Consider the following 57671-nt stretch of genomic DNA (forward strand, 5'->3'; position numbering starts at 1 on the left):
TCAACTTCAACAGAAGCGCACGCTTCCGCCACGATCCGGCCCTCACAATCCCGCCGCTGCCTGCTCTGGAAGAAGCAACGAAGATCGCGAAGCGGCCCGTTGACCTGCAAGGGTTTTCGCGCACAGAACTTGTGCGCGGCCAGAACCAGGTGATTGCCGGCATGCGCGCGGCCCGGAAACTAATCGCGAGCGCAGCCGGAAGCTGATGGCTAGCTCCTTAAATACTGTCATATTCAGGCTTGAACCAAAGTCGGCAAATCTTTGCGGAGCGACTTTCAAGAACCCGGTATCGCAAGGCTTGATGCGGTAAGTCGACTTAGCTGACCTGATGCCAATTCGCCAACGGAAAATGACATGGCATAGATCTACTTCGTTGAGTGGTGCGAGAATCGGCGTCAGCATTCCCTAAGCGATAAGCCTGCTCTGGCTTATCCAAATAGGGATAGTTTTCGATTTTTAACGAAAGAGTAGCCTGAGATTCGTGTCAGAAACTCAGCAAGACCAGGGTACACATTGCGAAAGTCGAACGCTGAAATGGACAGCCCCGGCTGCGCATACCGACCTACCCAGTTTCATCTCGTTTCTGCAAAAACTAAAGTCTTGCGGAGACTATCCGGATGATCTGGCGACCAAATCCGCCGGTTTCGCAGGCCGCAGGGCTGAAGCTGCCAAGTTTTTTCGACGCCTTGAGCGCTCTCGGCTCAGGCCGCGTTGACGGCAATGTTTGCTTCGGTGCCCTCGGTGTCGAGCACCACCCGGATCGTGTCGCCAATCGATGCGTGATCCTGGAGCGTCGCGGCTTCCTGCCAGGCGTGATCGCCTTCTTTGCCGACTTCAACGCGAAGCTCACCGTTCTCACCGCGCTGGGCTCGGATGTATTCAGCCGCATCGGCCGCTGAACCGAAAGCGTTGGCGAGCAGTTGGCCAAGGTCGAGCTTGTCGCCTTCTCCGAAGGTGTAATCGGTGATGATGTCGGCTTCGGCCAGGGAGTTGAGCACGAATGTGTCGGCGCCTGCACCTCCGGTCAGCGTGTCGAACCCGAGACCACCGATGAGAATGTCGTCGCCGTTGGAGCCAACCAGGATGTTGCCACCATCGTCCCCGGTGATGACAGATCCGGCGACAGTCACCGTTACCGTAGCTTCAGGTGTGCCACCGTTATCGCCGGACGCGTCCGCGCCGTTAACGACCGTTCCGGGCGCTTCCGCGCTGTTGGAAACGGTAGAGGTCGTCAGAGGCGTTTCGTCCGACAGGACATCCAGGTCGATCGAGCGCGTCACGGTAGTGCCCTTCGCAAAGACCAGCTCCAATTCGACTACATCCTTGCCGTGATATCCGTCAGCCGGTGTGTAGGTTACCGTGAAGTCTTCGCTGATGTCGACGCTGCCGATGGACGTATCGCCCTTGATATCGACGGAAGCAAGGCCCGCGGCGACCTCCTCCGCAGTCGCTGCATAGAGCACCATCGCAACCCCGGCCGCGACGGCCGCGGACTGGCGGTTAGTGTCGGCTTCGGTGTCGGCGGTGTCATCGTTAGCAGCGCCGAAGCTCACGCCGGTGTAAACGCCCTCAGAACCGTCCACCTTGGTGTAGGTGCCTTCCGCAAAGACTGTATTGCCGTCAACGGCCCGGTCGACCTTGCCTGCGTTGAGATCGATCGAAGAGATCCCGTGTTCGAACAGGCTCTGGAGTTCACCCGCCTGGCTGAAACCGTCGGAGTTGGCATCCTGCCAGACCTTGATGTCGCTGAATGCGGCATCCTGAGTGTCGATCATGCCGTCACCATTGTCATCGAGCGAGGCCAGCGCTTCCAGAGAGTCCGCGAAAGAACCATCGTTGAAAACTTCGGAGAACACTTCCGATCCGTTTTCAATGGCCCCGGATCCGTCAAGATCGACCACCAACATGCCGTCATCGGGGCCAACCCAGCCGATGGTCTCAGCCGTTCCATCAGCGTCAATATCGAAGACCACCGGGCCGGCGAGAAGCTCAGTGCCATCGCCGTCAAGATCGAGAATGATCGGGTCGGAGACTGTCACCAACAGACCGGCATCGTCGATCGTGTAGGTCTGGCCTCCAAATGAGAAGCCAAGGGTGGCGAACTCCACGATGGCCGGGTCGGCTGCGCCCGCCAAGGTGTATGCGGTCACAAAATCGGCATCCAAGCCGGTACCAGCTGTATTGAATTGAACGAGTAAATCGAAACCACTTTCGAGAACACGCACATAGTCGGACGAAGCCCCCCCACTACCAATCGCCGCCTCAAGCGCGTCTAGATAACTCTGAAAAGTGTCACTGTCAGGCGTTGTCAGGGTGATCATCACATCATCGAAATTGATGACCTCAACGCTGTCCGTGATCGTGTCGGCGCCGTCACGGCTGACGACTGTATCTTTGATCGTGATTGTTCCGTCGGCATTTATGGTCAGGACATAGTCCGCTGCATCGCCGGTCAGGGAGATGCTGTCGGAGCCTTCGCCTCCATCGAAGAAATCGTCACCAGCACCGGATTGGAAGATATCACCGCCGCCATTGCCATTGAACACGACACTGTGGCTGCTCGTCATTTCGGACGCATCGACGGTATCGCCATCCCCGCCGCCATTGATCGTGATCGTCGTCGGATCGAGATCAGTGCCGGTGAAATCGCCGGAAACAACAAAGTTATCGGCACCGCCAAGGCCATTGACGTCAATGTCTTCAATGCCGTCGAGTTCGGCGATGACGGTCGAAGCGCCCGTCGGCCCGGCCAGGCCGCGCGACACCACGATCTCCGTGTCGGCATCGAGCAAGCCGCCAAGGCCGGTCCGAATGTTGTAGTCGGTTACCGTCTCGATGAAGAAGGTCTCATCGGCGGACGCTTCGCCGGTGACATCAAAGGTGTCTATGTCGGTGCCACCATCGACAATGTCGCGGCCATCGCCAACCGTCCAAAAGATCGTGTCGTCGCCGGCACCGGTGCCGATCGTGTCATCACCAGCGCCAAGAGTAACCTGGTCGTTGAAACCCGTTCCGGTGATATCGTCATTACCGGCGCTGTTATCGTAGATGCTGACCTCCGGCACGTCGCCAGTAAAGGTGTTGGTGGCGCTGACGATTGCGCTGACATCCGTTGCGCCAGAAGTCTCAACGCCGATGCCGATCTGCTCAAGTTGATTGTCCATGAAGCTGTTACCGGAAATAGCATCAGCATCGGCACCGTCATTTGCCAGGCCGACAAAGTTATCTTGCAGAACGTTGTCAGTGATCGTTGCATTCGAGCCCGGATTGAGAAAGATGCCGGTCGTGAAGCCTGAAATCTTTGAATTGCTGACGTCCAGCCCGTCTGCATCGCCTATTTCGTTAAGCACGCCGCGCGCATTGCCGAAACCGCCCGTGCGCTCGATCAGCATATTGGTGATGGTGATATCGTCCGCCACGACGTAAATGCCGGGCGTCGTACCTGCCGATGCATCCTGCAGGATATGTACACCATCGATCGTGCTGTCTTCTGAGCCTGTGTCAAAGGTGAAAGAGCCGGTGACCACGCTTTCCGTGCCGCGCGACGCATCGTCTCCGGAAACGTCTTCATTAGCGCCAAGGATCGTCAAATCCTTGTCGACGGTGACGTCTTCATCGTAGGTGCCGGGCCCGAGCAGGATCGTGTCGCCGTCTAAGGTGCCGACATTGTCGATGGCGTCCTGGATCGTGGTGTAAGTCGCTTTCAGGGCGTTCGTCGTGCCGTCGAACACCCGCACCAGCCCGGTATGCGTCACGGTTACGGAAAACTCGCCCGTGGCGCTGTCGCCGTCGCCGTCTGTCGCCGTGATGTTGAATGTCAGGTTGATCTCATTGGCCGCGGCGCTTGGGACCGCCAGTGTGTCGAGATTGGCCAGCAACGTAAATGTGTATTCGACCGTCGTGTCGTCGAGCGACACGGTGAAGACCTGATTGGCGTCCGGATCGGCGCCGGTGTAGCCCACAAGGGTGCCGTTCACGAAGTCAAAACTTACCGAGGCGCCATTCGACGTGAGGGTAGTGCCGGTACCTGTACCGTCGGTCACCGTCACATTGTTCTCAGCGGTCGTTGTGTCGGTGAAGGTTGCCGAGCGGTCACCCGTTCCGTTGCTGCCATTGTTGCCGTCGTCGGCACCGAAATCGATGCCGAGCGAACCGCTGATACCGTTATCGTCCGCGCTGGATGTCAGCAGGACATCCGCGTTGATGACGCCGTCTTCAACGAGGGTCGCAACGATTTCCGGCACGTCGTCGGCGACATTTACCGTCACCAGGCCGGTCAGCGTGACTGCGTCGCCATCGCCGTCGGAGGCATCAATGAACTGGCCCAACTCAAGCGCGATCGGGTCGTCGGTGCCGTGGTCGAACTGCTGGAGCAAAGTGAAAACGGCGTCTGTTCCGTCGAGCGTCAGGGTGAAGAGGATTGTGTCATCATCGTCGAGTGTGCCGTTATCCGGATCGGTCGTACCGTCGTCGACGAAGCCGCTGATGGTTGTGCCGTCCGAGACGATGCGCACCTGAGTGCCGCCGGCAGTCAGTAAACCGAAGTCCTGCGCTGCAAACGTCTGGAGCGAGAAACCGCCGCCGTCGACGCCGAAATCGACGGTAGACGCGAGATCGAGCGTGGCGATGAAGGATCCTGTGCCTGCCTGGAACACATAGACCTGGCCGACATCCGAACCCTGCGTTGCGTCTCCCGGCGCACCAACGGCGATGGTGTTGCCCTCGATTGAAACCGAAGCACCCATGTCATCTCTGCCGAATGAGGACGGCGTCGGGTCCTCCAGCGTTTGGATCAGGTCTCCCGTCGTTGCGTCGAAAACATAGCTGCGGCCGCCTTCATTTCCACCCGCGTCGCGGGCCGACGCGCCGATAACGACCTGGTTGCCGTCGATGGCGACGGAAAACCCAAAAAAGCCGGCCTGGACGGGTTCAGGGTCATCGAAAGTATGAAGCAGCTGGGACGTACCGGTCGTTTCATCAAAGGAATACAGATAGACTTGGCCACCATTTAGCGCGGTCGTGTCGTCCCCTCGCGCGCCGACCACCACGAGATTGCCCTGGATCGCGACATCGGACCCGAAAAAGTCCAGACTGTTCGGGCTAGGGTCAGTGAAGGACAGGATGAAGTTGCCTGCGGTATCGAACAGGTGCACCTCGCCCACGGATGTGCCGTTGCTCGGGGCGGAGACGACGAGGAAATCGCCGTCGATGTCAACCGCATCGCCGAACCGGTCTTCTCTCGAAGGGTTCGGGTTTCTGATGAAAATTGACGGGTCCGGGTTGCTCGGGTTGCTGGCATCGAAAAGATATGCTTGCCCGCCTCTTGTCCCCCCGTCAGGAACCCCGACGGCGCCAATCAGCAGCAGATTACCCGATATGGCCACATCGGAGCCAAACAGAGCTTCTCCGGGACGGAACACCCCGTTGAACAACGGCGCATCGTAGCTCGTGATCAGGTCGCCTGTCGTTGCGTCAAACAAGTGAGCTTCGCCCTGACGGGGCCCGCCCTGGGCATCAAAAGGAGCGCCGACAAGGATAAGGTTTTCTTCCATGTCGACAGAAACGCCGAACTGCGGTCCACCAAAGAAACTTCCACGGCTGAAACCGGCGCCGTCGAATGTGTGGACAAGGTCGCCGGTGGCCAGATTGAAAAGATGGACGTCGCCGAAATCTCTACCATTGCGCTCGTCGCGCGGCGACCCTACCAGCAAAAAGTTTTCAAAAACGGCGACGGACGCCCCGAAACCGTCCGCGCTGGTCACCGCGGGGTCGTCGAAGATGACTGGCGCGCCCGCCTCGTCCACCGTCGCCGTCACCGCGACGTCAGTCAGCTCCGGGCCATCGTCGGTGATGCGGATGATCTCATAAAATTCGCTCCCTAGCGGATCCGTCAGATCTCCTTCAACATCTCCGTCGCCATCGGTAACAGTGAAGTCCAAGTACAGATCAATGGGATCATTGTCGCCTGTCCCCGGATCGGGGTGGTCGAAAGCCGCCAGCTGCGTGAAATCATAACTACCTTCCGGCCGAACGACGACCTCGAAGACGTTTTGCAGTGAGGTCTCCGTCTTACCGATGATTGTTATCACCCCGGTGGCAGTGTTCGTACTTACGTCGGTGGTTACCCGTTCGCCGCCGACCGTTAAATAGTCAGTGTCTTCAATCAACGGAAAGCTGGAAAGAAAAATGTCGTCGCGGCTGACGAAGCCATCATCATCCGAGAACACTGCTGCGTTGGTTACGACTGCACCATCGGCACCTGGATCAAACTGGAGCTGCCCGCTGACTATGGTCTCCAGACTATCTGCTTCATTAACTTCAACAGGATCGAAGGGGTTGGGCTCAATGGGATCGGGCCCGTCATCGTCGAAGGTAATCCGGTCGCTGATGTCCTCGCGTGTTGAAACGGTATCGCCGTCAGCGTCGGTTACCGTGAGCTGGGCCCAAACCGAACCTGGATTAACCGTGCTGTCGTTGCCAATCGCGATGTCTTCATCAGAGCTGTCGGGATCGTCGTGCCAAAGCGACACATACTGGGCAATGCTGATGCTGCCATCATCTTCAATGGCTATGGCAAAAGCGGCTGGGTCGTTTGCGTCCGCAGTAGCGCCAATGTCATCATACCGGCCAACGATCAGACCCCCCTCTACAAAGAGGAAGATCTCCTCTCCTGGGCCGGTGTCTGCTTCACCCGTTGTGTAGAGGCCGGACGAAACCGGGCCCGTTGAATCGGCACCTGCGGCATCCACCAGCACCAATTCAAGCGACTGATCCTGGATCGGCGCGTCGGCACCGGCATCGAGTGATGCGCCCACATCAATCACGGTGTCCCGTGCATAGATCGGACCGAATGGAAGAAGGTCGTCGTCGGAGCCAACACCACCAGCACTGTTGAGCACGTTGGCGAAAAGATCGATCACATCCTGATCGTATTCCCCTGTGGTCTCATCGAACACATTGTCGCTGTGCTGCTCACCGTCGGACGTCTCATCGACGCGAACGGTACCTGGGCTCGGATCACGACGTGTCGGGGTCGAGTCCAGAAGTACAAACTGCGGGTCAGGCACATCATCGTTGATGACGACGGCGAAACTGCCGGTCACGCTGTCGCCGTCGCTGTCAGTCGCGGTGAAGTCGGCGCTGAGTGTCAGAGCGTCGCTTTCGTCCTCACCGCCAGAGCCGGTTTGATCAAGGTGGTCCACATTGTCATGCAGGGTGAAGCTGTAGCTGCCTTCGTCAGAAGCCGAAGAGCCATCATCAAGGCTAAGGCTGAACACAAGACGGTCACCAGCGGTGCGGCCCTCGATGGATGTGACCGAACCGTCCGTACTCGTGCCGGTGATAACGACAAGAACCGCTTCCCCGTTGGACGTCAAAGCCGTGCCGCCGGCCGTAACCACCGCAACACCGCCGGTGACGTTGAGGCCGACCTGACGGTCAATGCCATCGGAGACCGTACCCTGGCCTTCGTCCCAACTGTCCGCTCCCCAGTTGATACCAAGCGAACCGGTCACCGTTGCAGTGGTAAACGCGCCCGTGCTCGCATCAGCCTCTTCGGTCACCACCCCAAGGATATTCCCCGCGATCACTGGCGTATCGTCATCTACACTCACCGTCAGTGTGGAGCTTGCAGAATCGCCATTGAAATCGGTGGTGGTGAAGCCGAATAGTAGAGGCAGACTGGTACCCTGGTTCGCGCCGTCATGATCCAGGTTTTCATAAAGGATGATTTCGTAGGCTCCGCCGAAATCTTGAACATCGCCGGTGACGATGAGTTCGACAGTAAAAACAATTTCGCCCGAGCCGTCGGTCTTTGTTGCGGTCAAGAACTCACCGCCAGGAGAAGCTGCGTTCTGCGAGAAGGTCAGTTCCAAGGGCACGCCGTCAGACGTCAGATCTGCCGGGAGGTTGTCCTGATCGAATAAGAGACTGATCTCGTTGATCGTTCCGGCGTTCTGGCCGAAACTGAGACCCAAATCGCCGGAGGACGTCAGGGGAAGATCTCCGGCCCCGTTGGGCTCCGTTCCGTCGGCCAGATTGGCCTCGTCGAGCGAGACTTCAACCGCACCGCCAATGACCGGAGCCGAATTTGGCAAATCCGGTGTCTCGTCGTCCGCGCTGCCGCCATCGCTTTCCGGCCCATCGCCGGTTAAAAGCTCGTCCGCGCCCGCGCCATCGCTTTCCGGCGGTTCACCCGTCAAAAGGTCGGCAACTCTCAAGCCGTCGCCAAGATCCCCAATCGAGACGTCTTCAAAGGCCTGGCCGCTTCCCTGCGGCCCGCCCAAAGCCGTTGCAAGATTGGTTGTTTCACCCGATGCAGTCTGGATCTCGTCGGCAAGCTGAAGATTGGCGATCGCCGTGAATTCATCGATAGAGAGCGTCTCGCCTTCTCCCACCAAGGCGATTTGTGAATTGACGTCACCCTCGAAGAAATTCTGGATGAGGACGGTTCCTCCATCAGGGAAAATCATCTGCAGGTCGCCATCGATCCTGATGAAGGAAATGTCTTCGCTCAGGATTTGCCTGAAATCAACCAGTTGGCCGGACGCAAGAAACGTGACGATGCTCTGCTGCGCGTCTGGACGTGTAACAACCAGAAGTCCATCTGCTACATCTTCGTTTGCGTTGTTGGAGACGTTGGCTGGGGCGATCCGCACGATCTCGTTCATTCCTGGGCACTCTGCACATTGGCGGTTTTAACTAGACTTGCACTCCCACCGTTTACAGTTTTTTACCCTTATAAATAGCCCACGTTTCATTAACTTTAGAAAAGGTAAATACGCAAGTTCAATTCTGAACGAAATTTCCAAGTAAAATTAACAAAACAGAAGACGTCAAAAATACAAAATACGTGTGAAATAATCAAAATTTCATCTTTTATAATAAATTAATAGCAAAATTCATAATACTTAAAAGAAATGTTTCAGAAATTTATTTAAAACTTGAAAGCCTTCAGCTAGAAAGAGCATTTACGCAAATTCAGCAGGTCATTTTCCAATCTGGACTGCTCACAACTCAAATCGTGAGGCACTAATCGTGCTCGACTGCAGCGATTTGATCGCCGGTGAGATCTGCCCCTCGCCCAATTAAGTGACCCGCAAGATTTTTAGAGAAATGGAGGAGCTTGAACGTCCGCGAAGCGCCATACGCCAGAAGAAATTGTCTCGAACCACCGCCCCATTTCAAGCATTTTCGGTTGTGGTCAATAGGTACAATTGGTTCGTTTAGCAAAAGCAGCCCAGCGTTTTGATATAAGGATAGATTAACGATCACAGGTCGCAAAAATACCTTTCCCAAATCACATCAAGGTTTGCGAGAAAACCAAACCAAACCGGAATCCGATGGGTCGGGGATAATGGCGGTAACGGTCCTCCGCTATTAGATCAACATGATCTAGCGCGGTCAAATTTGCGGTAACACAACTTGATTGCTCTCATATTCGGATCGAAGAATTTCTTCTTCCACGCATTAGGTGAATGAGCGCTGACACCCGGACGCTTCGAGACCACAGCAACAGGAGAACCAAGCCCCGTGATTTGAGCCGCCACGGCCCGCTTGAAATCGCCACTGAAATCGCTCGTGTCCATGATGGCCCCCTTCCCCCAAAATTAGAATGAAGACGTCCACAAATCACAGGACTGGTCCCTCCCGGTCTTTGAAGATGAGCCAAAACCTCTCCGTCGAGCAATCAGCTTATTTGCACCCAAAGGCGCTGATGGAAAAACCCGACAGTCATCGCCACACGCAAAAGATCCGTCGGCTTCGCGCTTGGCTTGAGTGTATGAACGATGTGAACAAGGGCTATAGATCCCAGGCTCCGAGCCCAAGGGATCAGCTTGTGGGGGTTAGCGGCGGCAGCCGGTTTTCAATGATCGTCGATTTGACGATTGAGGTATGCGTTTCCGCCCGATCATGGAACGGCAGCAGGATCTCATCCAGCTCTGCCACATCCCGCAGAACCAGACGGGCAACATAACAATCATCGCCTGTGACACGGTCACACGACATGAAACGCGGTTGCTGTTCAAGCATCTGTTCCACGATATGCAACTGACCGCTGCGGGGTTTTATCCTGACCAGCGCTTGAATGGTGTATCCAAAACTGCGCAAGTCTATTTGCGCACCAAACCCCGAGATATAGCCCCGTTCCTGCAAGTTGCGCAGTCGCTCGCCAACCGCTGGTCCAGACAATCCAATTTCTTTGCCAACCTCCGCCAGACTCGTGCGGCTATTGGCCTTCAGAATTTCCACAATCTGACAGTCAATTTGATCAATCAATTTCGACATGCAAAAAATTTATCCGAAATACCATCGAGATGAAAGATTTTTCAGCCAAACGCAATTGATTTGTTCGGGACGAGCTGCCGCGGCACCCGGTATTGTCACGCCACATGACATGAGGAGATATTGATGGATATTCAGCGAATTGCAGCATTTAGCCAGGGTGCAGAAGGGGGCAATCCCGCGGGTGTCGTTCTGTTGCAAACCGCGGTTGCGGACGCAGATATGGCGCGGGTCGCGGCTGAAGTCGGATACTCGGAAACTGCTTTTGCCGTTCAGCAGGATGGTACCGGCAATAACTGGCGGGTCCGCTACTTCTCGCCTGAATCCGAAGTGCCGTTTTGCGGCCATGCAACGATTGCACTAGGGGCGGCGTTGGGCCAACGCAACGGTGCTGGCACCTATTCACTGACACTGAACGACGCAACAATTACGGTTGAGGCCGAAGCATCCCAGGGTGGGATGGTCGCGACTCTCGCGTCGCCGCCGACCAAAAGCCGTGCATTGTCCGGCTCTGAAATGCGAGATGTTCTGGCGCTCTTCAAGCTTACAGAGGATGACCTGGATCCACGACTTCCACCTGCTCGCATCCACGGGGGTGCGGACCATGTTGTACTGCCGCTGAATGACCGCGCCCGGCTTGCGTCCATGGATTATGACCTGGACATGGGACGAAACGTGATGCGCGAGCACAGTCTTGTGACCATCATGCTGGTCTGTATAAAGGACAATCAAACGTTCGACGCACGGAATGCCTTTGCCTCTGGCGGCGTGTTCGAAGACCCGGCAACGGGTGCCGCGGCAGCAGCGTTTGCAGGGTATCTGCGCGACAGTAGCTGGCCGCATGGAGGCCGTTTTACAATTCGCCAGGGCGAAGACATGGGTAGCCCATCCCTAATCCACGTCACGTTGGATGATATCAAAGGCGCGTCAGTGCGAGTGTCAGGGGCAGCGCGGGATATCGCATGACAGATACACCCGCTGTCATCCACGCCTGCATCACTACCCATATCCGTAAGGATGCGGGCGGGGGTGCCGGCATGCCTTTCCGATGCTGTCACTCTTTGAAACCTTAGTGATGATTGGGTGACAGCAGAAACACTGGACAAACCAGCCTTTGCTGACTTGGCGCAAAAGGATGTGAAGGCTTTTGAAAGACTGCATCAGACGGTCGCCGGGTCTCTACAAGTTGGACACAACAGAAGTTCAGATCGACTGTAGCGCCGTGATGGCAACGAACCTTCCCAAAGGTGGAAGGCAGGACTGCATATGCATTTCTCAGGCTTTGCTCTGGCACTTTCACGGAATGTGTCGAAAACGGAGGCTTTGGCCAAATTGTCGATGAGAATTGACTGAGCCAACAAACGGGCTGATGTGTCGCCCGCATTTTTTGTTCGTCCTGCCGGTTGTGCGGGCCTATTCGTCCCTTGCAAACATCGATCAACACCAGAGGGGACTGAAAACATGATCAGCCAATTGTCACCGGACACCCTGCGCGCTGTGCCAGAGCAATACCAAGGTATCTATGCGCATGGGACGCACATTTTCGCACCGCAGAATTTGGTGTTCCTTTCTGGGCAAATCGGCGTCGCAGCCGATGGAGTGACTTGCGCAGGTTTCGAGCGTCAGTGCCACCAGGCGATGGACAATGTTGAGGCCCTTCTGGCCGACACGGACATGAGCCTGCCCGATGTCCTGCGCGTGATTTACTATGTGACCGACGTGGCAAACTTGCCGATCCTGTCCGAGATACGCCAGGCGCGATGGAACCAGGGCCAAGCCCCGGCGGTGACCACGCTTGTTGTGGCCGCACTGGCCGCTCCAGACCTTTTGGTTGAAATTGAAGTGACCGCAGCTCGGTAAATCTGGACGCCTTATGTCAGAGCAAGTGCTTGCCCTTATTCTATTCGCGGTTGTCGCGACCTCGTCACCTGGCGGGGCAACAACGCTTGTCACGGCATCGGGCGCGCGCTTTGGCTACCGCCGGAGCCTGCCACTTATCCTTGGCATCGCTTTGGCGCTAGCAACACTGGTGGCCGTTTCGGGAACGAGCTTTGCCACGACGATCATCGCGGCACCAAGCTTACATTTGGCTGCAAAGGGAATTGGCTCGATCTATCTGCTTTGGCTGGCGGCAAAAATCGGCCTGGCCGGTCCACCAGCGGCGAGCAAAGCGAATAGTCAGCAACCCATTGGCTTTTTAGGGGGCGCAATGCTGTTGTTGGTGAACCCAAAAGCATGGGCAATGGCCTTGGCCGTAGCTTCATCTTTCTCACAAATCGCGGTGCACCCGACGACCCTTGGCTTCATACTCGCCACCGTCTTTGCGGTGGCTGCCTGCCTGTCCCTTTCAGTCTGGGCGTTGGCGGGCAGTGTTGTCGCGCGAACACTCAGCAGAGCGTGGCATTGGCACATGTTCAATTGGACAATGGCTGTACTGCTTTTGGCATCGATCGTAATGTTCTGGGTTTAGCGGCGAAAAAGTGTGTCTTGTGCCGATGAAAAGGACTTGCCGAAAGACCGACCACTATCATTCGGCTGATCCCGTCCTTGTCATTTACACTTCGGTCGGTCACGCTTCGCGTCTTGCGACTAACATGTTTCCGAAGAACGCTTCCAATTACAGACCCTTTTGGAATTGCATGCCTCACCGGTCGTTTGTGTAGCCAGGCAATCGGGTTTCCACGCCACAACAGGCGGCAATCCTACTCGGCCGTTTGCCTGAATAGAGCCCTCAAGTGTTACTTCGGATGATCATCAGACACGTTCGGCACCATATTGGCAATTGACTCGGATCCAATTTGCAAACCGACATTCGTTCGTCACACGGCATAGATCTTTCCGCGCTTAAAGCCCGCTTTCGTTCCAAGTGAACGGGACGAAAGGTATGTGTCCCTTTTCAGCCCATTCTGCGATCCGTCACTGGTGCCAAATGCAGACCTTCACAAGATGTGTTGCAAATTATTCAGTCGGGTTATTTTTGACAGGCCCATGACCCGAAAACGCAAAGCTGCAATTTGGTTGCGCAAGGCATAGGCCAAGTCATTGATCAACTCGTGCTTTTGGCTCGACCGGGCTGGATGACGAGAGTGCGATGCTTTCAGGCACAGTGTCGCGCTCACCGCCAGTGGTCAGAGCGTGGCCTGGCGTTTTCTCTCGCCTGCCGAACATCTTCTGAATTCATTCCAATGTCCCGGCGCAAGTGAACGGGCAAGTTATCGACATGAGTCCGGGGTCTTGGGCGCCGCGTGAGAAAAAACGTGCGACTGTGTACCCAGGGTGCAAAAATTTTGATAGCTTCTGAGAGTGAATATCTCATATTTAGAGTCCGATCCTGACTAAATTTCCCAATTTATCGGGACTTTCGGATCCGACATCAAATAAATCGGCCATCACCAGACATTAGTGAGATTTATGAATGGCGCGTTCTTCGCTCCCCCCACTTGCCGCCGTAAGAGCCTTTGAAGCAGCGGCTCGTCATGGAAGTTTTACCAGTTCAGGCAGAGAATTGGGCCTGACGCAAGCTGCGGTCAGCTATCAGATAAAGGTGCTGGAAGAACGGGTCGGGCAGCCTCTGTTCCACCGGCGCGCCAGAGGGGTCGAACTCACGCATGTCGGGACCGAATTGGCGAAAAAGGCAAGCGCAGCACTGGATGTGATTGCAGATGCCTTTGCCGAAGCACAAGGCAGCGCGCAGGCAACACTGGAAATAAGCGTCATTCCCACTTTCGCGACCAATTTCCTTGCCGAAAGGCTGGGCCGCTTCCAGATTACGCATCCCAACATCGCGGTGAGGCTCGAAGTAAGTGAAACGCTGATCGACTTTCAATCTGACACGTTCGACATCGCAATCCGCAGCGGCAAGGGGCAATGGCCGGATCTGGAATGCCACAAATTGATTGAAATCGAATTCACGCCCATGCTGAGCCCGGCTCTCGCTGAGACCATCGGCGGCGTCAGCAAACCTGAAGACCTCCTGAAACTTCCGATCCTGGGCGGAGGGGATCCATGGTGGGTGCGCTGGTTTGAAAAGGCGGGGGTCAATTCCGACGTCCTAGAAGGTCGACCGAGCCAAACCTTCGGACCGCAGATTCTGGAAGCAACTGCCGCAATGGCAGGGCAAGGTGTCGCCATGCTGACACCTGCATTTTTCAAAAGCGCAATCGACAGCGGTCAATTGATCCGTCCCTTTGAACTCTGTTCCAGCGACGAAACAGCTTACTGGCTGACTTACGCCCATGCCTACAGGAACACTCCTAAAGTCAAAGCCTTTCGGTCCTGGCTGGTCCAAGAAGTAGATGGCTTCCTGCAAACCGAGAAACAAAGAGGTTATGTTTCTCGCGCCTCCAGTTTAGCTGATCGCGACTGAGGCAGGACACATAACGGCTGTCTTCCACCACGTGGAAGGACGGCAGTCAAATTCGCAGGACTTGCTGATGGAACTTGTCCTTTCTGCATACGCGCAACGATCCGGCAATGCCAAGTTATGCACACAGCGCTCCATCGGTCAGACCGTCACCTGTTGCGATGGAGCAGGATAAGCCGCCTCAAGCATCACGTCGGCAAGGCTGTCATAGGCATGCATCCAGGCTGAAAGCAGCTCGTCTGAAAGCGTATCTTCCAGAAGGGTTTCCAGCATTTTGATCAAGGCCTGACGAACAAGAGCATAGTGTGCCCTTTCAACACCGTAGGCCAGATGGCGCAGTGCAAGATCCCTGACGAGAGGCTCAAGTTCTTCAGCATTTTGAAGTTGCGAAACAACCAACCCAAGCGTGCTCATGAGCTTCACGGACTGGGTGCTCATGTCTACTACGAATAAATTTCTCGTCTCGGGCGCGAGCTCGAACAGTTTTTCATAAAAGACGTCTCCAGCACGCTGCAGGTCGCCAGAAAGCCGGATATAGGATGTGCGAACGAGATCGATATCGTCCCGGCTCAAGCTCATCTTTTCTCTCCTGTTTTTCGGTCTTTGGCAGCTGTTGGCTTCAATTGTTTTCGTTGAAAAGCAGCTTAGAGGAACACTAGCCACTTGTCGGACAACCGGCTACAGGCAAGTACGCAGGAAGAGCCTGCACATTAGTGCGAAGTCATGACTGTCTGGAGCGGCTATCCGGTGGATTTGTGCACTGGTCCAAATTCTGTCGAAAAGATACGGACAACAGTTTTTCACTTGATGGGGACAATCTCTGATGGCAGTCCGACAATTGTCAGATTTTGCTCCGCTTGTTTCATTCGAATTCGCTAAGCGGCACGCCCTTCATTGGCCGTACTGGTTTCCTTGGCAGCGCACTCCAGGTCGGTTTTCAGGCTACCGTCGCCAAAGAGAACTTTTGCAGTCTCACGCAGTTGCCGGATCGCGGTCTGAACCCTTAAAGTCTGTACGGTGTCAGGGTGAACGTGAAGATGCAACGGTCGGGTGAACTGCGTTCTTTCATCACCGATGCGACGGAGACCTTTGTCATGCTCGGCAATGCACATTGGTAGCAACCCCTTGCCAAGTCCTTGTCGGATTGAAACCTGAAGCAGCCCTGGATCATTCCCGACGATATGAATCTGCTCGTTACGCTTCCTCAGTTTTTCAAGATACTTTGCCGGCAAGCGACGCGCTGCGCTGTCGTCGAGCATTGACACCCAGCCGAGATCGTTCGCGTCACAATTGCTGGAGGCGTAAAGCGCAAAGGGAACATCTGCGAGTTTGATTGCGAATTCACCCATTTGAGGCGGATCTTCAAACCAGAGCGAAATTGTGGCTGCGGTCCAGGACGCGATGGTCGGGTAACCGGAACTCAAGCGAACAGTCAGTCTCGGATGCCGCTGTTTCAGGGTTGGAAGGAAGCTATCGGCCAAATGAGCGAGAACCCAGTGGTCACCCAGTATCCGAAGTTCGCCGACAGGTTCACTTGCGGGAGAAGCAGCGGTCTGGGCGATGCGCTCGGCCCGCCGTTCGATCTCAAGTGCGTCAGCGATCAGTTTCTCACCGACTTCTGTTGGAATGAGCCCGGATTTTGATCTTAGGAAAAGAGTTGTGCCAAGTGCAGCTTCCAACGCGGAAAGACGACGGCCAACTGTAGATTGATCAACTTCCAACATCACCGAAGCGCGCGTCAGCGACCCTGACCGCACCAGTGCGAGCAATATGCGAAGATCGTCCCAGTTCAATTCACTTGTCTCCTTTTTGCCTAGCCCTGGTCCACCAGCCTGGAAATCTTACCGCCCGTAACGTCAAAAAGCGACATGTCCTCAAGGGAAATGTTCTGGCCGGCTCGCCAAGTGTCCGGCAGTTCCCGTGGACCAATTCTGTATTGGCAATCGCGGCATTATTTGTGTTGGTGGCGGCGAGCGCGGTGTTAACTTCCTGATGGCATACCGGGACTCTGCGTATTGCTGCGATGGCCAATTGGCAAAGCTCCTCGCCACCAACTGCTTCCTCCCTGATATCGCCAACCGAAAAATTGGCGAAGCCGTTGGTTCGTGACGGGCAAGAGATCGTGCTCTCCAAGTCTTTCGCATTGCAGGCGTAAATACAGCCCGCAACAGGTTCAGGAAGGTCTTCAAGCATCTTGCAAATAACCTGGGTTGCCTCCCTGACGCACCGTCTCTTCCTTCCAAAGGTCGCTTAACGGGCACGCCTGATCCAACAAAAGAGACCAAGCCTGCCATAAGCAAAGTTTGTCGGTCCCTCGCCTAGAACGTGAAAACTGTCTCGACTTCCAAAAGACAATCGGGAAGCGGTCGATACGGCATGTCTGCATGATCCTCGTGCAGACATGCCGGTTCCGGTCCAGTCAGCGCGTGCTCAGTTAAAGGACTGGGCGGAGACCCCGTGCGGTCACGCGATTTGAACAATTGATTTAAAGCGGAAGATTATCATGTTGAGCCTGCCTGGTGCTTTGCAGAAACCAACCTTTCAACCGAAGTGGCGTAGACCAACGAGCGCCAAGATGATCAAGGCTTGGCCACCGACCGGTGCTGCAGGCGATCACGTTGTCACAGAAGGCGGTTTCGCAAAAGTCGCAAAGAAAGCTGTCCGGAACAATGTCTGGGACGTCATAATCTTTAATTTCCAAACCGAGGTTCCCCGCGAAGTCAACTGGTATCTGCATCACGCGGTTGGCTGCTGGATGTCGAAGGACAAGATGAACTTTTGTTTTGATGGTGCCCGGACGGCTGATGGCAAGTTGGGAAGGGTCTACCTTCCTCCAAAAGACTGGATGCCGCCCTCGTATTTTAAACGCGGGTCCGGATTTGGTGGGCAAGTTGACCAACATGCCGATAGCGCTGTGCGCCTTCTGGAACGCCTGGCGGTTCGAATGCCTGGCATCTATCACCATGGAACCCAGTTGCCTGCGCGGGCCTATCGAACAGTGGCTGACCTCATCAAACGGCGGGATGTCGGGCTCAAAATCGACCCCAGCAGGGGATTATATGAAGCGGAATATGTTGCTGATGAAAAACGGATCTACGTAGGTTCGGCTGTGATGCTTAGCAGACCAATGTCCTATGGTGTAATTGCCAACGAAGCGACCCACGTATTCAATCACTATCGAAGCAATACCACCAATGCCTATCACGAAGAAGTGGCGTCTTCGATGGCAGACTCCATCGCCCTCGCTTGTATGAGTGAAGAAGCGACGCTTGCGCGGTTGCGCGAGGGAGGCCTGATGGACAAGCTCTATTTCGCTGGTTGGGTCTGGGTCAATCACCTTAGCTGGCGCAGAAATGTGACGCTTGAAGACTTCAACAGTTTCTATGACCACCCGATCACGGGAGAGAGGCGCAATCCCAAAACCGACTTTTTGGAGTATCACAAACTGATGGGATACATCCTGAAGATACGCCAATACGTTTACAATGAATGGGATCCCTACGCATAGGACTGTTCGAAGAGCAAATAGTCTTCCGCTTCTGGATACTCTAGATTTTTTTCGACGACGGCCCGAATTTGGAAGACGTCCGTCTCCATTATTTGACGTGATTTCTCTGCTTTCTGAGGAACATCCCGTATCGCTTCTTCGCGGTTAAAGTTGCGGGAATGCCCACAGTCAAAAAGTCCGCCATAACGAATTCGATATCCGTTGGTTTTGCCCTCGCCATCCATGCCTTGCAGATAAGTTCGAATGCTCAACGGGGTCTTTGGTGAGGTGGCAAGGCCGGTTTCCTTCATGCTTCCACGCATGACAACCCTTTGATTGCGGGGCAGTTCAGTTGTCCACGGCACCCTGTGGAAGTGTGGCAAGTTGTCAGGGAAACCGAATGTCCAGATCTGCAAACAATTCCGCAAAATCCTCAGGTGGCGCTCTGTCGGTCACGAGATAGTCTCTGGGTTTCAATGTCGGCTGACGGAGCGCCGGCTTGCGCAATTGCCGTTCAAATTTGGAGTGATCGACTGCCATGATCGCACGCCCTGCATTTGCCAGCATTGCGCTTGCAATATCGACCTCGCATTGCTCGTGGACGAGAAACCCTTTCCGGGCGTCGACCAGCGAGGCCGACAGCAAAACGTAATCCACCTGCATCCGTTCAATGACGTCAAACGCCGACCGGTCGAAGGAGGCACCGTCGTGGTCCCGCAATTGCGTTCCTGCCATTGAGACATTGTTGCCTGGGATCATCGCAAGCGTGCTTGCCACGTAGGCCGAATTGGTGACTACAGTGAGTTCCCGCCGGTTTCGCAGTGCCTGTGCGACGAACCCTGATGTCGATCCCGTATCGATCGCGATGCTGTCGCCATCCTGGATGATTTTCACAACCTCTTCGGCGATCGCCACCTTGGCTTCACGGTTCAAGTTCATGCGGGCCAGATAGGGCAGATCCGCAGCCGACTTGGTCGAAACCAGCGCGCCATGCACCTTTTGCAATGCGCCCCGATCGACCAGGGGGCGCGAGACCCGCCGGATGGTCTGATCCGAAACTCCGAGGATGCGCGACAGCTCTTGCACACTAACGGTGCCACGCATGTCCACGGTCTGTAAAAGCGTTGTTTCGTATTTCGACATGAAGCCTGTTTACACCAAAGTTTCTGGTCGAATAAGTCTATTTTGCACCCACAATTCAACAAAAATCAACAATCCTATTGTTATGGTGTTGATTTTTGTTAGGATTTGAGCTGACTCATAGCACTTGGATCTGCAAATGACCCAACATTCGGCCAAACACCTGATCATCGGCGGCGGTATAATTGGATGCTCGATCGCCTATCATCTGACCCGAATGGGTGAAAAGAATGTGGTTCTCCTGGAGCGCGCCGGCCTGACTGAGGGAGCGACATGGCACGCTGCCGGGCTGGTCGGGCAGTTGCGTTCATCACGCAATACCACACGTATGCTTAAAAAATCCGTTGAAATGTATGACCGGCTTCAAAACGAAGAAGGCATGCAGTTCGACTGGAAGAAAACCGGTTCGCTCAGACTTGCCGCAACAAAGGACCGTCTTCTGGAAGCAAAGCGTCTGGCCACCATGGCACGCAGCTTCGAGCTGGAAATGCAGATTATAACGCCTGATGAAGCAAAGGATCTTTTCCCTCTGATTGAAGCGCGTGGTCTTGAGGGCGCAGCTTTCATTCCCTCTGACGGCTATGTCGACCCGGCCTCGCTTTGCCAGGCCGTTGCCGGAGCAGCCCGGCGCCAGGGCGCGGAGATACGTCAGGGGGTTGAGGTACTCGACTTTGCCGTCTCGAAGGGCCGGATCACGAGTGTCGAGACAAGCGAAGGCGCGTTCGAAGCTGAGACAATTATCCTTGCGGCAGGCATGTGGAGCCGGGAACTCGGCGCGAAACTCGGCGTTCGCGTTCCCGCCTGTGCCGTCGAACACCAATACATCGTCACCGAGCCAACCGGAACCGAAGTCGACCATTTCCCGACACTGCGCGATCCGGAGCGCCTGGTCTACTACAAGCCGGATGTCGCCGGCCGCCTGGTCATTGGTGGCTACGAAGAAGATACGCTTCCCTTTGGAGACCGGGGCATTCCCGGTGCTTTCGTACGTCAGTTGCTGCCGGAAAACCTGGATCGCTTCCTGCCGCTGGCGGATCTGGCCAGCCAGGTTACGCCGGTCGTCAACGAAGTCGGCATCCGTCAGGTCATCAACGGGCCTATCCCCTACTCCGCCGATGGCGATTTCGTCATGGGCTGGCAGCCAGGCTTCAACAATCTGATGATGGCCACCGGATTTCTCTACGGCATCGCCGCAGGCGGCGGCGCTGGTGAAATGATCGCCGAATGGGTGGTCGAGGGGCAATCGTCTCTTGATCTCTGGCCGCTTGACGTGCGCCGCTTCGGACCACACCACGGAACCCGCACTTTCATGTATCCGCGTGCGGTTGAACACTATGCCCACCACTACAAGAAAAGATATCCGGGCCAGGAACACGAGAGCGCACGTCGGTTGCGATTGTCACCGCTCTATCAGAAACTCAAGGATCAGGGCGCGGTCTATGGTTCAAAGAACGGTTGGGAACGGCCGCTCTGGTTCGCTCCTGACGGCGTGGCGCCGGTTGATCAGTTGGACTTCCTGGATCCGGGCTGGAAGAAATATGCAGCCCAAGAACACAAGGCCGTTCGGCAGCGGGTTGCATTGATCGACCAGTCGAGCTTTTCCAAATTCGAGATTGTCGGCGCCGACGCTCTTGCAACCTTGCAACGGCTGGCTGTTTCCAACATGGACAAGCCGGTCGGCTCGGTCATCTATACTCAGCTCTGCAATAATCGCGGGGGCGTCGAGGCGGATGTAACGATCGTCCGGCTGGATCTGGATCGTTTCTATTTGGTGACCGGGTCGGGTTTCGGTGTTCGCGACAGCGACTGGATCAAACGCAATGTGTCCGAGAGCGCTTCAGTACACATCATCGAAGTGACGAGCGGGTACGCGGTTATCAACATTGTCGGTCCGCACTCACGTGATGTACTGGCGGCAGCCTCCGAAAGCGACGTTACCAATCAAGCGATCCCCTTCTCGACAATGAAGGACATCGTCGTCGGTGCGGCTCCGGTTCGGGCAGCCCGCATCGGCTATGTCGGCGAACGCGGCTATGAACTGCATGTTTCGACGGAATTTGCGGCCCATGTTTACGACACGCTCTGGGCAGTCGGTGAGGCTCACGGCATTGCCAATGTCGGGTATAGGGCGATCGAGAGCCTCAGAATGGAAAAGGGCTACGTCTATTGGTCCGGTGATGTCACACCAGACTATACACCGATCGAGGCCGGTCTCGGCTTCAGGGTCCACTTCAAATCAAAGGGTGATTTCCTTGGACGTGCGGTTCTGGAAACGCAAAAGAACAACGGCGTCGAGCGCAGGCTGAGCACTTTCGTGACGAAGGATCATCTGCCGCTGACGGGAGGAGAAACCATCTTGCTCGGAGACCAGGTGGTCTCATCAGCTACCTCGGTTGGCTATGGTTACACCGTCGGACAGACAATCGTGCGCGGATATCTCGACAAGGCACACTGGGACTGCACAGAGTTCAGTCTGGAAGTCTTTGGAGAACGTCATCCGATCACGCAGGCGAGCAGCCCGCTTTACGATCCAGACAACAGCGCACTCAAGGGATAAACGGGGGGAACATGACGGAACACGCCGAAAAGGTACTCGCGGCACTGCGCTCCGCACCGCAATTTGCAGATGTTGTCTCGGTAAAACAAATAGCCCGCCTCGGCGGATTGACCAATCTCGTCCACCGCGTCGACCTCGACGATCAGTCAGTTGTCGTCCGCATTCCGGGCGAAAACACCGAGGAATACATCGATCGGGGTATTGAGAAGCACAATGCAGCGGCAGCTGCCCGGGCCGGTGTCTCCGCCGAGGTTCTCTTCGCCGATGCCGTGTCTGGCGTGATGATCACGCGCACGATCGACGGCATCGAAACCATGACCCCCGATCTCTTCAAGTCGCGTGCCGGCTCACCCGGCCGGGCCGGTGCGGCCCTCGCCAGATTGCATGCATCTGGTGAAACCTTTCGCTTCCGCTTTGAGCTTTTTTCCATGATCGACGATTATCTCAAGGTTTTGTCGACCAAGGATATCTCCCTGCCGGACGGGTATGAGGACGTGGTGGTTGTCGCAATGCCTATTGGTGAGGTCCTGGCTGCGGCGAACCTGCCCCTGGCACCCTGCCATTGCGATCCTCTCTGCGAAAACTTCCTGGATGACGGCGAGAAGATGTGGATCGTCGACTGGGAATATTCCGGCATGAACGATCCTTTGTGGGATCTCGGAGATCTCTCGGTCGAGGCTGGAATGAATGCGGCGCAAGATGCGGAAATGCTTGCGGCCTATTTTGGCCGCCAACCAACTGCCGCGGAGACCGGCCGGGTGGTGATCTACAAGGCAATGTGCGATTTGCTCTGGACCCTTTGGGGGCTTATCCAGCTTGCCGACGACAATCCGGCCGAAGACTTCTGGGCCTACGCCACCGGACGATTCGACCGATGCCGCAAACTGATGCAGGACCCTTCTTTCGAGTCGCATGTTGCTGCTGTCAGGGCCGGTTGAGCAACTCCAGAAGCTCTGCGTGCAACTCTGGCGTAGCTGCCGTGACAGTGCGTCCGTCTGATCTCATTGTGAGCGGATTGCCCTGCCAGTCCGTCATCACTCCGCCGGCCGCCTCGACCACGGCAGATACCGGCAGATAATCGTAAGGCTGCAAATCGTAGTCCACGACGGCATCGACATGACCGCGCGCCAAAAGCGCATGCGGATAACAATCGGCACCCAGCCTGCGCAACTGACCAGAACGGACAAGACGCTGAAAAGCTTCCGGTTCAGACACGGCCAGCTTGTCACCCTCATTGATGAACAGATGGGCTTCCGCAAGAGAATTGCAGGAACTGACTTGGATGGCCGTCCCGTTGCACGTGGCCGGAATATTTTCGCCCCCGGCATAGACTTCGCCGAGTACCGGCATTCGGATCACACCCATCTTCGGACAGCCTTCGATCAGAAACCCGAGCAGCATACCGAAGAGTGGCAGGCCGGCGATGAACGAACGCGTGCCATCGATTGGATCAATGATCCACATCGCAGCAGCCTCTCCTGTCTGTCCGAATTCTTCTCCGAAAACCGCTTCGTCAGGAAAATGCAGTTGGATGCTATCCCTGAGAGATCTTTCGGTCGCCTTGTCCGCCAGAGTTACCGGGCTCAGATCGGCCTTGGTTTCTATCTCGGGATTGTTCCTGAAATAAGAAAGGCTGACAGCCGCCGCTTCTTCCGTAATTGCCAAGGCCTTTTCCAACCTGCCCGAGAAATCCGACATCTCGCGTTCCTCCGCATTTCTAGTCTTTTTTGACTATCTAATGTTCGTTTAATGCTCAAAATGTATCCAAAATCCACAAAATTCGAACCCATATGTTGCTTTTTGTTGATTTATACTGACAGTCTATGAGGGTGTTGTGCCGAGATGGCATCTGCTGAGGGGGTGATGCCTGGGCAGTCCCGCATTGGCAAAAATCGACAGGGAGCAAAATATGAAGCGCGTTTCTTTAGCACTGTCCGCAATGCTGGCAGTCGCACCTGCACTCGCAGCCGAGTCCAGCGATCCGATCAAACTTACTCTTCACGACTGGTCCGGTCAGCTGATCACAACCAAGCTCATGGGCGAAGTCCTGAAGGAAGCCGGCTACAACGTCGAATATGTTCAGGCCGACTACATTGCCCAGTTCGCAGGCCTGAAAACGGGCGACCTGCATGTCGCCATGGAAATCTGGGAAACAACGGGCCGCGAAGCGATGGATGAGGCCTTTGCGACAGGCAATGTTGTCAACCTCGGTGAAACCGGTCTCCAGGCTATCGAGGAGTGGTGGTACCCGTCCTACATGAAAGAGCGCTGTCCGGGCCTCCCCAACTGGGAAGCCCTGAAGGATTGCGCCAAGGAATTCTCGACACCGGAAACTGCTCCTTTCGGTCGTTACCTGGGCGGGCCTGTTACCTGGGGCGGCTTTGACGAAGAGCGCGTCGAGGCTCTCGGACTGGACTTCGAAGTGGTTCATGCAGGCACGGATGCGGCCCTTTTCGCCGAGCTGGAGGCAGCATATCAACGCCAGGACCCGATCATGCTCTGGGTCTATGCGCCCCACTGGGCCCCTGCAAAATACGATGGTGAATTTGTTGAATTTCCGCCGTTCTCACCGGAGTGTTACGCCGATCCGTCGGTTGGCGTGAACCCCGATGCTGCCTATGACTGCGGCAAGCCCCGCGGACCTATCTGGAAAGTCAGCTGGGCGGGCGTCGCTGACAAGTGGCCGGGCGCTGCAAAGGCGATCGAAAACTTCAATCTCTCCAACGCCGATTATGGCGCTATGGTCACTGAAGTCGATCTCAACGGTAAGTCCGTTGAAGACACAGTTGCCACATGGATGACCGACAACAAGGACACATGGTCGGGCTGGATTGCCAAGTAAGGCCGTTCCATACTTCCTGCACGCATCAATCCGTCTTTGATGCGTGCAGGACACCAGTCCGGATGACTGGCAAGACAGTTCCCCGACACAGGGAATAAAACCTCCACCGAGGACTGGATGACGAAGCCCGTAATTCTCGATTGCCGGAACGTATGGAAGCTATACGGCCCGCAGGCCGATACGTTTTTAAAAACAAATCCCACTCCATCTTCCGCCGATCTTGAGGCGGCCAATCTCATCGGTGCGGTTCGGGCGGTGAATGTCCAGATCCGGAAAGGCGAGATCTTCGTCATCATGGGGCTGTCCGGTTCCGGAAAGTCGACGCTTGTCCGCTGCATGTCGCGGCTTGTGGACTCAACAGCCGGCGAGATCCGTTTCGAGGACAAGGACCTGCTCAGTGCCGGTGAAGAGGAACTGATCCAGATCCGGCGCAAGAAAATGGGCATGGTGTTCCAGCAATTCGCCTTGCTGCCGCATCTGACGGTACTCGAAAACACCGCCTTCCCGCTCGACATCCAGGGCGTTGACAAGAAAACGCGAGAGGTGCGGGCCCGCGAAGTTGTGGAACTGGTGGGTCTCAAGGGGCGCGAAGGCTACTTCCCACGAGAACTTTCGGGCGGTCAGCAACAGCGCGTCGGTATTGCACGAAGCCTCGCCGCCGAACCGGAAATCTGGTTTTTGGACGAACCGTTTTCCGCGCTCGATCCGCTGATCCGGCGCGAAATGCAGGACGAGTTCCTGCGTCTGCAGAGCATTCTTCACAAAACGATTGTTTTCATCACCCATGACTTTGACGAGGCCATCCGGCTCGCGGACCGAATTGCGGTCATGAAGGACGGGATCATTGAACAGGTGGCAACCCCTGAAGATCTCGTTTTGCAGCCGGCTACCGGTTATGTCGCCGAGTTCACCCGCCATGTAAGCCGGGCGAAAGTGATCCGTGCAGCATCGGTTATGGAACCGCTGAACGGCGACAGCTTCGCCGGCGAAGTTTCCCATGATGCCGTGATAGAAGCCATTGCCGACCCGGTTGAAGCCTCGGATCTGCCGCACAAGGTCATGGAGGGTGACAAGCCGGTCGGACAGATTTCCCGAAAGGCGGTCATCGATGTGCTGGTAGGCCGCAGATGATTGCGCGCGGGGCAAAGTCCGGCTGGCTGTTCTGGGGACCTCTGTTCGCAGTCACCTGGCTGCTGTCGAGCTATTCCTTTCAGCTCTACAAGGCGCTCGACGCCCGCTGGATCGTTCGCTACCCCAAGGGTTGGGAATTGCCGCTCGAAGATCGCATCAGCGCGTTTCTCGACTGGCTCGTTGAAAGCGCCGGTTTCTATTTCTTTTCGTTCCGCGACCTTACCAGGGCCATCTCCGCGTTGATCGAAGCCCCCTATCAGGTGCTGCGCAACTTGCTGGTCGAAGGTTTCAGCAACGGTTTCGGGGACGCCGCGGTTCAGATTGCCCCGGCGCTCAGCTGGATCGCGGTGATCGTGACGATCATGGCGATTGGGCACTATGCGCGTGACTGGATTCTGTCCGTCCTTGTCGGAGCCTGTTTTTTCTATCTCGCCGTATTCGGGCAATGGGAAAGCGCCATGGTTACGCTTGCCTCGGTGCTGATCTCGGTTCCGATTGGTGTTGTTGGCGGTCTTCTTCTTGGAATCCTGGCTTACCGTGTCCGCTGGTTCGAACGCATGATGCGGCCGATCCTGGACCTGATGCAGACCGTTCCGGTTTTTGCCTATCTCGTGCCCATCCTGATCCTGTTTGGCTTCGGTCCTGTCGCGGCACTCGTTGCCACCGTGATTTACGCCATGCCGCCCATGGTCCGCATAACCATCGTTGCGCTGAATTCGGTGCCGAAGGAGGTGATCGAGGCGGGCCGCATGGCAGGTTGCCGCAATCGGCAGATGATGTGGAAGGTTCTCGTTCCCTCCGCGGTTCCCACCCTGATGGTCGGTGTGAACCAGGTGATCATGCTGACGCTGAACATGGTGATCATCGCCTCCATGATCGGCGCCGGCGGCCTTGGTTTCGATGTTCTGTCCAGCCTGCGCCGGTTGGATATCGGCGGGGGCATCGAGGCCGGGCTTGGCATCGTTGCCATGGCGATTGCGCTTGACCGGGCAAGTCAGGCTTTTGCTGAGCGAAGCATTCGCCACCCGCTGGAAGGCAATATCCTTCAGCGCCACCCATGGTCCGGAACCGTCTTTCTGGTGGTCGCCTCAACACTGATCCTTGGCCAGTTCGCTCCGGCGATCCGGACCTATCCGGATGCCCTGACAATCACGACGGGTCCGTTCTGGTCCAATGCCATGCAATGGATCAACGTCAACTTCTTCGACACGTTCGAAGCCATAAAGACCGTCATCCTTCAATGGTTGCTTCTGCCGGTGAAGAAGTTCTTCACGGGCATCCCGTGGCCCTGGGGCATCGTGGCAACCGCCCTCATCGCCTGGCGGGTCGGCGGCTGGAAGATAGGTCTACTCGCCGGTCTTTTGATGACGTTCATCGCAGCCTCGGGGCTTTGGCCCAAGGCCATGGTGACGATATACCTGTGCGGCGTCTCGGTTCTGATTGCAACGATCATCGGCATCCCGCTTGGTATCTGGGCCGCAGAAAGTCCACGCGCCGGACGCGTCATTCTGGGGCTGATGGATACGCTGCAGACCCTGCCCAGTTTTGTCTATCTGATCCCCGTTGTCATGTTGTTCAGGGTCGGCGATTTCAGCGCCATGATTGCCGTGATCCTCTATGCCCTCGCTCCCGCCGTCCGCTATGCAGCACACGGCCTCAAGGAGGTCCCGCCTGCGCTGATCGAAGCAGGGTTGATGTCCGGCTGTACAAAGCGGCAATTGCTGTGGCGCATCAAGCTGCCGCTCGCCACACCACACCTCTTCCTGGGTTTGAACCAGACCATAATGCTCGCGCTGTCCATGCTGGTGATCACGGCGCTCGTGGGCACGAGGGATCTTGGCCAGGAGGTCTATATAGCCCTGACCAAAGCCAATGCGGGACAGGGGATCGTCGCCGGTCTTTCTGTCGCTTTCATCGCGATCATCACCGACAGGATCATCAACGCACTTGCGGCGGGTCAGCGTGAAAGACTGGGGATTTAACGCATGTCTGAAACTGCAATTGCCCGCGCCGCGGCGCTTGCCTGCTTTTCCGATCCACAGGACATAACCCCGCTGGGAGGTGGCATCACCAATGTCAATCTTCTCGTGCGCGACGGCGACCGCCGTTTTGTCGTACGCCTGGGAGATGACATCCCCGAGCACGGGGTCATGCGCTGGAACGAACTCGCACTCAGTCAGGCGGCCGAAATGGCTGGCGTCTCTCCTGCTGTCGTTCATCAGGAAACCGGAGTTCTGGTCTTGGATTTCGTGGAGGCACAAACCTTCGAGGAAGCAGATGTCCGGGATCCGGCAAACCTGAATAAAATCATCGATCTGGTCGCCAGAGCGCACCGGGAGCTGGGAAGCCATCTCACCGGCCCGATCCTCGCCTTCTGGCCGTTTCAGGTAAACCGGACCTATGCAATGCGCCTGAAAACCGAAGGATCTGCGCATTCCGAATTGCTTCCTGGTCTGATGGACACGCTGTACGACCTGGAAAGGGCCGTCGGACCAGTCGATCTCGTCGTCGGACACAATGATCTACTGGCAGCCAATCTTCTTGATGACGGCGAAAGGCTTTGGCTGATCGATTGGGAATATGGCGGGTTCAACTCTCCGCTTTTCGACCTTGCCGGCCTCGCGTCCAACAATGAGCTGCGCGAAGCCCAGGAAAAAACGATGCTCGCGCAGTATTTCGAAGAACCGGCAGAAACATATTGGCGCGCTTACCAGGCTATGAAATGCGCATCCCTGATGCGGGAAACGCTCTGGTCGATGACTTCGGAAATCCATTCGCGCCTTGATTTCGACTACGCCGCCTATACCCGAGAAAACATGGACCGGCTGAACGCCGCTCTTTCCGAGTTCCGTGAATTGTGAGAGCCATCATGACACTTCCCTCATCATCGAAAATCATCATTATCGGCGGCGGCATTGTCGGTTGTTCGACGGCCTATCATCTGGCGCAGATGGGTCAGGAAGTTCTGCTCCTTGAAAAGGCGGCCCTGACGTCCGGTTCCACATGGCACGCCGCCGGTCTTGTCGGTCAGCTGCGGTCCAATGCAAACATTACCCAGCTCCTGGGATATTCGATCTCGCTTTACGACAGGCTGGAAGCGGAAACCGGGCAAGCGACCGGATGGAAGATGAATGGCGGCCTGCGCCTTGCCTGCAATGATGAGCGCTGGACCGAGGTCAAGCGCCAGGCTACCACCGCACACAGTTTCGGCCTGGACATGCAGTTGCTGTCCCCGAAGGAAGCACAGGATTTGTGGCCGCTGATGGATATCAGCGATGTCGTGGGGGCCGCCTATTTGCCGACAGACGGTCAGGCCAGCCCCTCCGACATTACCCAGGCACTCGCCAAGGGAGCACGGGCTGGTGGCGCAAAGCTGGTGGAAAACACACCGGTTCTTGAAATTCTGACTGAACGCGGGACCATTACCGGTGTTCGCACTTCCCAAGGCGATATCGCTTGCGAGAAACTGGTGCTGTGCTGCGGACAATGGACCCGGGAGCTTGCCGCGACGATAGGGGTCACTGTGCCGCTCGTTTCTGTCGAACACCAGTACATGATCACGGAAGCCTTCGACGTCCCGACAGACTTGCCGACTTTGCGCGACCCGGACCGGCTGACCTACTACAAGGAGGAGGTTGGTGGTCTTGTTATGGGCGGATACGAACCAAACGGTATTCCCTGGGCGGTCGACGGTGTTCCGGACCGGTTCGATTATCAGCTTCTGGACAGCAACTTCGACCATTTTGAACAACTGATGGAACTGTCGTTGCCGCGTGTGCCCGCACTTGAAAAAGTTGGCATCAAACAACTGGTCAACGGTCCGGAAAGTTTCACGCCGGACGGTAACTTCATTCTGGGTGAAGCACCGGAAATGGCTAATGTTTTCGTCGGGGCCGGTTTCAACGCCTTCGGCATTGCGGCAGGCGGCGGCGCGGGAATGGCACTGGCCGAATGGGTCGCCAAAGGTGAACCACCCTACGACCTCTGGCCGGTCGACATCCGGCGCTTCGGGCGGCCTCACACCGACACCGACTGGGTGCGAACCCGCACGCTGGAGGCCTATGGCAAGCACTATACGATGGCCTGGCCGTCGGAAGAACACGACAGCGGCCGGCCGTGCCGCCGGTCACCGCTTTATGATCGACTGAAAACGGCCGGTGCCGTATTCGGCGAAAAGCTCGGTTGGGAACGCCCGAACTGGTTTGCAGAAGCCGGTGAAGAAGCACGCGATATCTACACGTTCGAACGGCCCAACTGGCATGACCCTGTTGGCCGGGAACATAAGGCGGCCCGTGAGGCGGCCGTCCTGTTCGATCAGACATCTTTCGCAAAATTCATTCTGAAAGGACCAGATGCCGAGGCCGCGCTGAGCTGGATCGCAGCCAACCGCGTCGACAAACCCGTCGGGTCTATCATCTATACGCAAATGCTGAATGACCGTGGCGGCATAGAGTGCGACCTGACCTGCGTGCGCACGGCCATAGATGAATATTACATCGTCACCGGAACCGGCTTTGCCACTCACGATTTCGATTGGATCAGGCGCAATATTCCCGACGGTCTGAATGCCCAGCTCATCGATGTCACGTCGTCGAATGCCGTGCTGTCGCTGTTCGGACCGAGAGCGCGCGACATTATTTCCGCCTGTACCCGGGCCGATGTCGGCAATGACGCTTTTTCCTTCGGTAAGGCGCACCGGATCGGTATTGCCGGCTGCCCGGTTCTCGCGCTTCGCATTACCTATGTCGGCGAGCTCGGCTGGGAGCTGCACCTGCCGACGGAATATGCTCAAACGGTCTATGACGCCCTACACGCAGCAGGGAAAGAATTCGGCCTGCGAAACGCAGGTTACCGCGCGATCGAAACACTGCGGCTTGAAAAGGGCTATCGTGCCTGGGGCTCCGATATCGGGCCGGATCATACACCGGACGAAGCCGGCCTCGGCTGGGCCATCAAGATGAAGACCAATGCCGACTTCAAGGGGCGCAGCGCCGTTCAGGAACAGCGCGACAACGGCGTTAAGAAAATGCTCGCAACCTTCACGACCGACGGCAACGTCATCCTGTCCGGCCGGGAAACGATTTACCGCAACGGTGAACGCTGCGGCTGGTTGAGTTCAGGCGGCTATGGCCACACGCTCGGCAAGAGTATTGGAATTGGCTACGTCCGTCATCAGGACGGTGTCACCAAGGACCATGTTCTTTCCGCTGATTATGAACTTGAAGTCGGAACGGAACGGGTAAAGGCCGAAGTCACGCTTGCCCCTCTCTACGATCCGAAAATGGAACGGATCAAGACCTGAGGCAGCCAACTGACGATAGAAATGCATGCGAGCTTGGTTCGCGGAGGCATGCTGAGCCCGCGTATTTGTTTTTTGTGGTGGTTTGATACGGTGCTTTGCAATCGATCCAATGGACCGCAGCCGCAACAATCACCTAAATTTAAAATAAAATCAATTACTTGCAGAAAACAACACGATACGTGCAAACACTTTTACAACGAAGCCACTCCAGGAGAGTGGCGATCGATAACTAACTGATCGGGCCATAAGAAACGCTGACGCCTAGAGGCACCAGCGTTTCACAATCAGGCCCATGTGCCAGAGCACTATCGCTGCTGCAGGGAGATTCTTCGGACAGCCGGCTGGCAGCTTGCACCTGATCGAACCAGCGGCGAAGGGAAACCGGCACCGGGTTGGGAGGCCTTACCACGGTATACCGGTCCCCTTTACCAATTTTATGGTTTACTGTGGGATCGCTGAAAATTCAGCTTCATCCAACATGCCGTCCTGGTTTCCATCGGCTGCTTTGTAAGTTTCTTCTGGGAGCGTAGCACCTGCAGCCTGAATCTCTTCGTATGTCACAAAGCCATCCTGGTTTGCATCCAGCGTTGAAAAGTCAACACCTTGTGCAAACGCGGCTGAAGACACGAACAGGGCACCAAATGCAAGTACAGCTGACATAGACTTTTTCATGGGTATTCTCCATCTATCTAGTTCACGTCCCATAAGGTGAAGCCTCGATGGGACACCCGCATAAGGTGCGCAGGCTTTGCGGCTTCAATTAGATGCTGCTGAGGTATTAAATGGCCGTAACAATGATCATTGAGCGGCAGTTAATTTGAATTTCTATCGATCTTGGCGAGCCCGGTTTGTAGATATTTTGGATATGCATATGAGGAGCCGCGTGTTTTTCAGGCGCCCTCAACTTTCACTTTCCGTTTCCACTCAAATTCGAGTGGCGACAGGAACTGGTTTCTGAAGTTTTGCGCTTTGGTTTGATGCACATCTTGTGCAGTCCAATACGCCCCCGAAGCTGGAATTCGTGCATTGTCTGCTGACAGCAGAATTATCATGGGCTCCAGATTTGCCAGGTGATCGGTCCCGCATAACGACGGTGGTCATTCCTTCAAAACGAAATTCAGGAAAATTCCACCTCCCAATTCGAAAAGGAGGCTACCTGGGCTTTTGTGAGGTCAAGCATCATCCTCATGGCATGATTGGCTTCCAGGCTTCGCCGGTATATCGGGCCTGAAGCAAATCGGATTGCGGGCAGATCGGTTGAAACAATTTTCAAACCTTTTCCGCTGTCAGAATTCAAAAAACTGCTTGGCAAAACCGCCAGATAGTCGCCCTGTCTAAGGAGTTCCAATGCCGTCAACATGGAGTCGCACTGCAGATTTGCGCCAATACTGATCTCCGCCGTGTCATCCAGAGTTGCATTGATGGTGTCAAGGTAAGCAACTTCGCTTTGATAAGAGAGCCAGGTTTGTGCAAGCAAATCCTTTGCTGCTGCGCTGCGGTCATGAATTGGATGTTCAGCGTTCGCTACGATGACAAGTTTGGCGTTGAAAAGTGCTTTTCGAACTAGATATGAGGGCAGAGATTCACGCCTTTGAAACCCGCCGAAAAACGCATCAAATTCCCCCTCTTTCAAACCCTCCACGCCTTCGGTGTAGTTGGTGGATTTGAGTTTGATCAACAATTTGGGAAAACGTCGATGCATCTGCGCAATTGCGGGAGGCAATATTGTCGTCATCCAGACTGGTGCCGCCGCAATGCGCAGTTGACCTTGTTCGCCGTTCTGAAGCGCATTGAGTTCAGATTCTGCAAGTTGATGTTCTCGCAGCAAATGCCGAGCTTGAGCATGCACAAGCTTCCCCAGCGCTGTCAGATGCAGCCCCCTGTCACGGCGCTCGAACAACACGCCGCCAACCGCTGCTTCAAGAAGCTTGAGGCTCCGCGTTAGGGCGGGCTGTGTAACACCCACCATCTCCGCAGCAGCGCGCATGTTGTTTGTCTCAACAATAGCGACCAGCCGGCGGAGGAGTTCTGGTTCATAGATCATTGATCAGATTTTCTAATCAAAAATTTAGAAAAATTCAAATGCGTTATCAATTGAAACGCTTTAGCATTTTTTCAATTGGGTGCGCCGCACCTACTGGGAGGAAAAAATGAGTACATTTGAACTTTCGCGTCGTTCGTTTTTGACCCGCGCAAGTGCTGCTATTGCAACGACAGCATTTGGGTCCGGGGCTTCGATTGCGCAAACCGTGCCCGCTCCATTGAACAACGTTCCCGAGGGTGCAAAATTCCGCTGGATCGACAGCGGCGACCAAAAGGCAGTCTTCTTCAAGAAGTTCTTCGAGAAATATGGAGAAGCCCGGGGAATAGACATTATTTATGATCCGCTTCCCTGGAATGAAATTGCCAAAGTCGTTCCCCTCGGCGTTCGCAATAACACCGCGCATGATGTATTTGTTCTGCCGCGTAACTTCAGCCTTGCCGATGCGGTTAGTCAGGGTTGGGTTCAGCCCTATGACGAGTTCATACCCAACATCGAAGAATGGAAGAAAGGGTTCCCATCCGGGGCGTTTCTACCTGGCATCAACGAGTTCGATGGCAAGACCTATGGCCTGCCATTCACCTCGAACAAGCGCTATGCATCTCACTTGCTCTACAACAAAGCCTATATGGACGCAGCAGGCTTTGACCCAGAAGCCAAGCCGCTGACACACAGCGAGTTCCGCGAAGCCGCACGCAAGATCACGGAAGCAGGTCAGGGCCGTTACTTCGGTTTCATCATCGGAGGGTCACAGCTCAATCGTTGGGCTGACGTTGTGCGGAATATTGGCCGGATCGGCGGTGCGAGCGCGGGTGGGGACGGCATCCTGGACGCTGACATCGATCTGCGGACAGGAGAGTATGTCTTTGATAGCGATGAGTACATTGCCGCGATCGAGTTGCTTCTTGCCATGCAGTCTGACCGGAGCATGTTCCCCGGCTTCATCAACCTGAATGCTCCGCAGGCCAGAGCGTACATGCCACAGGGAGCTGCAGGAATGATCCTTCAGGGGCCGTGGAATATACCTTCCTGGGAGAGCCAGAATCCCGATTTCGACTTTGGTCTCTCCTCGGCTCCCGTGCCGGATTCAGGCAATCAGGGCAAGTTGACGATCAGTCAGGGTGGCGCAAAACCAAACACGATAAGCTTGTGGTCAGGTTCCGAAAATGGCGCGATCGCCGGAGAGATCTTCCACTATCTCGGCACGCTCGAAGGACAGATCGAGTGGGCAAATGTGGTTGGTGCCGGCGACCCTCCAATCATGCCTGAAGCCGTGGCCAAGGCCGATATGTCGCCCCGTTCGAAACAGATCCTGAACCTTTTCAACGACCAGATCCGTGTCGGTCCGAATCCGCTGGTTCGCAATGGAGAAATGTCCAAGGTGGTTGCGGCCTATGTCGCTCCGGATGTAAATTTTGCACGCACCGTGCAGGGCCTGGTCGCCGGTCAGCTTTCCGGTGTCAAGGAGCAGATGTCCGAACTTAAGGATCGCTACAATAGCGCTCTGGATGCCGCGTTTGCGAAAGCAAAGGCAGACGGCGCAAATGTGGATCGATCTGAATTGGTCTTCGCAAATTGGAACCCGGACGTCGATTTCGGAGCGGCAGACTACTGACGTAGGTGTCCATTCAGGGGCCACATATTCGCGAGTGGCCCCTCACCCAATTTTGTAAGGTCAAATCTTTCTATGCGCGTCCTTGGAACTCTCCGGGTACACCGGTTCCATTACCTTATGATGCTGCCTGGCCTCGTACTGGCGGGCATGTTTGTCTTCTACCCAATCTTCGCGGCCATGTTCTATGCAATGCATGACTGGTCCGGGTTCACCGCACAAAAGATCTTTGTGGGGTTCGGCAATTTTCTGGACCTGTTTCTGGACCCGATTTTCTGGAATGCCTTTGGACGCTCAATCGTGTTCCTTGTGGGAACCGTTCCGTTGCAGATGGCAATCTCGCTCGTTCTGGCAATGGTGTTGAACATGCAGCTTTTGAAGCTGTCGACGTTCTTCCGCACCATGATCTTCCTGCCGGTTGTGACCCCGGTCGCGGTGATCGGCATAGTCTGGACCTTTCTTTTGAGCCCTTTCAATGGCCCTGTGAACGGTCTCCTCCTGGACCTGGGACTGGTCTCACAGCCAATCGACTTCCTTGGCTCCACTCAAACCGTCATGCCATCTGTCGTTGGCGTATATGTATGGAAGTGGCTGGGAATAACGCTGATTTACTGGCTTGCCGCTCTGCAGACGGTACCGGATGAAGTTTACGACGCAGCTCGCCTGGACAATTGCAAAGGCCACCGGCTCGCATTTTATGTTGTTCTTCCAATCATCAAACCATTTGCACTTGCAATATTGCTGATTTCCTCGGTCGCCGCACTGAACGTGTTTCCCTTGATCATGTCGATGACGAATGGCGGCCCGTTTTTCGGTTCCGAAGTCATGGAAATTTTCATCTATCGCACTGCCTTTGCAGCCGATGACGGCAGCATTCCGCAGCTGGGCTATGCCGCCGCAGCCGGCGTGCTGTTTGGTGCAGTTCTATTGGGTCTGACCGCCCTTCAGGCACTTGCAGCGCGACGCACGCGAATGGCAACCGCGGGAACAAAAGCATGATTGCGCGTCTCTCTCCCAAACGGATCGTTTTTGGCGACCATGCTCCATCCTTGCGGATCACATTGACGTCGGCGATCCTGGCCCTGTTGTGTCTTGTCTGGATTTACCCCTTCCTCTGGATGGTTTCGACATCCCTGAAGTCCAATATGGAAATGTTCGCCAACCCGGGTCTGATCCCGCAGGACTTCATGTGGGACAACTATCGCCGCGCCTGGGTCGAAGCAAATATGGGGCGTTACTTCTTTAACACGCTGATTGTGACGGCAGGGTCTGTTTTTCTGGTCACTGTTAGTACGGCAATGCTTGGTTACGTGCTGGGGCGCTATCGGTTTCCCGGGCGCACCACGTTCTTTGTCGCATTCGTTGCGACTGTCTTCATCCCGCAGGGTTTCACGATTATTCCCGTTTTCGAGCTGCTGAGCATGATGGGCCTTTCCTCCAACCTGTTTGGACTGACGCTCGCAACATCTGGGCATGCAATGGTCGTTTTCGTGGTGCTTTTTGCGGGATATTTCAGTCAGTTACCCAAGGAACTGGAAGAGGCTGCCCGTGTCGAAGGCATTACCTTTTTCAAGATCTTCTGGTACGTCATGTTGCCTCTGGCGCGGCCAATGGTCGTCACCGTAGTCATCATGCAGGTGTTACACGCCTGGAATGATTTTCTATTGCCGCTCGTCATCACACTTGCGAACCCGGCCATCCGGACGCTTTCCGTCGGAATCTATGCGTTCAAGGGTGAACAATCGATCGATTGGACTGGCATGTCGGCGGCAGCAACGATCTCGATCGTACCTGTCGTCATTCTCTTCGTTCTTCTTCAGCGTTACTTCATCAACGGCCTTGCTGGCGCCGTCAAAGGATGACGAAATTGACAAAACGTACCAACATCTTGCTTATCACCACCGACCAGCAGCATTTTAGCGCTCTCGGTGCCGTCAATCCAAAGATCGACACACCAAACATCGATCGGTTGTGCCGCAGCGGCACGCGGTTCGACAAGGCATATTGCCCCGCGCCCACCTGCACACCATCAAGAGCAAGCATAATTACGGGCCTGTATCCCTCTCAACACGGAGCCTGGACGATTGGGTGCAAACTTGATGAGAACATTCCAACGATCGGCAGCTTGTTGTCTCAGAACGGCTACGCCACGGGATTGATCGGGAAAGCGCATTTTCAACCGCTTGCCGGCGACAGCCTGGAAAAACAGCCATTGTTACGGGACATCCCCTTCTGGCGAGACTTCAACGGGCCGTTTTACGGCTTCGAGCATGTAGAGTTGGTGCGCAACCACGCGGATGAAAGCCACGTAGGTCAGCACTATGCCGCATGGCTTGAAGACAGGGGATTGACTGATTGGCCGGACTACTTTCAGCCGCTCCCCGGTGATGATGCCCCAAAGGCCCCTGCTCGCTCTCCAGATGCACCCTATTGGGCCCGCACGGACCGGCATTGGCAATTGCCTCAGGAGTTGCACTACACACCCTGGATCGGCGAACGCTCCATCGCCTTCCTTGAGAAGGCAAAAAGAGAGAAAAAACCCTTTTTCCTATGGACCAGCTTTCCAGATCCTCACCCGCCCTACACGGTTCCCGAACCCTGGGCCTCCATGTATGATCCGGAGGAAATGGAACCGGGTGAAGTTGTCCCGGGGGAGCATGATCTCAACGCACCGCATTTTTCGAAAACTCAAGAGCTTGAGCCAGATTTCGCAGGCTGGCATGACCCTCACGAAGCTCACGGTTGTGACAGCCACCTTTATCCAAAGGACGAGCTCAAGAAGGATATGGCAGCCTATTACGGTATGATGAGTTTCCTGGATCGGGAGGTTGGGCGCATCCTTGATTATCTTGATGCCGAGGGCATGACCGAGGACACGCTTGTCGTGTTCACGACCGATCACGGGCACTTCTTGGGTCAGCACGGCCTGGTCGCCAAAGGACCTTTTCACTACGAGGACATGCTGCGAATTCCCTTTATTGTCAGTTGGCCCGGACGGGTGCCTAAAGGACATGTGAGCAAAGCCATTCAAAGCTTGCTCGATTTGACACCCACCTTTCTTGAAGTTACGGGTCTTGGTCCAGCGCCGGAATTGCAGGGTGTTTCGCAATTGCAAACCTGGCTAGGAACAGGCCCGGACGCCCGCGGTTTTGCGATCTGCGAAAATAGGCACAATCCGGTCATGCCTCATGTAACCACCTACGTCGAGGATCGTTTCAAAATTTCCGTCTACAGAACCGAAGAGCATGGAGAGTTGTTCGATCTGGAGGAAGACCCGAAAGAAATCAACAACCTGTGGCACGACCCAGACAGTCAGTCTTTGAAAACTCAAATGCTCCTTCGGATGATGCAGGGTGTCCAAAGTTCTGAGCCATTGAAGTCTCCTCGCGTCGCACAGGCCTGAAGAGTGAAATCGCACCAAGAACCACACAAGGCTTGCTGTACCCCGGACAGGGGTCAAAATGTTCATCCTGATTGTGCCGAACGAAAAGCCCTGACAGCAAGCGACGGAATGCCGGGTCTCGACACAGTGGTCATTCCCGGCGGGATTGCCGTGCTCGGGACGCGTTTCCCGCTGATTGCGAATGATGGAGAGGAAAGACGGAAAGCTCCCGACTTGCGTCAATTCCGAATGACGGCAACCACAATTACGAATGCAGAATTTGAAGCCTTTGTCGAAAGCACCGGCTATGTGACGGACGCAGAACGATACGGTTGGTCATTCGTATTCTGGGCGCAGCTTCCCGACAGCAAATCTGAATTACAAGCGGTTGCCGGGACGGAATGGTGGCGAAAAGTACAAGGAGCGGACTGGCGACACGTGGCTGGACCGGGATCCAAAGCAGACTGGCAACCTGATCACCCTGTCGTGCATATCTCGTGGAACGACGCCACGGCGTTTGCCAACTGGGCGGGTGGACGTCTGCCCACCGAGGCTGAATGGGAACATGCCGCACGAGGTGGGTTGGGAGACATTCCTTATCCTTGGGGAACCCGGGAACCAGACGATGAAGCATTTCAACCCTGCAACATCTGGCAGGGCCGGTTTCCGGAAGAAAACCTTGCCTTGGACGGACACGTGACCACCGCGCCAGCGAAGTCGTTCGAACCCAACGGCTTCGGTCTCTACAATATGGTTGGCAATGTCTGGGAATGGGCAGCAGAGCCTTACAAAATTCCTTCCTTGAAAAAGGCCGTTCAGCAGAAGTTGACCTCCATGAGGGGATTCAAGTTGCTGAAGGGAGGTTCGTTTCTTTGTCATCGAACTTATTGCTGGCGCTACCGCATTGCGGCGCGCAGCGGTGCATCACCAGACACGTCCTTGTCCCATCAGGGGTTTCGAATAGTTCTCGATCTATGAGTGCAACACTCGGAAGCGTGGACACACCAGATGCCAGCTGCATACTCGGCCAGGGGGCAAAATGCTCCAACTGCCTGACAATCAATCTTTGGTTCGGAAAAAAGAATGTACGCCAAGCACAGGATAGACCTGCGACTGCTGACATATTTTCACGCTGTCGCGGCGACCGGCAACATCACGAAGGCAGCCGAAGAGTTGAACATTGCTCAGCCGACGTTGTCGAAAGCTCTGAAACTTCTGGAAAGGCAGACAGGCACGACCTTGATGGAACGCAGCGTGCACGGGATCAGACTGACCCCCATAGGCGAACGGCTCCAGCAACATGCAACCATTGTTTTGGCACAAGTCGGCAAGGCGCTGGACGAAGTCGACCAACTCCGCACGGGAGGGCTGGGCGAGGTTCGGGTGGGGGCAGGTCCTTCCTGGGTAAGACGGTTTCTACCGGAAATCGTTGCGGAGATGATGCACGAAAGCCGGGACATCAAAGTAGAGATTGTCGGCGGTTTCGATGACAGCCTGACGGAAAGGTTGGAAGCCGGCGAGCTGGACTTTATTGTTGCTGAACTTCCTCTTGCTGGTGTTGACGACTACGAAGTCGACAAACTGACCTCCGACAATCTTGTTGTCGTCGGCCGTCCGGAACATCCTCTGGCAGGCCGTAAAAATGTCTCGGCAGCCGAAGCCCTGTCACATGACTGGGCGCTCCCACCGGCAAATAATCTGGCGAGACGAAAACTGGATGGCGGCGCGACAACACTTGGTCTGGCACCACCGCGGCCGGAAGTGGTCTCATCGTCACAAACCTTTCTGATGACCGTTGTGCATCTTGCCGATCTGCTCCTCTACACAACCAGAACGCAGCTAAAATCGCCAGAAGGCAAAGGACTTGTTGAAATGGACGTGCCGCAACTGATCACCAGCCGGGAAGCCGGGATTATCTACCGAACACCCCGCCTGCTTTCCCCGGTCGCCGCGCTCCTGGCAGAGCGACTGAAGAACGCCTGCCAGAAGGATCCATTCAACTAGTGGCAGAAATCCAAAGGCCCAACCATAGCCAATGGCTATGGAATTGCTCAATAATATCATTTTTTCACGCCATCGGGAAACGCTACGCTTGGAGCAATCTGAACGAGTAACTGACCTCGTTGAGATGATGGGAGGATCAAAATATGCTTTTTCGAAATAACTTCGCCAGACGCGCCTTGCAGTCGACCGTGGCACTTGCTGCTTTGACAGGTTCAGCATTCGTACCAGCTGCCGCAGCGGATCAGGAACCGATCACAATCGTGATCAACCAATCTCCCTGGTTCGCGGGTTTCCAGGCTGTTGTCGAAAAATACGAGGAAGAGACCGGTAATACCGTCGAGCTCGACGTAAATCCATTTGCCGGCAGCCTTGAGAAACAACGCACAGCGGTCCGGTCCGATGAGAGCCCCTTTGATCTTGTTATCATGAACGCTGGATTCTTCACCGAATTCTACACCGGAGGGTTCCTTGATCCACTGAACGCGATCGATCCGGAATTCAAACTCAGCGACGACATCTATACGTTCGATGATAGTGTTTGTTGGGATGCCAAAGCTGCCCGCATCACTTGCGAAACCGGTGAATTGATGTCGGTTCCGGTGAACCCGAACATTCTCATTCTTCACTACCGCTCGGATCTTTACCAGGAACACAATCTGTCGGTACCGGAAACCTGGGACGAGCTGCTGGAGAATGCGAAAGTTCTGAAAAGCCAGAACATGTACGGCATCTCGCAACGCGGTCAACGCGGAGCCTTTGACGTTACCTACGACGTCTTTCCATACCTCTGGGCATATGGCGGCGGGATCATCGACCAGCAAGAAGACGGCAGCTACCGTATTTCCATGAACAGTCCTGAAACACTGGCAGGCATGGAAATGTATTTGAAACTTGCCGAAGAAGTCGGTCACCCGTCAACTGCCGGGCAGACCCAAACGAACGTCATCCAGAATATGGCAACCGGCCGCGCTGCGCACATTGGTTCCGTGCTCGCCCCCGGACTGTTCGATAATCCGGACAAGTCCGCAGTTGTCGGCAAAGTCGACTATGCGCCCCCTCCTGGCACGGCAGAACATGGTTCTGCGACCCCGTTGGGGCATTGGCTCGCAGGAGTTCCAAAGAACATTCCGGATGCAAACAAAAAGGCCGCGCTCGCATTCCTGACCTGGTTCCAGACCGATGAAGCTCAACGGGCCTACGCAGAGGCCGGATCAGCCCCTGTCAGCCGTGCCGTCCTGACATCCGAGATGGCTGATACTCAGGAATTTCGTTGGATGAAAGCACTTGCAGATGCACTGCCGAATGCTCGGCTGACGTTTACTATTCCCGAAGCCAGTCAGGTTCTGGCAGTGACCGAGCTGCGTTTCAATCAGGCGATCGGTGAAGAAATGCCATTGAACGAAGCCTTGAACACCGCAGCGACCGAGATCGCCAAAGTGCTCGAGGATGCGGGCTACAAGTATCAGAAGCTCGAAGATCTGAACTAGTCGCAACCCTCCCCAACTCACGGGGCTGTTTGTCAACGGACAGCCCCTTTTTTCATTCGATTTTGCTGGATTCGACCTTATGAGTGCAGACAGGTTTTGGCGGCATGCAACTCTGTGGCCAGCTATTTTGCTCTTTGTCGCGCTGACGATACTGCCATTGGCCAATCTGTTCGCACTGAGTTTCAACGACGTTGAATGGGTGAACAGAACACCCGTGTGGAACTGGGTCGGTGCCTCAAATTACCAGAAATTGCCTGACGACAACCTCCTGCGCGCAGGATTGCTGAATACCGTAATTTTCGCGGTGGCCGCCGTCGCGATCCAAATGTTGATCGGCTTCGTTCTGGCCCTGCTGACGACCCAGATCACCCGTGGCCGCGGCTTCTACCGCACCATCTTCATCCTGCCTATTCTGGTACCGGGGATAATCATCGGAGCGATCTGGAAGTTGATGTATTCCTACGATTTTGGTGTTCTAAACCAGGTGCTGCATGTCTTCGGATTATCGGCGCTTGATTGGCTCGGAAGCCCGAACCTGGCTCTCCTGTCGGTTATCATTGTCGATGTGTGGCACTGGACGCCTTTCTGTTTCCTTCTTTTGCTGGCCGGTTTGGAGTCCCTACCAGACGATATTTTTGAAGCCGACCGCATCGACGGCGCTACCGGTTGGCAGATCCTGCGCGACATCACGCTTCCCCTGATGATGCCCGCTATCATCGTGACCTTCGTCTTTCGAATGATCCTCGCTTTCAAGGTGTTCGACGAGATCTACCTTCTAACCGGCGGCGGCCCGGGAACCGCGACGGAGGTGATCAGCTTCACAATTTACCGCCGCTTCTTCACTGAGGATCAATCCGGATACGGAGCGGCCATGTCCATTGCTGTCATCGCAATCATCGCTGCAATGATCATTGTCGCGACCAGGGCAACAGCAGGGCGAGGCAGCAAGGTATGAACGCACGTCTCCAATCTGCAGGTCTGCTGCGTCATGCGGTTCTCGTCACCTTTGCCGCGATTGTCCTGTTTCCGTTTTTGTGGATCGTGATGGCGGCTTTCAAGACCCAGATCGATCTGCTCATGGGCCGGGTCTTTTTCCAGCCGAACCTGACGGGTTTTGTCGACGTTATCTTCGACAAGACTTCCGACTTCGGCAGGAACTTCATGAATTCGATGATCGTCGGCGTCGGCAGCACCGTTCTGGTTCTGGTCGTTGCGACACTCGCGGCCTTTTCATTGTACCGATTGCAATGGCCCGGTTGGGTGTTGCATTCGTTGCTCGGTTGGTCGGTCATCTTTCACATGGTGCCGCCGATTACGCTCGCCGGTGCCTGGTACACAATGATGCGTTCCGTCGGGTTGGATAACACCTATACGGGCCTCATTCTTGCCCATGCGACTTTGAACCTGCCAATGGCACTCTGGATGATGGGTGTTTTCATCCGTGATGTTCCAAAGGAACTTGTTGAGGCTGCACAGATCGATGGTGCCAACGTACCCAACATCCTCTGGAACGTAGTCCTTCCCATCGTTCGCCCCGGCATTGCGGCAACAAGCATCCTGACGTTTGTTTTCAGCTGGAACGAGTTTCCAGTCGCACTGGTTCTGACACAGAGACAAACAGCCACCGTCCCTCTTGGGATCGGCAAATATGCCCAGGAGAACACGATCGCCTTTACAGAAATGGCAGCGGCTTCGACGCTTTCGATCGTGCCCGCGCTGATCCTTCTGGTCTTTGCTCAAAAACTGATCGTTCGCGGACTGGTCTCCGGCGCAGTTAAATAGGTGAATTATGAAAACGGTATTCGTGCTCTTCGATTCTCTCAACCGGCACATGCTCTCACCCTATGGCGGCACCCGAATTCCCACGCCGAATTTCGACCGACTGGCCAAAAGGTCCACCACGTTCGACAGGCACTATGTCGGTTCGATGCCCTGTATGCCCGCCCGACGGGATCTTCTAACGGGCCGTCTCAGCTTTCTGCACCGCAGTTGGGGCCCAATGGAGCCGTTTGACAATTCATTCCCCGAAATTCTCGCAAAAGAAAAGGGCGTCTACAGCCATCTGGTAACCGACCACTTTCACTATTTCGAGGACGGTGGTGCCACCTATCATACAAAGTATGACAGTTATGACTTTATCCGCGGACAGGAGGGTGATCGCTGGAAGGCCATGGTGCAGCCGCACTGGGAGCGCTTGAGGGAAAAATATGCCAACGGACAGTTTTCCAAGGAGCGTCGGACTTACAAGGCACAGAACATCATCAACCGGGAGTTTATCCGGGAAGAAAAAGACTTTCCGTCAGTGCAGGTATTCGACGCCGGTATGGATTTCATCGACCGGAACAAGGATGCGGACGATTGGCTTCTTCAGATCGAAACCTTTGATCCGCACGAACCATTTCACGCCCCTGAAGCCTACAAGAAACCATTCGAGACCGGTTGGACAGGCCCCATTCTCGACTGGCCCAGATATGGCCGTGTAGACGAGCTCCCAGAAGAGTGTGAGGAGCTGCGCGCCAACTACTATGCAACTGTTTCGTTGTGCGATGCTCTCTTGGGCCGGCTGCTGGATCAGTTCGACCGCGAAAATCTGTGGGACGATACTCTTCTGGTGGTCACGACCGATCATGGCTTTCTGCTTGGAGAGCACGATTTCTGGTCAAAGAACCGGATGAACATCTATGAGGAAATCGCGCATATTCCGCTGTTCGTATTTGACCCGCGAAGGCCGGACAGTCACGGAACGCGTGTCGACGGATTAACGCAGACGAGTGATATCGCTCCAACCTTCCTGAATGCCTATGATGCGACGGTTCCTGAAGAAGTCTGCGCCCAGTCGCTGCTTCCGCTGCTTGACGGTGCCCCATCGACCTATGAAGCGATCCTCTACGGTTATTTTGGAGGTGCGGTAAACATCACGGACGGTCGCTATACCTATCACAGGTATCCGCCCGACCTGCAAACGCAGGAAATCTATCAGTACACGCTGATGCCGACGCATATCTACGAACCCTTTGCCATCAAGGAGTTGCGTGAAACAACCCTGGCAGGACCCTTTCCATTCACCAAAGGAACGCCATTGCTGCGCGTGCCGGTCAAGCCGGGCACGGCAATGTCGAGGGCTTACGGGCCGGACTGTTTCATTGAAGACGATACCCGCCTGTACGACCTTGTAACGGATCCGGGGCAGCAAACACCTTTGGTTGATGCCGAAGTCGAGGCCAGATTGGCCAACGAAATGGCGCACATCATGAGCGTCTTGAGTGCACCGCAGGAAGCCTTCGACCGGCTTTCGCTCAGCACCACAATGAGTGCGGCAGAATGAGCTCCAGCTGGCCGATATCTGAACGGGCCCTGCTGGAAGCATTGGTTGGCGACCGGAGGCAACTTGCATCCATTCGACAGGTAGAGCTTCAGGACGGCGCGGAACGTGGCGTGCGAGCCCTTGTTTTTTCTACCGGCGCCGGACTTGATTTCTGGGTTCTCCAGGACCGCAGCATGGATATTGGCCTGCTGAGTTGGCGGGGGACCCCGATAGCCTGGCATCATCCGGACGGTTTTGCAGACCCGGCGTTGCGCCCATCTTCAAGCGACTCAGGTAGAGGAGTACAGCGCGCTCTGGGCGGTTTCCTCGTTACGTGCGGTCTGGACAATGTTCGTCAACCGCGCGGCGATCTTCCTCTGCACGGCTCGCTTCCGTTTACGCCTGCGCGGTTGATTTCCTCTTTCGAAGACTGGTCATCGTCAACCCCTGCTCTCATAGCGGAAGGCGAGATCGTTTCCGCGCATCTTGGGAAGTCCTGCTACCGCATGCGCAGACGCATTGAAGCGCCGATTGCCGGATCAAGTCTCACAATTACCGATTGGGTGGAAAATATCGGACCAAACGAAGCTGAACTCATGATCCTCTATCACGTGAATTTCGGCTTTCCGGTTGTGGCCCCCGGGACGACTGTGTCGTTGAACCATTCACCGGTCCCCTTCAAGGATCCGGTAACGGCCGACTGTGCGCAAACCGACCTTGAAGCAGATTGCCGATCCTCGGCTGGAACCAACGGTCGTTTCCAGGTGGATCTTCATCGGGGCGCGTCCGGACCTTGGCCGGGAATTCACGCGAGACTTTCAGGAGAGGCCACTGCGTTGCCGTATATGCAGTTCTGGCGGGATCCCCGTCCAAGACGAAATGTCCTGGCCATCGAGCCGGCCAACTGCGACCGCAACTCAGATGGCACCAGCGGACCTGGGACGACGCTCGCTTCCGGTGAAGTGTGGACCTCCACCCTTCAAATCGAATTTTCCGGACCTTAACGGACAGCCGACAAAGGAAACAGCCATGGCAACAGTATCGCTGCGAGGCGTCAACAAGTCATTCGGCAGACACAAGGTTATTAAGGACATCAGCCTCGATGTCGAAGAAGGCGAATTTGTCGTGCTGATCGGCCCGTCCGGCTGTGGCAAATCCACTCTTTTGAGAATGATCGCCGGTCTGGAAACCATTACGACCGGCGAATTGCTGATCGACGGCAAGCGCATGAACGACGTTCCTCCGCGTGAACGTGGCATTTCCATGGTGTTTCAGTCTTATGCGCTCTACCCGCATATGACGAGCGAGAAGAACATGTCGTTTTCGCTGAGGATCGCAGGCGTCTCTGAGAAAGAACGAACGCAGAAGGTGCAACACGCCGCAGATATACTGGGACTGTCTTCCTACCTTGAGCGCCTGCCTCGACAATTGTCCGGAGGACAGAGGCAACGTGTCGCCATGGGTCGTGCCATCGTCCGCGAACCCTCCGTGTTTCTGTTTGACGAACCGCTATCCAATCTCGACGCCAAACTGCGCGTAAAGATGCGAGCTGAGTTGAAGGAACTGCACCAGAAATTGAAGACGACGACAATCTATGTGACGCACGACCAAGTCGAGGCAATGACACTTGCTGACAGGATCGTGGTGCTGCGCGACGGAGTAATCGAGCAAATGGGCGCACCGCTCGACCTCTATGACGCTCCTGCAAATGCCTTTGTAGGTACGTTTTTGGGATCCCCGTCGATGAACTTGTTTGACGGAGAGATCCGTCAAGGTGAACCAGACGCGGTTTATTTACCCGATGGCCAACACTTCACACTGTCACAACGTTCAGAACATCGCGGACAGGTGCAAGTGGGCATACGCCCTGAAAATCTGAAGCTCGTTGCGCAGCCAGATCCCAACACGATCACTGCAGAGGTTGTCGTTGTTGAACCAACAGGAAGTATTACGGAAATCGTCCTTAGAAAAGGCGAGCGTGATTTTACAATAACATCGTCCGAACGCCTGAACCTGCGGGCTGGAGAAACGGTATCCTTGGTCGCCGATGCAAACGCGATAAAAGTGTTTAAGCCCGATGACAGAATACTCCTGAATGAAAGCGCCTAACGCTGCATTCATCTTGATCAAGTCCGCACACACGACCTGGACTTCACGCCCATAAGCAAAATTCATTTGGCGTTGAGATGGTACAAGATTGCAAGGAAGGGCCCGATGAGCGGGTTTCTGCCCGGTCGAAGGCGCTACCGTGAAGAAAGTGTCCTATAGCGCTTCCCTCCATTCAGTGGAATACAAAGCACCATCAAAATCTGGGCGAAAACACATCGATTGCGGCGAAGTGGTTCTCGATGACTGAGCTTATCTGCCTACTCGGCGAAAGCATCGAGTGCTGCGTCTGCAAAGGCCGCAAACCGGCATGGCAATTGCTCAATGGTTCGACGACCGACGTTGGCGAATGCAAACCTCAAATACTGGTCCTGACCAGGACCAAAATAACTGCCTGGCAGCGCCAGAACCCCGCAACTACCGGCCAACCGCTCGGCGACCCTGACCCCCGAAATATCAGGAAACGGGTGACGTACATAGGCGAAGTAGGCGCCGATTTGCTCGATTTGCCAAGTGGAATGAGGAGCTAAGGCTTCACGGAAGGCCTCTCCCCTGTCTGCGATCTGAGCATTGATATCAGCGCGCCATTCACCCAAGTTCACCATTGCCCAAGGCAGCGATATCTGCGCCGCGCGTGCCGGGCAAATCTGGATACAGTCCAGGATCTTGCCAATTTCACTTAGAACTTGCCGGGAAGCCGTCACAGCTCCGAGGCGATGTCCGGGAATGGCGTAACTTTTGGAAAAACTGTAAAGGCTTATTAGCGTGTCCTTCCAGCGAGGATCCTTGAACAGACTGTGAGGGACAGCATCCTCAAACAGGAAATCGCGATAGGTTTCGTCCAGGATCAGTTTGATGCCTCTATCACGCGCAAGATTGAAGAAAGATTCAATCAAGTCAGGTGGATAAATGGCTCCTGTAGGGTTGTTCGGCGTCACGAGAACAATCGCTTTGACAGTGTTATCAATCAACTTGGCGGCCTCTGCCGCATCTGGAAGAAAACTTTTTTCAGCCTGCAGCGGCAGTGGTCTCGCCTCAATGCCCAACATGTCGAGGGTCATCTTGTGATTGAAATACCAGGGCGCCGGCAAAATGATCGCATCGCCGGCAGCGGCAAGCGCCATGATTGAGACGAAAAACGCCTGATTGCAGCCTGCGGTAATCGCGACTTCTGCAAAATCAACCGGAGCCTGAAACAGTCTCGAGCAATCCGTTGCGTAAGCAGTTCGGAGTCGGTCGTCGCCGAAGATTTCACCGTATTGCGTTGCCTCAGAAGTCCCTGCCGCCAATGCGAGCTGTTCCAAAAACGCCGACGGCGGCGGATCACCGGGGACTGCCTGGCTCAAGTTGAGCACGGGCCCCACCCGTCCGTCATATGCCGACAACCAATCTGTCGCCTCCGGAATCGGAGGCGTGGCTGTGTCGATTAGATTCAGGTTCAAGTTCGAAGTTGCCACGCTAGCGTTGAAAACTCTGTGCCCGCACACTTGCCGAATGCGCGCGAAAACAGACCTTAGTTTTCGCTAGCCTCCTTAAAATCGAAACTTATCAATCAAAACATTGATTAATATGAACGTAATGATTTCAGCAGAAAAGCGAACCGGCTTGCGAAAAAGTCCTGGCGGACCGCTTTTCCCTTTAGTTTCCCGGCTATTTGCTTAGATTTCCGCGCGAATTCGGCATTGGTTGCATCGTGAGGCAAGCCGTTTGCGACCAGTGAAATTGATCACTTCTGAACCAGACTGATGAAATACAGATCAGTCGTGCATAGTTTTTCATCCAAATCGAGAAACTTGTATTTTTTAGCAAGAATAATTCGATTCAATGGAGTGTTAATGCAAACAACAAGACCGGAGCTTACTTCTGCTAATTCGAAACGGTCGCAACAGGCCGAAAATCAGAGGTGGAACGGTGACTTTCAAACTAACCCGAAGAGGCATCTTGAAGGCAAGCGCTGCAACTGCAGCGACGCTCGCGATGCCTTCAATTGTAACGGCCGCCGGTAAAAACGACTTCAGCGGCAAGGAAATCCGGCTCTTGACCTGGTCTGACAATACCGGTCTAGCAATACTTGAGAACATAGCAAAACCCTTTGAGGAAATGACCGGCGCCAAAGTCATTGCCGACCGTACCGGTTCAACTTCGGAAATGGTTGCCAAGCTCAGAGCCTCTGGTGGCAAGGCCCAATATGACGTGATTACCCTTGCCGGTGTCGGTGCCGTTGAACTTGCTGGTGACGGTCTGCTGGCCAAACCCGATCTCAACATGCTGCCAAATCTTGAAAAAGTGGATCCCCGCTTCCGCTCTGGTGCGGAAGGTCACGGTATCGGTTACCTGCTTTGGACCGGCGGCATGGTCTACAATACCAAGACCTTCAAAGAGCCGCCGAAGTCTTATGCAGAAATGTGGGACGCGGCCCATGCGGGTCGCCTGTTCCTGCCGCCGGCCACATGGACGGATGCGTTGGACACGATTTTCGCAACAGGCAAGATGATCGGCGGAGATGGAACCAACTCCGAAGCAGCCTTCGCGAAGCTTGCGGAATTGAGAAGCAGCATATTGACCTTTGGGGAAAATCCGGGCCAGATTTCCGAACTGTTCCGATCCGACGCCCTCGATATCGGCGGCGTATATGCACCAGCGTTTTTTGCGAAAGAACTTGCCAATCCGGCAGAGTCCAACATGGGGGCAACCTACGACCTAGACGAAGGCTTTTTCGCGGATCTGATGTACACGATCGTGCCGAAATCCAAGCCAGGCGATGACGACGTCGTGCACGCGTTCATCAACTACACCCTTGACGACAAGGTTCAAGGCGTCATGGCTGAGGCCGTCCTAAACGGGCCGATCAACCAGCAAGCTGTTATGAGCGAAGCTGCGAAGGCAAGTCCGTTTATCATCAAGCCTGAACAGTTAAGCGAAAAGGCCGTCGTCCATGACAAAGCCTTCATAGCCGACGTTCGGGAAAAGTGGATCGCGACCTATCAACAAACCCTGTCTTAAGAGGCGAGGACTAAGTGACAATCAATCGTGTCGACTGAATTTCTTCCAAGGAAACAGGCGCTGCTATTCGCAGCGCCTGCATTTATTGCCATTCTTCCGTTTCTGGGAGCGTGTTTCTATATCTTGCGGTTTTCCCTGTCGGGTGAACAGGGAACAATTGAAGGCCTGTCCTTCCAAGCTTATCGGGACTTGATGACCCCGTTTTTCGGCAGGTCCGTCTGGCTCACTTTGAAACTGGCATTTGTCGCGACGGTGATTGTGATGGTGCTGGCGGTGCCGCTGGCATTTGTCCTAACGTCGCTACGCAGCTCGTTTTTCAGGCGCTTGCTCACGATTTCCATCCTACTGCCGCTTATCCTGAACCTTCTGGTCCAGGCCTATGGCTGGATCCTGCTGCTTGGCCCGTCCGGAGTTTTGAATTCAAGCCTGAAGGCGTTGGGCATTATCGAACGCCCCCTGTTTCTGCTCTTCAATGAAACAGGTGTTTTGCTGGGTCTGGTCCAGACGTCTCTGCCGCTTGCAGTCTTTCCGATCGTCGGTGCCGTGAGAGCAATTTCGCCGGAGTACCTGGAAGCGGCGAGTTCCTTGGGTGCAGGACACTGGCGCACCTTCAAGGACGTCACCGTGCCACTCTTGCGACCTGGACTTGTCGGGGCAGCCTCCATTGTCTTTGCATTCAACGCCAGCGCTTTTGCCATTCCTCTGCTTCTTGGCGGACGCCGCGTACAGATGATGGGTCTTGTGATCCGCGACATGATCTCTCCGCTGTTCAACTGGTCTGGTGCCGCCGCAGCCGGAATGATCCTGATTGTTTTAACACTTTTCGTTCTTGTCGCCTCTTCCTGGCTTGTCCGACTTACAACAACCGCAAAGGAAACTCATTGATGCGGGTCGGACTTCTCCCAACTGAGGGTGGTGGGACCTACCGGTTCGCGATCCTTTTTCTCGCAACAATTGGAATTCTGATTTCCTCGCTGCCGGTGATCGTTGTGACGATCATGTCGTTTTCCGCATCCGAGTATTCGAGTTTTCCGCCCACGGAGTTTTCGTTCCGCTGGTATCTCGAAGTTGTGCAGCTGTTCACAAACGAAGATCCGTCCAGTGCACAATCGGTTGTCGATTCCACCTTAACGAGCCTGCTGGTCGCGTTTTTGGTGATGGTCATTTCGACACTGGTTTGCATTCCGCTTGCCTATGCGCTGGCTCGCAGCAACCGAAACTTGCGTGAGGGTATGGAACTTCTGTTCACCTTGCCTTTGGTGTTTCCATTGGTGATGCTGGGCATTGCTTTTCTCCTTATTGCCGAGAGTCTCCAGCTGGAACTCGGCATCTGGCGAATAGCAATACCGCATATAGCACTTGTTCTGCCGTTTGTGTTGCGCAATTGCCTGAGCGCCATGAATGGCATCAGCGTTGAAATCGAAGAAGCCGCAATTTCACTCGGCGCGTCACCGCCAAGGGCGATCTGGGATGTCGTCGTTCCGTTGATGAAAGCCGGCATTCTCGCCGGTTTGATCTTTGCGCTGATCATTAGTTTCAACGAATTCACCGTCACCTTCTTCATGTATACGATCGATGTCAGCACGCTGCCCATCTGGATGTACAGCCGAACGGTGTCCTCGCTGGACCCGGCGACCCTCGCACTTTCCGTCTTCATTATCGTGGTTGATGTTTTCCTGGTGGTGCTTGTCGACAAGCTGATCGCCGGACGTGGCAACCTGTTCTGACAAAGGCACAACGTGACCAACACGCATTTGAACATTGAAGCTGTTTCAAAGTCATTTGGACCGGTAACTGCGCTAAATCAAATTGACCTGAAGATTGAACGGGGCTCGTTTGTCTGTCTGCTGGGACCATCCGGCTGCGGCAAAACAACATTGCTGCGCATTATTGCCGGTTTTGAAAAACCAACGGCAGGGCGTTTGTTGCTGGATGGCACCGATATCTCAGAAGTGCCGCCGCACAAGCGCGGGTTCGGAATGGTTTTCCAATCGCTAGCTTTGTTTCCGCACATGAGTGTTGCCGAAAACATCGCGTACGGTCTGAAGCTGCGCAAGACGACGGCGAAGGAACAGCGTGAACGTGTTGAAGAACTACTCAACGTTGTTGAGCTTCCACATATTGCAGATCGCACTGTTTCAGCGCTGTCCGGCGGACAACGACAGAGGGTGGCAATTGCCAGAGCGCTCGCAATCAAACCAAAGCTTTTTCTTCTGGACGAACCGCTATCTGCGCTGGATGCGAAACTTCGCGACAACATGCAGATCGAACTTCGTAGGCTTCAGCAGAAATTCGGCGTTACGACTGTTTTGGTCACACACGACCAAACCGAGGCAATGATGCTGGCTGATGAACTTGTGGTTCTGGACCACGGCAAGGTTCAACAAGCAGCCACACCAACTCAGGTTTACCGCCAACCAGCCAACAGCCTGGTGGCCGACTTCATTGGTGCCGCCAACCTTGTGAAAGCCGAGGTTGATCAGAACGGACAACTGGCACTCTTTGGAAATACCTTCAAAGTGGCTGCTGATCACGAACCCGGTACGGCTGTCAGCGTTGCTGTGCGAGCAGAAAACATTTCCTTGCGCCCAGCGCAGGCAAATGGAGGATCAGCAGGGCGTGTTGTCTTTGCCCGAGATCTCGGTGCTTTCAAAGAATGGCTTGTCAGCGTAAAGGATCAGGAAATCCGGGTGCGCAGTTCCGCCTCCGATGCAAGCGAATACCAGGTAGGTGATCTCGTACACCTGAGCGCTGATCCGGCCCGCCTATCAATCTTTCCATTTACGGGGTCTGAAGATGCGGCAAACTGAAGGCCTGTTGCGCTTTTCAAATGCAGCCTTGGCGATGCTGCCCGAACGGTGCTGCCCTGACTGGTCAACGAAAATTAGGGCACTTTCTGTCGTATGAAAGCGGAAGCCAGCGAAGTGGTGCCACGGTTATCCTGCAGGCGTAGCAGATAGAATTCATCGAGCGCAGCAGGCAAGGGGCGCGTGTCAACACCCCCCTGCCTCCTACGTCCTCTTGGAATGTTATTCCTTGGCGGCAATAATCATGACTTCGACCAGGAAATCGGGCAAAACAAGCTTGCTTTCAACGCAAGCCCGCGCAGGCGGATTTTGCGGGTCGATCCATGCATCCCAGACTTTGTTCATGGCGTCGACATCCCCCATGTCCGCAACCCAGATCTGAGCGGACAAGATGCTGGACTTGCTGCTTCCCACAGATGCCAGGAGACGGTCCACCTCGGCCAGCATGGACTGTGTCTGCCTCGTCATATCCGGACCCTCGCCGATTTGACCTGCCAGATAGACGGTGTTGCCGTGAACCACAGCCTGACTCATACGGCTGCCTTTCTCCAAGCGTTCGATGGTCATTTGCCTTTTCCTTGTGTTCTGGGAAGAGAGGGAGAAAATTGCATTAGGCTCAGAATTTCAAAGAGCATCTGAGCTCCTGCGTGGGCAGTATTGGTACTTTGATCATAGGCGGGAGCGACTTCAACAACATCGCCGCCAACGAAATTGAGCCCCTTGAGACCGCGGATCAGACGTAGTGCTTCCCGAGTGGTCAAACCGCCTATTTCCGGTGTACCGGTGCCGGGAGCAAAAGCCGGATCCAGACTGTCGATGTCAAAGGAAAGATATGTCGGACCGCTTCCGACGACCTGACGCGCTTTTTCGATTATGTCCGGAAAGCTTGTATCGGTAATGTCTTTTGCCTCGACAACCGTCATGCCCGACATCTCGGAGAATTCCCAGATATACCCTGCGGCACCGCGAATTCCGATCTGGATCGTTCGCTCGGGCGCTAGAACGCCATCGAGCACAGCGTTGCGGAAAGGTCCTCCGTGGTGAAATTTCTCGTTTTCATAAGCGCCGCCTGTGTCGCAATGTGCATCGATATGCACCATGCCCACTGGTTCGTTCCGGCCGACCGCACGCAAGATGGGATGTGTGATGGAATGATCGCCTCCGACACCGATTGGGATCGCGCCCGCTTGAACAATCTGCGTCACATAGTCTTCGATTTCCTTATGGCTCAGACCAAGGTCAAATCGGCTGCTGAAGGGCACATCGCCGAGATCCGCAACTGCCATCTCGTGCAGTGGCGCCGTTTCCAGAGCATCATTGTAAGGACCTACGCGCTCGATGGAGCGAAGAGCTCGTGGTCCGAAACGGGCACCGTTTCGGTTTGTAACACCCAAATCCATGGGCGCGCCATATAGGGCAACCTGAAGCTCGCTCGCCTGTTCCAAAGTTGCTTGCTGAGCGTCGAGAAGTGTTGGGATACCGGAGTAAGGCGCCGGTCGCTTCCCACCTTCGGAGAATATTTTCGAGGCGATCTTCTGATACTTCGGCGTGAATAGCGTTCCGCCATCCGCATTGCCGAACTTTTCCCTAAGGGCCTCAAGTTTTGCGTTCGCCATCTATAGCTCCTGAAAAACAAGTAAGGAGTTGAATAAGATGGATTTTAAGCCTCATAAAGTTGAACTATCCAAAGAACATTTGCATAAATATGCATGAGTAAACATGAGGTACGAAAAAGCGATGGCCCGGCGGAAAAATGCATTTTCAGGAAGCGTAAGCGGGGCGGATATCCGACTGATGCGGGTTTTCAAAACTGTAATTGAGTGTTCCGGCCTGTCCTCCGCCCAAACAGAACTAGGCGTCGGGGCCTCAACGATATCCAGGCAAATATCAGACCTGGAAACACGCCTGGGAATAAGGCTCTGCCACCGCGGTCGAAGCGGATTTTCTCTAACGCAGCAAGGTGAAATTGCGTTGGAGCACATTGATCGACTGCTTGCAGCAGCCGATGAGTTTGCCACAAGCGTCGCTTCCATCAACCGGCAGCTGGTTGGCAAAATTGATATCGGTATGATCGACTACACCCTGTCCGATGAGCGAAATCCCCTGGTTTCAGCCATTCGTCGGTTTAAAGACGACGCTCCGGATGTCGACGTGAGCCTGATGACTGGAACACCTGCTGAGGTGGAACGGGCAGTCATCGACGGAATACTGCATTTCGGGATTGTCCCGGATTACCAGCGTCACCCCAGTTTGAAGTATCGTCATCTTTATGATGAAGAGGTGGGCCTATTTTGCGCCGGTGAACACCCAATGTCGGTCGCACTTGATGCCGGGAAAATCTTGAGCCAAGAAGAAATTTTGGAGCACGCTCTGGTCTACCGCGGCTATTTTGAAAGCAATACGATCCGAACCCTCAAACAGAAGTTCCCGGTGGGCACCATCGTTTTCCAAACCGAAGCCGTTCTGGCTTTGGTCGGAGCCGGAGTTTATCTCGGGTTCTTTCCAACTCATTGTACCAGCCAGGCACTCTATGAATTCAAGGAATTACGGCCAGATATTTTCCGGTATTCTTCGCCAATTTGCGCTGTGTGGCGCGGCGACAGGAACCAATCGCCTGTTTTGCAGCAGTTTCTGGAGCTGATCACAGTTGATGCCCCCACTAGCGCAGCTGGGCTCGCCGGTCGGAGGTAACATTGCCTAGTAGCGACCCTGGTATTCTGCGGCACGGTACACTCAAAGGGCGTATTTGGCGGAATACAAAACGGCCGGGATTGGTCTCAGTCTGCGCAAAGGCGAGACAGGTCAGCCAGCTGAGCTTCACCGCAGACTCACTTTTTGGTATTTTCGCAGCTCAAGGAACACGGCGTAGTCTCCTGATTGGATCTTTATTTTGGAATTGGCCATCCTCGCAACACCCTACTTCAACCTCGCTGCGACGATGTCGTTTATCGATCCGTTTCGAGCTGCGAACTACCTGATTGGGTCTACAAAATTCCAATGGAATGTGTATTCGGCGCAAGGCGGACTTCTACCGTCCAGCAGCGGTCTCGAGATTCAGACAAAGGCATTGACAAATTCCGCCTCCTTGAAAGCCGACCTTGTCGTGGTCAGTTCGAGCTGGACGCCCGAACACAGCTATTCAGATGTCATAACTTCGGCACTGAAAAGGTGGGCGCGCGAAGGGAGGACGATCGGCGGAATTGACACTGGTGCTTTCGTTTTGGCGAATGCAGGTCTTTTGAACAACAAGAAGGCGACGGTCCACTACGAGCATATTGATGCACTTGCAGAAACAGCGACCAACACATCGGTTTTAGAAGACCTCTTTGTTGTAGATGGCAGAGTTTTTACGTGTTGCGGAGGGACCGCGACTTCTGATGCTGCTCTCTACTTTCTGAACCGGTATTGCGGATTGGGCATTGCAAACGCAGCCGCACGATATCTGTTTCATCACGACGTTCGCGGGCCCGGCAGATCGCAAAATCCCAAGTTGATTGAACCTACAGGACAAGTGACACCGAATACCGTCAGAAGAGCAATCGATTTGATGGAAGCAAATCTCGAAGATCCGATTTCCATCCCTGAAATCTGTAGTCGAATAGCTATTTCTCAGCGGCAGCTGGGTCGCCTGTTCACTCAATTTGTCCACAAAACGCCCGTAGAGTATTACCGCGATATCAGATTGGACCGCGCACGCGGACTGGTTACGCAAACGGAGATGAAACTCAGTGAGGTGGCAGCGGCCTCAGGATTTAACAGCCAGGTTCATTTCAGTCGCTGTTATCAGCAAAAATTTGGTTTGCCGCCAAACAAGGACCGAATAGAGGGCCGGGTGCCCTTTGAGTTTCGGGCCTGGCCAATGCACAGTCCAACAGCGCGCCAACGTTATGAAACGGAAACGAATTCAGATTTGGGCGACTAACGTAAATCGCGTGTAGCGGCCTGAATTGCCACCAGCATTCTATCTCGAACACGCGATAGGTCTTCTGGAGTTTGTCCGCATGCCTGCTCCTCTAGACCGGCCACGAGTTGTTCAATAATCTGATCGTCTAGGCGTGGATCGCCGAGGTCATCCCACCAACCATTGAACGTATCCTTGAAGTGCTCGCAGAACGACCGGAGTCCCCCCTCTCCCGCCCCAAGGTGGAACAGCATAGTCGGCCCCATTGAGGCCCACCTCAAACCAGGACCAGCCCACATTGCCTTATCGATATCTTCGACACTCGCAACACCTTCGACAGCCATATAAATTGCTTCCCGCCAAACAGCGGCCTGCAGGCGATTGGCGACGTGACCGGGCATGCCTTTTTTAATACGTATCGTAACCTTCCCAATGTCCTGATAAAAAGCTTCAGCTACCTCCAGAACGTTCGCACCGGTTCTTGAATTCTCGGTAAGTTCCACAAGCGGGATCAAGTGTGGAGGATTGAACGGATGCCCGAGTAAAAAACAAGCCGGATCCTTCCAACCATCCTGCAAAGCTTCCAGCGTTAGACCAGACGTAGAACTCGAAACGATCGTACCCTTTTTCAAAACCGCTTCGATTTCGCGATAGGTAGCATGTTTGACAGGAAGCCTTTCAGGGACATTTTCCTGGACGAAGTCGGCTCCCTCAACAGCTTCTGCGGCAGAATTTGCAAATGACAACCCGCCAGGTTGAGCCCGATCTGCGAGCCCGAGTTGCTCAAGCGCAGGCCAGGCTTTTTCGATATACGCCCGAACGATTCTTTCAGAAGCTGTGTCTGGATCGAACACTGAAACACTACGTCCGGAAGCCAGAAACAACGCCGCCCAGCTGGCGCCGATTACACCTGCTCCC

General features: G+C 54.9%; 45 protein-coding genes and 1 pseudogene (2 of these 46 only partly in view). 32 read left to right on the forward strand and 14 right to left on the reverse strand.

Annotation, left to right across the window (positions count from 1 at the left end):
• Positions 1-206, forward strand: the 3' end of a protein-coding gene (locus tag Q0835_RS15825; RefSeq protein ID WP_298962821.1) for a M28 family peptidase. The gene continues 1525 nt to the left of window position 1, outside the view; 206 of the gene's 1731 nt are visible here — the last part of the coding sequence; the start codon falls outside the window, past its left edge; it ends in the stop codon at positions 204-206.
• 495 nt (positions 207-701) lie between these two features.
• Here Q0835_RS15825 and Q0835_RS15830 read toward each other — a convergent pair whose 3' ends face one another.
• The 3 genes from Q0835_RS15830 to Q0835_RS15840 form a co-directional block, all read right to left on the reverse strand.
• A complete protein-coding gene (locus tag Q0835_RS15830) occupies positions 702-8669 on the reverse strand; it encodes a DUF5801 repeats-in-toxin domain-containing protein (protein WP_298962824.1) in 7968 nt (2655 codons plus the stop codon).
• 714 nt (positions 8670-9383) lie between these two features.
• Positions 9384-9587 carry a hypothetical protein gene (locus tag Q0835_RS15835; RefSeq protein ID WP_298962828.1) on the reverse strand — a complete coding sequence of 68 codons (204 nt, stop codon included), beginning with the start codon at positions 9585-9587 and terminating at the stop codon, positions 9384-9386.
• 244 nt (positions 9588-9831) lie between these two features.
• The gene (locus tag Q0835_RS15840) at positions 9832-10278 is read right to left on the reverse strand and encodes an Lrp/AsnC family transcriptional regulator (protein ID WP_298962909.1); all 447 of its coding nucleotides are present in this window, start codon (positions 10276-10278) and stop codon (positions 9832-9834) included.
• Between the two features lie 132 nt (positions 10279-10410).
• Here Q0835_RS15840 and Q0835_RS15845 point away from each other — a divergent pair, with 132 nt between their 5' ends.
• The 4 genes from Q0835_RS15845 (at position 10411) to Q0835_RS15860 (ending at position 14650) form a co-directional block, all read left to right on the forward strand.
• Positions 10411-11250: a PhzF family phenazine biosynthesis protein gene (locus Q0835_RS15845; RefSeq protein WP_298962831.1), complete on the forward strand. Its 840-nt coding sequence runs from the start codon at positions 10411-10413 to the stop codon at positions 11248-11250.
• 495 nt (positions 11251-11745) lie between these two features.
• Positions 11746-12144, forward strand: coding sequence for a RidA family protein (locus Q0835_RS15850; protein ID WP_298962834.1), 399 nt, complete (start codon positions 11746-11748; stop codon positions 12142-12144).
• A 13-nt stretch (positions 12145-12157) separates the two neighbouring features.
• Complete coding sequence (locus Q0835_RS15855) at positions 12158-12754, forward strand: LysE family translocator (RefSeq protein WP_298812692.1); 597 nt, start codon at positions 12158-12160, stop codon at positions 12752-12754.
• A gap of 945 nt (positions 12755-13699) precedes the next feature.
• Positions 13700-14650, forward strand: coding sequence for a LysR substrate-binding domain-containing protein (locus Q0835_RS15860; protein ID WP_298962836.1), 951 nt, complete (start codon positions 13700-13702; stop codon positions 14648-14650).
• Positions 14651-14788: 138 nt separating this feature from the next.
• On the opposite strand, the gene Q0835_RS15865 is transcribed toward Q0835_RS15860, so the two are convergent.
• Together Q0835_RS15865 and Q0835_RS15870 are read right to left on the reverse strand one after the other, a co-directional pair.
• The gene (locus tag Q0835_RS15865) at positions 14789-15226 is read right to left on the reverse strand and encodes a globin domain-containing protein (protein ID WP_298812696.1); all 438 of its coding nucleotides are present in this window, start codon (positions 15224-15226) and stop codon (positions 14789-14791) included.
• Between the two features lie 296 nt (positions 15227-15522).
• A complete protein-coding gene (locus Q0835_RS15870; RefSeq protein WP_298962838.1) occupies positions 15523-16440 on the reverse strand; it encodes a LysR family transcriptional regulator in 918 nt (305 codons plus the stop codon).
• A 710-nt stretch (positions 16441-17150) separates the two neighbouring features.
• On the opposite strand from Q0835_RS15870, the gene Q0835_RS15875 reads away from it, so the two are divergent.
• Complete coding sequence (locus tag Q0835_RS15875; protein ID WP_298962840.1) at positions 17151-18155, forward strand: hypothetical protein; 1005 nt, start codon at positions 17151-17153, stop codon at positions 18153-18155.
• On the opposite strand, the gene Q0835_RS15880 is transcribed toward Q0835_RS15875, so the two are convergent.
• Together Q0835_RS15880 and Q0835_RS15885 are read right to left on the reverse strand one after the other, a co-directional pair.
• The gene (locus Q0835_RS15880) at positions 18146-18445 is read right to left on the reverse strand and encodes a hypothetical protein (protein WP_298962843.1); all 300 of its coding nucleotides are present in this window, start codon (positions 18443-18445) and stop codon (positions 18146-18148) included. The two genes, Q0835_RS15875 and Q0835_RS15880, sit on opposite strands and share 10 nt — an antisense overlap.
• A 76-nt stretch (positions 18446-18521) precedes the next feature.
• Positions 18522-19277: a DeoR/GlpR family DNA-binding transcription regulator gene (locus Q0835_RS15885; RefSeq protein WP_298962845.1), complete on the reverse strand. Its 756-nt coding sequence runs from the start codon at positions 19275-19277 to the stop codon at positions 18522-18524.
• Positions 19278-19413: 136 nt separating this feature from the next.
• Between Q0835_RS15885 and Q0835_RS15890 the strand changes: the two genes are divergently transcribed.
• Positions 19414-21831 carry an FAD-dependent oxidoreductase gene (locus Q0835_RS15890; RefSeq protein ID WP_298962847.1) on the forward strand — a complete coding sequence of 806 codons (2418 nt, stop codon included), beginning with the start codon at positions 19414-19416 and terminating at the stop codon, positions 21829-21831.
• 11 nt (positions 21832-21842) lie between these two features.
• Positions 21843-22769: a phosphotransferase gene (locus Q0835_RS15895; protein ID WP_298962849.1), complete on the forward strand. Its 927-nt coding sequence runs from the start codon at positions 21843-21845 to the stop codon at positions 22767-22769.
• On the opposite strand, the gene Q0835_RS15900 is transcribed toward Q0835_RS15895, so the two are convergent.
• Positions 22756-23529, reverse strand: coding sequence for an inositol monophosphatase family protein (locus tag Q0835_RS15900; protein WP_298962851.1), 774 nt, complete (start codon positions 23527-23529; stop codon positions 22756-22758). The genes Q0835_RS15895 and Q0835_RS15900 overlap by 14 nt on opposite strands.
• A gap of 211 nt (positions 23530-23740) precedes the next feature.
• Here Q0835_RS15900 and Q0835_RS15905 point away from each other — a divergent pair, with 211 nt between their 5' ends.
• From Q0835_RS15905 to Q0835_RS15925, 5 genes are all read left to right on the forward strand, one after another.
• Positions 23741-24673, forward strand: coding sequence for an ABC transporter substrate-binding protein (locus tag Q0835_RS15905; protein ID WP_298962853.1), 933 nt, complete (start codon positions 23741-23743; stop codon positions 24671-24673).
• A 117-nt stretch (positions 24674-24790) separates the two neighbouring features.
• Positions 24791-25804, forward strand: a complete 1014-nt coding sequence (locus Q0835_RS15910) for an ATP-binding cassette domain-containing protein (protein WP_298962856.1) — start codon at positions 24791-24793, stop codon at positions 25802-25804.
• Positions 25801-27786: an ABC transporter permease subunit gene (locus tag Q0835_RS15915; protein WP_298962858.1), complete on the forward strand. Its 1986-nt coding sequence runs from the start codon at positions 25801-25803 to the stop codon at positions 27784-27786. Before Q0835_RS15910 ends, Q0835_RS15915 begins: the two co-directional genes overlap by 4 nt.
• Before the next feature lie 3 nt (positions 27787-27789).
• A complete protein-coding gene (locus Q0835_RS15920) occupies positions 27790-28665 on the forward strand; it encodes a choline kinase family protein (RefSeq protein WP_298962861.1) in 876 nt (291 codons plus the stop codon).
• Positions 28666-28673: 8 nt separating this feature from the next.
• Positions 28674-31106 (forward strand): FAD-dependent oxidoreductase, encoded by a 2433-nt coding sequence (locus Q0835_RS15925; protein ID WP_298962862.1) that lies wholly within the window; start codon positions 28674-28676, stop codon positions 31104-31106.
• A gap of 441 nt (positions 31107-31547) precedes the next feature.
• Here Q0835_RS15925 and Q0835_RS15930 read toward each other — a convergent pair whose 3' ends face one another.
• Positions 31548-31778: a hypothetical protein gene (locus Q0835_RS15930; RefSeq protein WP_298962864.1), complete on the reverse strand. Its 231-nt coding sequence runs from the start codon at positions 31776-31778 to the stop codon at positions 31548-31550.
• 445 nt (positions 31779-32223) lie between these two features.
• A complete protein-coding gene (locus Q0835_RS15935; protein WP_298812729.1) occupies positions 32224-33150 on the reverse strand; it encodes a LysR family transcriptional regulator in 927 nt (308 codons plus the stop codon).
• A gap of 106 nt (positions 33151-33256) precedes the next feature.
• Between Q0835_RS15935 and Q0835_RS15940 the strand changes: the two genes are divergently transcribed.
• The 12 genes from Q0835_RS15940 to ugpC all read left to right on the forward strand — a co-directional run bounded on the left by Q0835_RS15940 (position 33257) and on the right by ugpC (position 47045).
• The gene (locus tag Q0835_RS15940) at positions 33257-34762 is read left to right on the forward strand and encodes an extracellular solute-binding protein (protein ID WP_298962865.1); all 1506 of its coding nucleotides are present in this window, start codon (positions 33257-33259) and stop codon (positions 34760-34762) included.
• 117 nt (positions 34763-34879) lie between these two features.
• Positions 34880-35758, forward strand: coding sequence for a sugar ABC transporter permease (locus Q0835_RS15945; RefSeq protein WP_298962866.1), 879 nt, complete (start codon positions 34880-34882; stop codon positions 35756-35758).
• Positions 35755-36621 carry a carbohydrate ABC transporter permease gene (locus tag Q0835_RS15950; RefSeq protein ID WP_298962868.1) on the forward strand — a complete coding sequence of 289 codons (867 nt, stop codon included), beginning with the start codon at positions 35755-35757 and terminating at the stop codon, positions 36619-36621. Before Q0835_RS15945 ends, Q0835_RS15950 begins: the two co-directional genes overlap by 4 nt.
• Positions 36622-36626: 5 nt before the next feature.
• Complete coding sequence (locus Q0835_RS15955) at positions 36627-38162, forward strand: sulfatase-like hydrolase/transferase (protein ID WP_298962870.1); 1536 nt, start codon at positions 36627-36629, stop codon at positions 38160-38162.
• Positions 38163-38270: 108 nt separating this feature from the next.
• Positions 38271-39119 (forward strand): formylglycine-generating enzyme family protein, encoded by an 849-nt coding sequence (locus Q0835_RS15960; RefSeq protein WP_298812741.1) that lies wholly within the window; start codon positions 38271-38273, stop codon positions 39117-39119.
• Between the two features lie 105 nt (positions 39120-39224).
• Complete coding sequence (locus tag Q0835_RS15965) at positions 39225-40145, forward strand: LysR family transcriptional regulator (protein ID WP_298812743.1); 921 nt, start codon at positions 39225-39227, stop codon at positions 40143-40145.
• Positions 40146-40288: 143 nt separating this feature from the next.
• Positions 40289-41632: an extracellular solute-binding protein gene (locus Q0835_RS15970; RefSeq protein WP_298962873.1), complete on the forward strand. Its 1344-nt coding sequence runs from the start codon at positions 40289-40291 to the stop codon at positions 41630-41632.
• Positions 41633-41711: 79 nt separating this feature from the next.
• On the forward strand, positions 41712-42587 hold the full coding sequence (locus Q0835_RS15975) for a sugar ABC transporter permease (RefSeq protein WP_298962876.1): 876 nt from the start codon (positions 41712-41714) through the stop codon (positions 42585-42587).
• Positions 42584-43414 (forward strand): carbohydrate ABC transporter permease, encoded by an 831-nt coding sequence (locus tag Q0835_RS15980; RefSeq protein ID WP_298812754.1) that lies wholly within the window; start codon positions 42584-42586, stop codon positions 43412-43414. The genes Q0835_RS15975 and Q0835_RS15980 overlap by 4 nt, the downstream gene beginning before the upstream one ends.
• A gap of 7 nt (positions 43415-43421) precedes the next feature.
• Positions 43422-44957, forward strand: a complete 1536-nt coding sequence (locus Q0835_RS15985) for a sulfatase (protein ID WP_298962878.1) — start codon at positions 43422-43424, stop codon at positions 44955-44957.
• Positions 44954-45940, forward strand: coding sequence for a DUF4432 family protein (locus Q0835_RS15990; RefSeq protein ID WP_298812759.1), 987 nt, complete (start codon positions 44954-44956; stop codon positions 45938-45940). The genes Q0835_RS15985 and Q0835_RS15990 overlap by 4 nt, the downstream gene beginning before the upstream one ends.
• A 25-nt stretch (positions 45941-45965) precedes the next feature.
• Positions 45966-47045 (forward strand): sn-glycerol-3-phosphate ABC transporter ATP-binding protein UgpC, encoded by a 1080-nt coding sequence (gene ugpC, locus Q0835_RS15995; protein ID WP_298962881.1) that lies wholly within the window; start codon positions 45966-45968, stop codon positions 47043-47045.
• Between the two features lie 257 nt (positions 47046-47302).
• Here the strand turns inward: ugpC and Q0835_RS16000 are convergent, their stop codons facing one another.
• The gene (locus Q0835_RS16000) at positions 47303-48529 is read right to left on the reverse strand and encodes an aminotransferase (protein WP_366142349.1); all 1227 of its coding nucleotides are present in this window, start codon (positions 48527-48529) and stop codon (positions 47303-47305) included.
• Between the two features lie 424 nt (positions 48530-48953).
• Between Q0835_RS16000 and Q0835_RS16005 the strand changes: the two genes are divergently transcribed.
• From Q0835_RS16005 to Q0835_RS16020, 4 genes are read left to right on the forward strand one after another with little or no spacing between them, the layout of a single operon-like run.
• Complete coding sequence (locus tag Q0835_RS16005; RefSeq protein WP_298812766.1) at positions 48954-50045, forward strand: extracellular solute-binding protein; 1092 nt, start codon at positions 48954-48956, stop codon at positions 50043-50045.
• A gap of 27 nt (positions 50046-50072) precedes the next feature.
• Positions 50073-50930 carry an ABC transporter permease gene (locus tag Q0835_RS16010; RefSeq protein ID WP_298812768.1) on the forward strand — a complete coding sequence of 286 codons (858 nt, stop codon included), beginning with the start codon at positions 50073-50075 and terminating at the stop codon, positions 50928-50930.
• On the forward strand, positions 50930-51772 hold the full coding sequence (locus tag Q0835_RS16015; RefSeq protein ID WP_298962883.1) for an ABC transporter permease: 843 nt from the start codon (positions 50930-50932) through the stop codon (positions 51770-51772). The genes Q0835_RS16010 and Q0835_RS16015 overlap by 1 nt, the downstream gene beginning before the upstream one ends.
• Positions 51773-51784: 12 nt before the next feature.
• Positions 51785-52855: an ABC transporter ATP-binding protein gene (locus Q0835_RS16020; protein WP_298812772.1), complete on the forward strand. Its 1071-nt coding sequence runs from the start codon at positions 51785-51787 to the stop codon at positions 52853-52855.
• A gap of 219 nt (positions 52856-53074) precedes the next feature.
• Here the strand turns inward: Q0835_RS16020 and Q0835_RS16025 are convergent, their stop codons facing one another.
• Both Q0835_RS16025 and speB read right to left on the reverse strand, forming a co-directional pair.
• Entirely contained in the window at positions 53075-53419 is a 345-nt protein-coding gene (locus Q0835_RS16025) for a RidA family protein (protein ID WP_298812774.1), read from the reverse strand.
• Positions 53416-54468 (reverse strand): agmatinase, encoded by a 1053-nt coding sequence (speB, locus tag Q0835_RS16030; RefSeq protein ID WP_298812775.1) that lies wholly within the window; start codon positions 54466-54468, stop codon positions 53416-53418. Before speB ends, Q0835_RS16025 begins: the two co-directional genes overlap by 4 nt.
• A 178-nt stretch (positions 54469-54646) precedes the next feature.
• On the opposite strand from speB, the pseudogene Q0835_RS30365 reads away from it, so the two are divergent.
• The 3 genes and pseudogenes from Q0835_RS30365 to Q0835_RS16040 form a co-directional block, all read left to right on the forward strand.
• Positions 54647-54805, forward strand: a pseudogene (locus Q0835_RS30365) (LysR family transcriptional regulator); the annotation flags it as partial.
• Between the two features lie 18 nt (positions 54806-54823).
• Positions 54824-55543: a substrate-binding domain-containing protein gene (locus Q0835_RS16035; RefSeq protein ID WP_298812777.1), complete on the forward strand. Its 720-nt coding sequence runs from the start codon at positions 54824-54826 to the stop codon at positions 55541-55543.
• Positions 55544-55742: 199 nt separating this feature from the next.
• Positions 55743-56774: a GlxA family transcriptional regulator gene (locus tag Q0835_RS16040; RefSeq protein ID WP_298962885.1), complete on the forward strand. Its 1032-nt coding sequence runs from the start codon at positions 55743-55745 to the stop codon at positions 56772-56774.
• Here Q0835_RS16040 and Q0835_RS16045 read toward each other — a convergent pair.
• A protein-coding gene (locus Q0835_RS16045) for a 3-hydroxyacyl-CoA dehydrogenase NAD-binding domain-containing protein (protein ID WP_298962887.1) crosses the window boundary here: on the reverse strand, positions 56771-57671 show its 3' portion. It continues 29 nt past the right edge of the window; 901 of the gene's 930 nt are visible here — the last part of the coding sequence; its start codon lies off the right edge, out of view; its stop codon occupies positions 56771-56773. The genes Q0835_RS16040 and Q0835_RS16045 overlap by 4 nt on opposite strands.

This window comes from uncultured Roseibium sp. (assembly GCF_947499295.1).
Classification (GTDB): Bacteria; Pseudomonadota; Alphaproteobacteria; order Rhizobiales; family Stappiaceae; genus Roseibium.

What these genes read in the sequence shown, in the direction of transcription:
- Q0835_RS15830 (WP_298962824.1), bottom strand. Translation starts at nt 8,669, where the DNA reads ATGAACGAGATCGTGCGGATCGCCCCAGCCAACGTCTCCAACAACGCA.
- Q0835_RS15835 (WP_298962828.1), bottom strand. Translation starts at nt 9,587, where the DNA reads ATGGACACGAGCGATTTCAGTGGCGATTTCAAGCGGGCCGTGGCGGCT.
- Q0835_RS15845 (WP_298962831.1), top strand. Translation starts at nt 10,411, where the DNA reads ATGGATATTCAGCGAATTGCAGCATTTAGCCAGGGTGCAGAAGGGGGC.
- Q0835_RS15850 (WP_298962834.1), top strand. Translation starts at nt 11,746, where the DNA reads ATGATCAGCCAATTGTCACCGGACACCCTGCGCGCTGTGCCAGAGCAA.
- Q0835_RS15855 (WP_298812692.1), top strand. Translation starts at nt 12,158, where the DNA reads ATGTCAGAGCAAGTGCTTGCCCTTATTCTATTCGCGGTTGTCGCGACC.
- Q0835_RS15860 (WP_298962836.1), top strand. Translation starts at nt 13,700, where the DNA reads ATGGCGCGTTCTTCGCTCCCCCCACTTGCCGCCGTAAGAGCCTTTGAA.
- Q0835_RS15865 (WP_298812696.1), bottom strand. Translation starts at nt 15,226, where the DNA reads ATGAGCTTGAGCCGGGACGATATCGATCTCGTTCGCACATCCTATATC.
- Q0835_RS15875 (WP_298962840.1), top strand. Translation starts at nt 17,151, where the DNA reads ATGTTGAGCCTGCCTGGTGCTTTGCAGAAACCAACCTTTCAACCGAAG.
- Q0835_RS15880 (WP_298962843.1), bottom strand. Translation starts at nt 18,445, where the DNA reads ATGAAGGAAACCGGCCTTGCCACCTCACCAAAGACCCCGTTGAGCATT.
- Q0835_RS15885 (WP_298962845.1), bottom strand. Translation starts at nt 19,277, where the DNA reads ATGTCGAAATACGAAACAACGCTTTTACAGACCGTGGACATGCGTGGC.
- Q0835_RS15890 (WP_298962847.1), top strand. Translation starts at nt 19,414, where the DNA reads ATGACCCAACATTCGGCCAAACACCTGATCATCGGCGGCGGTATAATT.
- Q0835_RS15895 (WP_298962849.1), top strand. Translation starts at nt 21,843, where the DNA reads ATGACGGAACACGCCGAAAAGGTACTCGCGGCACTGCGCTCCGCACCG.
- Q0835_RS15900 (WP_298962851.1), bottom strand. Translation starts at nt 23,529, where the DNA reads ATGTCGGATTTCTCGGGCAGGTTGGAAAAGGCCTTGGCAATTACGGAA.
- Q0835_RS15905 (WP_298962853.1), top strand. Translation starts at nt 23,741, where the DNA reads ATGAAGCGCGTTTCTTTAGCACTGTCCGCAATGCTGGCAGTCGCACCT.
- Q0835_RS15910 (WP_298962856.1), top strand. Translation starts at nt 24,791, where the DNA reads ATGACGAAGCCCGTAATTCTCGATTGCCGGAACGTATGGAAGCTATAC.
- Q0835_RS15915 (WP_298962858.1), top strand. Translation starts at nt 25,801, where the DNA reads ATGATTGCGCGCGGGGCAAAGTCCGGCTGGCTGTTCTGGGGACCTCTG.
- Q0835_RS15920 (WP_298962861.1), top strand. Translation starts at nt 27,790, where the DNA reads ATGTCTGAAACTGCAATTGCCCGCGCCGCGGCGCTTGCCTGCTTTTCC.
- Q0835_RS15925 (WP_298962862.1), top strand. Translation starts at nt 28,674, where the DNA reads ATGACACTTCCCTCATCATCGAAAATCATCATTATCGGCGGCGGCATT.
- Q0835_RS15930 (WP_298962864.1), bottom strand. Translation starts at nt 31,778, where the DNA reads ATGAAAAAGTCTATGTCAGCTGTACTTGCATTTGGTGCCCTGTTCGTG.
- Q0835_RS15935 (WP_298812729.1), bottom strand. Translation starts at nt 33,150, where the DNA reads ATGATCTATGAACCAGAACTCCTCCGCCGGCTGGTCGCTATTGTTGAG.
- Q0835_RS15940 (WP_298962865.1), top strand. Translation starts at nt 33,257, where the DNA reads ATGAGTACATTTGAACTTTCGCGTCGTTCGTTTTTGACCCGCGCAAGT.
- Q0835_RS15945 (WP_298962866.1), top strand. Translation starts at nt 34,880, where the DNA reads ATGATGCTGCCTGGCCTCGTACTGGCGGGCATGTTTGTCTTCTACCCA.
- Q0835_RS15950 (WP_298962868.1), top strand. Translation starts at nt 35,755, where the DNA reads ATGATTGCGCGTCTCTCTCCCAAACGGATCGTTTTTGGCGACCATGCT.
- Q0835_RS15960 (WP_298812741.1), top strand. Translation starts at nt 38,271, where the DNA reads ATGCCGGGTCTCGACACAGTGGTCATTCCCGGCGGGATTGCCGTGCTC.
- Q0835_RS15965 (WP_298812743.1), top strand. Translation starts at nt 39,225, where the DNA reads ATGTACGCCAAGCACAGGATAGACCTGCGACTGCTGACATATTTTCAC.
- Q0835_RS15970 (WP_298962873.1), top strand. Translation starts at nt 40,289, where the DNA reads ATGCTTTTTCGAAATAACTTCGCCAGACGCGCCTTGCAGTCGACCGTG.
- Q0835_RS15975 (WP_298962876.1), top strand. Translation starts at nt 41,712, where the DNA reads ATGAGTGCAGACAGGTTTTGGCGGCATGCAACTCTGTGGCCAGCTATT.
- Q0835_RS15980 (WP_298812754.1), top strand. Translation starts at nt 42,584, where the DNA reads ATGAACGCACGTCTCCAATCTGCAGGTCTGCTGCGTCATGCGGTTCTC.
- Q0835_RS15985 (WP_298962878.1), top strand. Translation starts at nt 43,422, where the DNA reads ATGAAAACGGTATTCGTGCTCTTCGATTCTCTCAACCGGCACATGCTC.
- Q0835_RS15990 (WP_298812759.1), top strand. Translation starts at nt 44,954, where the DNA reads ATGAGCTCCAGCTGGCCGATATCTGAACGGGCCCTGCTGGAAGCATTG.
- ugpC (WP_298962881.1), top strand. Translation starts at nt 45,966, where the DNA reads ATGGCAACAGTATCGCTGCGAGGCGTCAACAAGTCATTCGGCAGACAC.
- Q0835_RS16015 (WP_298962883.1), top strand. Translation starts at nt 50,930, where the DNA reads ATGCGGGTCGGACTTCTCCCAACTGAGGGTGGTGGGACCTACCGGTTC.
- Q0835_RS16025 (WP_298812774.1), bottom strand. Translation starts at nt 53,419, where the DNA reads ATGACCATCGAACGCTTGGAGAAAGGCAGCCGTATGAGTCAGGCTGTG.
- speB (WP_298812775.1), bottom strand. Translation starts at nt 54,468, where the DNA reads ATGGCGAACGCAAAACTTGAGGCCCTTAGGGAAAAGTTCGGCAATGCG.